This is a genomic window from Congregibacter sp., assembly GCF_965660375.1.
In the GTDB taxonomy this organism is placed as follows: domain Bacteria; phylum Pseudomonadota; class Gammaproteobacteria; order Pseudomonadales; family Halieaceae; genus Congregibacter.
Genome location: NZ_CBFHZO010000131.1, coordinates 1 through 46133 on the forward strand (window position 1 = coordinate 1; position 46133 = coordinate 46133).

Genomic DNA, 46133 nt, shown 5'->3' on the forward strand with positions numbered 1-46133 from the left:
CAAACCCGCCTCCTTCAACTTCCTGCAGCAGCAGGAGCGATTTGACCGGTTCATCGAGGTTTACAACAACGAGCGGCCTCATCAGGCCCTCGACGGTAAGTACCCCGGCGATCTCTTTACACCCTCAGTGCGCGCCTACCAAACGCCACAGCCTCCTGAGTACCCCTACCATGACCGCACGATTAACGTGACGCGGTGCGGCCGTATCTGCATCGGAAGACGCAAAATCAACCTCAGCACGGTATTTGCCGGGCAATCAGTGGGTATACGGGAAGTCGCCGACAATATTTGGCTTGTCAGCTTTATGGATTATGATCTGGGATTCTTTGACGAGGATGTCGGCCGGGTAGAACCCGCACCGAATCCTTTTAAACCGGAACTGTAAACTATGTGTCCGGTATAAAGTGTAAAGGATGTCTCCGGTACGGACCCTTTGTAGAATGGTCGGTGTGAGAGGATTCGAACCTCCGACCCCTTCCTCCCGAAGGAAGTGCGCTACCAGGCTGCGCCACACACCGACAGTGCTCTTACGAGCGGCAAAATCATAGCAAACTCGTCTTTTTAGTACACACCGGTCAGCACACGCTGATCAGTACACGCCGGCCTGATGCGCCAGCCATTGACTGAAAAGACTCAGGCCGCCAACGACCACGATAAGCATTACCAACAAATACAGAGGCTTGAAGGGTTTTCGCTCGACGGAGTTAACACCGCGTTTCAGGAACGCGTCGACCTTGGCCTGATCTTCTGGATACAGCTGGCGTTCGGGTTCCTCGGCAGGGCCTGCCGCCGGGGACTCCTGCTTGTCTTGGTCTTGAGACATTTAACGTCTCCTGGAAACGAAAGCGGGCGCGAATTATCGCGCCCGCCGTTGGATATTGCACCCCCGGATCGCCTGCAAAAGCGATGGGGGAGCTTTCAAGATGATCAGAATGCGAACATTGCTTCCGGCATAGCCATAAGGTTGTCGGCACCGGACAGCAATGACTGCTTATGTGACAAGGTTCGCGGCAGGATGCGCTCGAAGTAAAAGCGCGCTGTCATCAGCTTGGCTTCGTAGAACGCGGTATCGCCCTCACCTGCGGCAATTTTCTTTTGCGCGACAATAGCCATCTGCGCCCAGAAATACGCCAACACGACATAACCAGAGTACATGAGATAGTCCACGGAGGCGGCACCCGCCTCATCAGGGTTTTCCATGGCCTTGCCACCAACTTCAAGGGACATGGTCAGCCACTCGTCCTTATAGGTCGCCAGGGGACCGGTGAATTCAGCGTAAGCCTCATCACTGTTGGCATCGACGAACTCGCCCATCATCTCGGTAAAGCCCATGAGTAGCTTACCGCCGGAGCCAAGCACTTTGCGGCCGATCAGATCCAAAGCCTGAATACCGGTTGTACCCTCATATAGGGTAGCAATGCGCGCGTCCCGGGCAATCTGCTCCATGCCCCACTCGCGGATAAAGCCATGGCCACCGTAGATCTGAATGCCGTGATTGGCCGCTTCAAGGCCCGCCTCCGTCACAAAAGCTTTGGCGATGGGCGTAAGCACTGCCATCAGGTCATCGGCTTTCTTGGCGCTCTCTTCGTCACCGCGTTCAACAATGTCACCGAGCTGCGCTAGGTAATACAACATAGCGCGACTGCCTTCGGCGATAGATTTCTGAGTTAGCAACATACGACGGACGTCGGGATGCACAATGATGGGATCCGCAGGACCATCGGGGTTCTTGGGACCGGTGAGGCTGCGCATGGCCAGACGCTCGCGGGCGTATTCGAGGGAGCCCTGATAGGAGAGCTCGGCGTGGGCCAGACCCTGGATCGCGGTACCGATACGCGCCGTGTTCATAAAGGTAAACATCATGTTCAAGCCACGATTGGGCTCGCCGATGAGGTAGCCCTTGGCACCGTCGAAGTTCATCACGCAGGTCGCCGACGCTTTGATGCCCATCTTCTTTTCAATAGAGGCACAGTGCACACCGTTGCGGTCCCCAAGGCTGCCGTCTTCGTTCACATTGAACTTGGGGACAACGAACAGCGAGATACCTTTGGTGCCTTCGGGCGCATCTGGCATACGGGCGATCACGATGTGCACGATGTTGTCGGACATGTCGTGTTCGCCGGCAGAGATAAAGATCTTGGTGCCGGTAATGGCATAGCTGCCGTCCGCCTGAGGCTCCGCCTTGGTGCGTAGCAGGCCCAGATCCGAGCCGCAATGAGACTCAGTAAGACACATGGTGCCCGTCCAGTTACCTGCGACCAGCTTGGGCAGATACTGCTCTTTCTGTTCCGCAGATCCGTGGGCTTCCAGGGTCTTGATGCAGCCGTGGGACAGACCCGGGTACATAAGCCAGGACCAGTTAGCGGTTCCCGCCAGTTCGTTGATCACAATACCCAGCATATTGGGCATGTCCTGACCGCCAAACTCGGGCTCCGCAGACAGCGACGGCCAGCCATTGTCGACATACTGCTTGTACGCTTCCGCAAAGCCTTCGGGAGTCTTTACGCCCTCTTTGGACCAGACGCAGCCTTCTTCGTCACCACTTTGGTTCAACGGTGAAAGCACGTTCTCGGCAAATTTGGCGCCTTCTTCGATGATGGCGTTCATCAAGTCTGGTGTCGCTTCTTCGTAGCCTTTTAAGCCGGCGTACAGCTTTTCGGTGTCGAGCACCTCGTTGATGACAAACTGGATATCGCGCAGCGGCGCTTTATAGGTTGGCATGACTCTCTCCCCAGAAGGTCGGCGGTGACACTCGTCCGTTGCGAGGCCTTGAGCCGATGTGTTCAGTGTTAACTTCGGGGCCTATTATAGTCAAATTCTCTGACGCTGCATGAATATTTTTGTGATCGTGCCCGCAAGAAGTTGGTCACTTAAGCGCGCAAAAGCTGGGCAACAACCTGCAACGATCGGGAATACCTGATGTAAGTAAATACTCACTCACAACGAGAGCTTTTGTTATTGGGTATTCACGCGGCCAAGTCAGTCTAGGCTTTCATGGCGTTGTAAAACCGGGGATCTGCATTCTCCTCTCCAGACATCTCCCGCTCCTCAGGATTGATACCCAATCGTGCAAACAGTGCGAGATCACTATTGGCGCCGGGATTGGCGGTGGTGAGTAACCTCTCACCATAGAAAATCGAGTTTGCGCCGGCTAAAAATGCCAGCGCCTGGGTCTGCTCATTCATGTCCTCCCGACCCGCGGATAGCCGCACGTGGGATTGGGGCATCAAGAGTCGAGCAACAGCAATGGTCCGGACAAACTCAAAGGGATCCAGATCAGCCTCTTCGGCCAATGGCGTGCCTGGCACACGCACCAGCATATTGATGGGCACGCTGTCCGGATGCTCGGGCAGGTTTGCCAGCTGCTGCAGCAAACCGACGCGATCAGCCTGGTCTTCACCCATGCCCACAATGCCCCCGCTACAGACCTTCATACCCGCATCGCGAACATGCTCCAGCGTCTCCAGGCGATCGGCGTAGGTACGCGTGGTAATGATGTCGCCGTAATACTCCGGCGAGGTATCAAGGTTGTGGTTGTAGTAATCGAGACCCGCCTCGGCCAGGGTTTTGGCCTGCGCATCGCTGAGCATACCCAGGGTCATGCAGGTTTCCAGGCCCAGGTCTTTCACGCCTTTTATCATCGCAGTGAGTGCCGGTAGATCGCGGTCCTTGGGTGATCGCCATGCGGCCCCCATGCAGAATCGCGTCGCGCCGGATCGTCTCGCCGCTCTCGCCTGCTCCAGCACCTGATTAACTTCCATAAGTGCCTCAACCGACAGACCAGTATCGAACCGCGTGCTTTGCGGGCAGTAGGCGCAGTCTTCGGGACAGGCGCCGGTTTTGATCGAAAGCAAAGTGCTCACCTGCACCGCATTCGGGTCAAAATAACAGCGGTGCACAGACTGCGCCCGAAACACCAGTTCACTGAATGGCAACGCGAAGAGCGCCGCTATCTCCGCTCGCCGCCAATCGTGGCGAAGGAGGTGCGAACCAGATTCGCCAGAAGCCGCGACGTCGATGTTCTGGCCCCCATAGCCTCCGCTCTCGGACTCCGGGGTGATATTTGATGGCAGGGGCTGATTCATAGAAGGACTCTCATTAAGGGGTCGCCATGGTAAATCATCAGCTCCATTGGTCAACCAACCTAAATACTAATGGTTAACAGCGTGATAAAAGGCGTGGCGCGCAACCTCCTCGACTACCTTGCACCGCAGCTTTGTATCTACTGCGACCAGCCCAGCCACCGTCTGGAGAGAATCTGCGAAGTTTGTGAGGATGCACTTACCGTAAATGATGCCCCGTGCCCGCGCTGCGCACTGCCGGGCATGGGCGGGCGGCTGTGTCCCCATTGCCTGAAAGAAGATCCTGCTCTGACCAGCGTCACCGCCGCTTTTGTATACGACGCGGCAATCGCCTACCTGATGCATCGCTGGAAATATCTTGGCGAGGCGAATATGTCGCTAACGGCAGCTAAAATAATCAACAATACAGGCATCACCCTCAAAAATTGTGACATCCTGTTTGCCACGCCACTCCATTGGCGTCGACGCCTACGCCGCGGGTTTAACCAAAGCGAGGACTTGCTTGAGGCGCTCTGGGCGCTGCAGCATTCGCCAGGGCGCGCGCGCCCATCGGGTGTAGCGCTTAAACGCCAGAAGATCACCAAAGCCCAGGCCCATGCTTCACGACGGGAGCGGCTGGGCAATCTCCAAGGGGCTTTCGCCGTAGAAGGCAACGTGAGCGGATGCTCCGTGGGCATTGTTGACGATGTGTGCACCACCGGCGCGACGGGTAACGCCATGGCAACGGCCCTTTTGCAGGCAGGCGCATCCGAAGTGCATCTCTTTTGTCTTGCCCGAACGCCATCGCGTTGACCTACAATGCAGCGATGTATCTCACCCTCTTCGCCACCGGATTTTTGCGCCTCTTCTACGCCTGTTACGCCAGGAATTTTCGTCAGCCGCGAAGCTATCAATACTCATGCCTATCGCTACTGCTCATCGCCCTGGTATTACTGAGTCCGAACAAAAGCTTTGGTGATGACAGCCGCTCTGATGACAAGCTCTCGCTAAGGGTGGCGGTTGCGGCCAACTTTCGGGCGGCCGCCGAGCAAATAGCTGAGAAGTACTCCGCGGCCAGCGGGGTGCCAGTGCAGATCAGCAGTGCATCAACCGGTGTGCTTGCCGCCCAAATGCGCCGCGGCGCCCCCTTCGATGTGCTCCTGGCTGCAGATCGCGCGCGACCTCAGGCATTGGTGAAAGACGGAACAAGCCCGGGCCCAGCGGAGTGCTATGCCGTAGGCTCGCTAGTGCTTCTGGGCGCAGACGACCTGCAATCCGCCCTTGCAGATCGGAGCAAGAGCATCGCCATTGCCAACCCTCGTTCGGCGCCTTACGGCATTGCCGCCGAAGCAGTTCTGGGGCGGGATGGTTTTGCGAACGCTGCACAGCGGCGGGTTGTACGGGGGAGTAACGTGCAGCAGGCAATGCAGTTTTTTGCCAGCGGTGGCGCGGACCTAGCGCTGGTTGCCCGCTCCTTGAGCCCTATCGACGGCATCGCTGTTCCCAAGACCTGGTACCCACCCATCAAACAATATGCGGTGTTGAATGCCCGCTCAGAAAATCTGGCGACCGCGGGTGCTTTTCTTGAGTATCTTCTGGGTCCGAAGAGCGAACCGGTGCTTGCCAGTTTTGGATACCAGCAATGCTCCTGAGCGAACTTGAGTGGCAGGCTATAAGCTTAACGCTACGATTGGCGACGGTGAGCACGGTGATCTTGATTCTTTTGGGCACCCCCCTTGCCTATTGGCTATCGCGCCAGCGGGGATCCTTCGCCGCGTTCATCGAAGCCCTTGTTGCCCTGCCATTGGTGCTACCGCCCACGGTGCTCGGTTTTTATCTATTGCTGGTGCTTGCACCCGATGCCCTCCCCGGCAAGCTCTGGCAGTCAGTCACCGGCACCCAACTGGCCTTTAGCTTCTCGGCCTTGGTCGTGGGTTCGGTGATTTATTCGCTGCCCTTTGTTGTGCAGCCGCTGCAGCAGGCCTTTGCCCGGGTTCCCGACAAGCTTCTCAGCGCTGCAGCGACCCTGGGCGCAACACCCCTCGAGCAATTCAGAGCCATCACTTTGCCGTTGTGTAAGCGGAGCTTTGTGATCGCCGGCGCGCTGGGTTTTGCTCACACTGTGGGGGAGTTCGGTGTCGTTCTCATGATCGGAGGGAACATTCCCGGCGAGACGCAGGTCCTGTCTATCGCCCTATATGATCACGTGGAGGCCATGGACTACGGCAGTGCACATCAGATCGCAATCGGCCTGGTCGCGTTTTCTTTGCTGCTGTTGTTTTGGCTGTACCGTGATCGCGGCTGGCGGATCGGTCGATGACCAGGCTGTCACTCCACATAGAGCACCGGGATTCGGAGGGCTTTCAGCTCAGTGTCCGCACGGATTTGACGCTTACCGGCGTGACTGCGCTTTTCGGACCCAGCGGGAGTGGCAAGACCACAATCCTCGATTCCATCGCAGGCCTGCGGGCTGATATCGACGATGCCATCATCTCCTTTGACAAGGAGCATTGGCAAACGGTTACTCAACACACACCGCCCTGGAAACGATCCATAGGCTATGTGTTTCAGGATGCGCGACTATTCCCTCATATGACCGTCGCACAGAACCTGACCTTTGCCGCGAAGCATGCGAGCGCGCCGCCTGACGCGCAGCAGATCGCAAAGGCGATGGACATCGCAACGTTGATGGACCGACTCCCCCATACCCTTTCAGCGGGACAGCAAGCCCGCGTTGCTATTGCCCGCGCGCTCATGCGTGACCCAAAGCTTCTGCTCCTGGATGAGCCTCTCGCGAACCTGGATAAGGCCGCCGCTGCAAAGTGCCTGGCCTGCCTCATGCGTATTCATCGAGAACGTGATGTACCCATCATCTACGTGAGTCACCAGATTGAAGAGCTCAGCGCCATCGCCGATGAAATCCTGTTCATCGAGAATGGCAGAATCACCGAGCAAGGTTCGCTGCTGGAGCTGGCGAGTCGCTTGGATACACAGCTTGCCGACGATGAATCAGCCGCAAGTTTGCTTGCAGTAGAAGTGCATGGCCAGGATCCGGATTTTGGGCTCACGGAACTCCGCGTAGACGGGCTTTCGCTCTGGGTGGCAGGGCAGGAGCATCGCGGCGATACCCGCCGCCTGCGCGTACCCGCGCGCGATGTGAGTGTCTGTCGCGAGCAGCCGTCAAACACCAGTATTCAGAATATTCTGCCGGTCACGCTGTTGGAGGTCCGGCAGCTCTCGAACGCCCACTGCCTTCTGCGCCTGCAGTTGTCACAGCAATGTCTGCTGGCGCGTATTACGCGACGCTCGCAGGAAGACCTCAACCTACAAGCCGGTGATCATTTGTTTGCACAGATAAAAAGTACAGCGCTGTTGGGCGACGCGGGATGAGCAAGCATCCCTTTGATGTGCTGACCCCCGACGCGATTATCGATGCCGTGGAAGCTGCCGGCTTTGTGAGCGACGCACGACTGCTCGCCCTTAACAGCTATGAGAACCGCGTGTATCAGGTGGGTATCGAAGACGACACACCGGTGATTGTGAAGTTTTATCGCCCCGGCCGCTGGACCGAAGAGCAGCTTCGCGAAGAACACAGCTTCAGTGAGGAGCTCGTCGAGGCAGAAATACCGGTGGTTGCGCCCCTTAAATCAGGCAGCGGAGAAACCGTTCATCGGTGGGAAGGTTTACTCTATACCTTATTTCCCCGTCGCGGCGGTCATGCACCGGAGTTCGATAATCTCGACAACCTACTGGTGCTTGGCAGGACCCTGGCACGCATCCATGCCATCGGCGCGACTAAGCCATTCAGTTATCGACCTAAGCTCGAGGGCCAGCACATTATCGATGAGAGCCGCAGTCTATTGCCGGATAACTTCATACCGACTGAATTGAAGACTGCCTACCTGACGCTTCTCGATGATCTGGAGCGTGAACTCGCGCCCAAGATTGAACAAATGGAGACAGCCGGTGGCATTCGCATCCATGGCGATTGCCATGGGGGAAACATTCTCTGGCGGGATGACACCGCAAACTTTGTGGACCTGGACGACTGTATGACCGCACCGGCGATTCAGGATCTGTGGATGTTTTTATCCGGCGAACCCCACGAGCAGGAGATTCAATTGGGCGAGGTCGTCGCAGGCTATGAAGAATTTTTTGAGTTTGATCCGCGGGAATTACATTGGATAGAAACACTGCGGACGCTTCGCATTATCCGCTATGCCGCCTGGCTCGCACGCCGCTGGGATGATCCCGCGTTTCCTAAAGCCTTTCCGTGGTTTAACTCCGAGCGCTATTGGTCAGATCATATTCTGGAGCTGCGGGAACAGTTCTCGCGATTGCAGGAGCCTGTGTTGAGACTGCTATGACTGCCGCAGTGCTCACGGTTGCCGCGACGCCGGAAACACAACTGTCCACAACCATCGCCAAAAACTATTCTTGCCCAATACCATACGATCCACTTCATCAAAGAATCGCAGCTGTCCTTCGGGGTCTGCGAAGTAATCAAGACGGGTAACCATCTCCCGCTCAGGATCGAGCTCTCTGACAACCTTCGCGGGGTTGCCCGCAACAATGACATTCGCAGGGATGTCTTTCGTCACCACCGTCCGCGCCGCGACAACGCTGTTCTCGCCAATAGTGACCCCCTTGAGCACCGTTACGTGATCCCCCAACCAAACATTGTCGCCAATATGCACCGGGGTGACCTGCTCACTGCGCTGGGTACGATCGTAAACCGTGTGCCAGTCGGAGTCGGTGATATAGGTGCCGTTGGCCATCATTACGCCATCGCCAATGGTGACCTCATCGGAGGCACTGATGCGCGAGCCCGGGCTCATGAGCACGCCGCGACCGATGCGAATCGTGCCCGCCCCCGCCTCGCGACCCCATACCCCAATCTCGACACGGTGCATGGGTTCTGCCACCGCGGTAAAACACTCGCCGATGTGAATGTTCGGGCCCGAGATAATCACGAAGCGCGGTTTCATAAAGGTTGAGTAGTCGCCAAGGCTGGCGCACTCCGGGCGCAAAAAATAATCCACATACCAACGGCGATAACGAAGGTAGGCTTTTTTTACCCAGTAGGGTCTCAGGTCATCACGCATCAGGAAACGGTAAGTTTGCGACTATCGAAGAACTAACCGTATCATTCCCAACCCGCCGCCAACCAATCAGATTTACCTAATGCAGTCATCGTCCAGGCAGGTACAGAGCAGTCAGCGCGGCGTTCACCCGGGACTGCCGGCGCTTGTGCGACGACATCAGCAGCACGCATGGCAGAAACCGACACAACAGGTTGATGTGCCTGCATTGCGGGCTGTGGATACGGCACTGACAGCGCACGAGGGACCGGTTGTGCTGGATTCCTATTGCGGCACCGGCCAGAGCACCGCACGGCTCTGCAAGCGTTACCCCGATGCCCTGGTCATCGGTGTCGACAAGTCCTCTCACCGGCTGGATCGTCATCCAGCACTCCCAAAGAATGGCCTGCTCCTGCAAGCCCACTGTGAAGCGGTGTGGCGACACCTGGTAGAGCGGCAGACAAGGCTATTGGCCCACAAGATTCTGTACCCCAATCCCTGGCCAAAACCCGGTCACCTCAGTCGCCGTGTACATGGTCATCCCGCATTCCCGCTGCTTTTGGCCCTGGGTGGTGATCTGGAGCTACGGAGCAACTGGCAACTGTATGTCGAAGAGTTCGGCGTCGCGCTCAGTCTGCTTGGACATCCGTCCCGGGTCGCGATAGTTCCCTCTGATGACGAAGCGCTGACGCTGTTTGAAGAGAAATACCGGAATAGTGGGCACGAACTCTGGTCACTTTCAGCGCCTATGGTGAGCTCCAGGCAGGGAATTGCCGTATAGATCCAGACATGAAGACGACACGGCAATCCGCTACCCTTAGCCCCACGAAAATAGCGCCGTGACTACAGCGCCGTAAAAAGAGGAGCAGACTTATGATGCCCGGAATCGACGATCCCATCTGGCAACGAATACTGGAAGAGACGCGCCACCACTCCCAGGACGAGCCGATGCTTGCAAGTTACTTGCACGCCACCATCCTCAATCACAAGAAGATTGAGCGATCCCTGAGTTTTCTGCTGGCGAACCAACTGGACAGCCCGGCCGCCTCATCATTGCTCTTACGTGAGGTGATGCTGGAAGCTTTTGAGGCCGACCCCACCATTCTGGATGCGGTCCGGGAGGATCTACTGGCGGTTCTGGACCGGGATTCGGCGACCCATGAGTTGTACATACCCTTTCTTTATTACAAGGGCTTTCATGCGCTGCAGGCGCACCGTGTTTCTCACTGGCTATGGACCGAAGGCCGACAGTCTCTGGCGATGTTCTTTCAGAACCGCGTAAGCACCAAATTTGCCGTCGACATTCACCCCGCCGCGCGCATTGGCCGGGGCATCATGCTCGATCACGCGACGGGCCTGGTCATCGGCGAAACCGCTCGCGTGGGCAATAACGTATCGATACTCCAGTCCGTAACCCTGGGCGGTACGGGCAAAGAACACGGCAACCGTCATCCGAAAATCTGCGATGGCGTGCTCATCAGTGCCGGCGCGAAAATTCTCGGCAACATATGCGTGGGAGAAGGCGCAAAGGTCGGAGCAGGCAGCGTCGTCCTGGAACCCGTGCCACCACACACGACCGTAGCCGGTGTGCCTGCCAAAGTCGTCGGCAAACCCAAATCAGATCAACCCGCTCTCGATATGGACCACAGCTGGCCCTGCTGCGACGACTGAGTAGCTGAATCCGAATACTAGAGACGCTTTGCTTACTCGGTAGCGATTACGCGGACCGCCAAAAAGCGTCATCCATGACAGGCTCGGCGAGCGCCATCCATGGCGATCGACGTCCGCTCCATTCGCTACCAAGCAAGCAGTGCTCGCTCACGCAACGGTTAAGCAATACTGCGACGGGGAGACTGGCTAGTCGCGATGATATTGGGGTGACAACTCAACCACTGCATCGACAAATGCGGTCACGTGATCGGGATTAACGCCGGGCGTGATGCCATGACCGAGGTTGAAGATGTGCCCACTGCCGTGTCCGAAGCCGGCAAGAATGCTCGCCACTTCTTCTCGGATACGATCGGGGGAGGCGAACAGCATCATGGGGTCCATGTTGCCCTGGATCGCCACACGATCACCGACCAGTTGCTTGGCAGTGGCAATATCGGTGGTCCAGTCAATGCCTACGGCCTGAGCACCGCATCCAGCGATGGTCGGGAGCCACTGTCCGCCACCCTTGGTGAAGACAATAACCGGTACCGGACGGCCGTCGGCCTCACGAGGTAGACGCGAGACGATGCGCTGCATGTACTTGAGAGAGAATTCTTTATAGGCACCGGCACTCAGACTGCCACCCCAGGTATCAAAAATCTGCACCACCTGCGCTCCAGCCTCGACCTGTGCCGTTAGATAGTCGGCAACGGCATCCGCCAGCAACGTGAGCAGCTCGTGCATGAGTTCTGGTTGGTCGTAAGCCATGGTTTTAACGCGGGAGAAGTCCTTGGATGAACCACCCTCCACCATGTAGGTCGCCAGGGTCCATGGTGAGCCCGAAAAACCGATGAGCGGTACGGAGCCATTGAGTTCCTTACGAATGGCCGTGACAGCATCCATCACGTAGCCCAAATCATCACTCGCCTTGAAAGAGTTCAGTCCCGCGAGATCTTCGGCGCTGCGCACGGTTTTTCTAAACCGCGGCCCTTCACCGGTCTCAAAGTACAGTCCCAGACCCAGGGCATCAGGAATCGTAAGAATGTCTGAAAACAGAATCGCCGCATCCATGGCGTAACGACGCAGGGGTTGCATGGTGACTTCGCAAGCAAGCTCGGTGTTTTTACACAGGTCCAAAAACGATCCTGCCTGCTCTCGCGTGGCGCGATACTCGGGAAGATAGCGACCGGCCTGGCGCATCATCCACAAGGGCGTGCGATCTACAGGCTCGCGCATCAGGGCTCGCAGGAAACGGTCGTTTTTCAGTTCACTCATCGTTATTTTTTCCTCAACCGGCCGTGACCGACCGGTGACTCATTAAATCATTAGTTTATTTTTTACTGGGAGCTGCGATCTCAGACCTCGAGGTAATCGAGAATCCCTTCGGCAGCCTGGCGCCCTTCCCAGATCGCAGTTACCACCAAATCGGAACCGCGTACCATGTCGCCACCGGCAAAGACCTTGGGATTGCTGGTCTGGAAGCCGAACTTTTGATGCTCTGCGGCAACCACTCCACCCCAGTCATTCACGTCAACGCCCACGTCTTCAAACCAGGGCGCGGGGCTGGGCTGAAAGCCAAAGGCCATGATGATCGTGTCGGCCTCCAGTACTTCCTCGCTACCGGCAATGGGCTCGGGGCGACGGCGGCCATCGGGGCCGGGAGGACCCAAACGGGTTTCGATGGTTTTTACGCCGCAGGCATCGCCAAAATACTCCACCACCTCTACGGGCTGGCGATTAAACAAGAACTCCACGCCCTCTTCCCGGGCGTTGGCGACTTCCTTGCGGGAGCCCGGCATATTTTCTTCATCGCGACGATAGGCGCAAATCACATGCTCCGCCTGCTGCCGAACCGCCGTACGTACGCAGTCCATGGCGGTATCACCACCACCAAGGACAACAACCCGCTTACCCTTAAGATTGATATAGGCATCAGGATGTTGCTCAAAGCCGAGGTTGTTATTGACGTTGCCAATAAGAAAATCGAGCGCCTTGTGCACACCGGGGAGGTTCTCGCCAGGGAAGTTACCCTTCATGGGCGTGTAGGTGCCCATGCCCATAAATACGGCGTCATATTCCTCCATCAGCGTATCCATGCTGATGTCGCGACCGATTTCGGTGTTCAAACGGAATTCCATACCCATCTCGGTGAAAATCTCGCGGCGGCGCATCATCACCTGCTTTTCGAGCTTGAATTCCGGAATACCAAAGGTCAGCAGGCCTCCTATCTCGGGGTAGCGATCAAAAATCACCGGCTTGACGCCCGCCCGCACCAGAATATCCGCACAGCCAAGACCCGCAGGGCCCGCGCCGATGATGGCAACGCGCTTGTCCGTAGGCACCACGTCAGACAGATCCGGCCGCCAACCCATGGCCAGGGCGGTGTCGGTAATGTATTTCTCGGCAGAGCCGATGGTGACGGCACCAAAGCCGTCGTTGAGGGTGCAGGCCCCCTCGCACAGTCGATCCTGGGGGCACACGCGACCACAGACTTCGGGGAGCGTGTTGGTCTGATGGCTCAGCTCCGCGGCCTCAAAGAGATTGCCATCGGTCACCAGCTTCAGCCAGTTGGGAATGAAGTTGTGTACCGGGCACTTCCACTCACAATAGGGATTGCCGCACTCGAGGCAGCGATCGCTCTGGTCCTCCACCTGTGCCTTGGTGAAGGGATCATAGATCTCGACGTACTCGGTCTTGCGAGAAGGTAGATTCTTCTTATCGGGGTCGGCGCGGCCGACATCAATAAACTGAAAATTGTTACTTACGCGTCCGCTCATAGAGGTCGCTCCGACGTGTTACCTAGTCTGTTTCGCGCAGGCGGCTCAGCAATTGCTGAAGATCGGCGGCCTTGGGTTTCACCAGCCAGAACTTACCTACATAGTCTTCAAAATTATCCTGGATCTTCAGCCCCCAGGCAGAGCCCGTCTCGGCTACATGCTGCCTGAGAATATCCAAAAGATGGGTCCGGTAGGCCTCCATGTACTCCGAGCTTACCCGGTGAATTTCCACCAGCTCGCTGTTGTAGCGATCAATAAACTGTCGCTGCTGATCAAGCACGTAGGCAAAGCCACCGGTCATCCCCGCTCCAAAGTTCACCCCGGTGTCACCCAGTACCGTAACGCAACCACCGGTCATGTATTCACAGCAATGATCGCCAGCGCCTTCCACCACGGCATGGGCGCCGGAGTTGCGCACTGCAAAACGCTCGCCGGCAATGCCCGCCGCGTAGAGCGCGCCACCGGTGGCACCATAGAGGCAGGTGTTACCGATGATGGTTGTTTCCTGGGACGCGTACTTGCTGTTGGCGGGCGGGTAAACAACCAGCTTGCCGCCGGCCATGCCTTTACCCACGTAATCGTTGCTGTCGCCCTCGAGATACATGTGCAGGCCACCGGCGTTCCAGACACCGAAGCTTTGTCCAGCCGTCCCCGTAAGCCTGAGGGTGAGCGGCGCGCTTTCCATGCCCATGTTGCCATGACGGCGGGCGATTTCGCCGGACAGCCGCGCCCCGATGGAGCGATCGCAGTTGGTAACAGAAAAAGCGTACTCGCCACCGCTACCGGCCTCGATAGCGGGCAAAGTTTCTTTGAGCATCGCCTCGGCCTTCTCACCGCGATCAAAGGGATCGTTGGAGGCGACCATGCAAAATTCCGGCTGCCCTTCGGCGTCCTCGGACTTGTGGAGAATCGGCGCAAGATCCAGGGACCGCTGCCGGGCGGTATCGCCGGGGAGTCGGTGTAAAAGATCTGTGCGGCCGATCAGCTCTTCCAGGGATCGCATGCCCAGACTCGCCAGCCATTCGCGGGTCTCCTGGGCAACAAAGGTGAAGAAGTGCACCACCATCTCCACCGTGCCATTGAAATGATCGTCCCGGAGATATTCGTTCTGTGTGGCAACACCCGTGGCGCAGTTATTCAGATGACAGATGCGCAGGTACTTACAACCCAGCGCCACCATGGGCGCGGTACCGAAACCAAAGCTCTCGGCACCCAGGATTGCGGCCTTCACCACATCCAGACCCGTCTTCATGCCGCCATCGGCCTGAAGACGCACATTACCGCGAAGACCATTGCCCCGGAGGGTCTGCTGCACCTCCGCAAGACCCAGCTCCCAGGGTGACCCCGCATGCCTGATTGACGTGAGAGGGCTCGCCGCCGTACCACCGTCATAACCGCTGATGGTGATCAGATCCGCATAAGCCTTGGCAACACCCGCCGCAATGGTGCCCACACCAGGCTCAGATACCAGTTTTACCGATACCAGAGCTGAAGGATTCACCTGCTTAAGGTCAAAGATCAGCTGGGCAAGATCTTCAATGGAATAGATATCGTGGTGCGGCGGCGGGGAAATCAAGGTCACGCCCGGCACGGAGTAGCGCAAACGGGCTATCAGCTCGTTGACTTTACCGCCGGGGAGCTGGCCGCCTTCGCCAGGCTTTGCACCCTGAGCCACCTTGATCTGCAATACTTCGGCGTTCACCAGGTAGTGGGGTGTGACACCAAAACGGCCCGACGCAATCTGTTTGATCTTGGATACGCGATCGGTACCAAAGCGGGCCGGGTCCTCCCCGCCCTCCCCGGAATTGGAGCGCGCGCCCACACGATTCATCGCCGCCGCGAGGGCCTCGTGCGCCTCGGGACTCAGCGCCCCCAGAGACATACCCGCAGAGTCAAAGCGCCGCATGATGGCTTCCACCGGCTCCACTTCATCGATGGGAATAGGCCCTGTGCTGGCGACCGGCGTAAACAAATCCCGAAGCGTGGCTACCGGACGCTCATTTACGAGCTTGGCGTAGCTTTGATAGTGCGTGTAGCTACCCGACGACACCGCCTGCTGCAGTGTCATCACCACATCAGGGTTGAAGGCGTGGTACTCCTGGCCGTGCACGTACTTTAAAAGGCCGCCCTGACTGATACCCTTGCGCTGGCTGCAGGCCAATCGGGCCAGGGCCTCCGAGTCTTCCTGCAGATCGACAAAGCGCGCGCCTTCAATGCGACTGGCCACGCCGCAGAAGGCAGTCTCGATGACCTCCTGGGACAGACCTACCGCCTCGAAGAGCTGCGCCCCGCGATAGGAGCTCACTGCGGAGATTCCCATCTTGGACATAATTTTTAGTAGGCCTTTATTGAGGCCGCGACGATAGTTCTTGTAGCAGGCACCGGGCTCACCCAGCAGCTCACCGCTGCGCAGGAGCTCCTCCAAAACCGAATAGGCGAGATAGGGGTACACCGCCGTGGCGCCAAAACCGAGGAGGCAGGCAACCTGATGAGAGTCCCGGGCGCTGGCGGTTTCGACCACCAGGTTGGCATTACAGCGCAAACCGACCTGTATCAGGTGGTGATGCACCGCACCGGTGGCGAGCAAACTGTGCACGGGCAATCGGCCGTCATCAATGCGGCGGTCCGACAGCAGTACTATCGTGTTGCCATCGCGAACAGCCGCTTCGGCTTCCTGTTTCAGCGCCTCGACGGCACTGCGCAAATCGGTTTCCCTGGGATCAAAGCTGCAGTCGATATCCGCAACCTGAAAACCCGGCCGATCCAGATTCATGAGCGTATTAAATTTGCCCTGGGACAGCACTGGCGAGGTGAGGATCACCCGATCCGCATGCTCCGGCCCCAGGTGAAACAGATTCCGCTCCACACCGATGGCCGTCTCCAAGGACATAACAATGGCTTCGCGCAGGGGATCGATGGGCGGATTGGTAACCTGGGCAAACTTCTGGCGGAAATAGTCATAGAGAGAGCGCTGCTTCAGGGACAGCACCGCCATGGGGGTGTCGTCACCCATGGATCCCACGGCCTCGTTGCCAGACTCTGCCAGGGGACGCAGCACCTGCTCCCGTTCTTCAAAGCTGACCTGGAACATCTTCATGTAGGCCTGAAGATCGTCAGGGTCAATACCCTGGGTACCCTCACCGTGAAAACTTCCCACGATGCGTTGGGAGCTCTCCTTAAGCCAGCGCTTGTAGGGATGGGCTGACTTCAGACGATTATCGATTTCGTCGGTCTGCAAAAACTCGCCGGTGTGGGTATCGATCACCAGCAGCTGTCCGGGTCCTACACGGCCCTTGGCAACCACGTCTTCATTCTTGTAGCCATGGGTACCCACTTCCGAGGCGACGGTGATAAAACCATCGGTGGTACGCACCCATCGTGCCGGGCGGAGGCCGTTTCGATCCAGCACGCAAACCGCGTAGCGACCATCGGTGAGCACTATGCCCGCCGGTCCGTCCCAGGGCTCCATGTGCATGGAGTGGTACTCGTAAAAAGCCTTGAGATCCGGGTCGATGGACTCAATATTCTGCCAGGCCGGCGGAATCAGCATACGCAGCGCCCGGGGCATATCGACGCCACCGGTAAGCAGCACATCCAGCATGTTGTCCAGGCTGGAGGAATCGGAACCACTGCGATTCACCAAAGGGGCGATGTCGGCAATGTCCGGCAGACGGTCGTTTTCAAACATCGCGGTACGGGCCGTGGCCCAGTTACGGTTGCCCTCAATGGTGTTGATCTCACCGTTGTGAGCAAGAAGCCTGAAAGGCTGTGCCAGAGGCCAGCGGGGCATGGTGTTGGTGGAGAAGCGCTGGTGAAAAACACAGATGGCTGTGCACAGGCGTTCATCTGAAAGATCGTGGTAGAAGCGCGGCAGGTCCACGGGCATGACCAGGCCCTTGTAGGCAATCACCCGGGACGACAGGCTGCAGATATAGAACTCCCGGTCGCCTTCCGTGGCAATTTCAGTTTTGCGGCGTACAACAAACAGCGCGGTGGAAAGCTGGTCCTGGGTCAAATCGCCCGCATCAATAAAAACCTGCTCGATGCGTGGCAGCCCCGCAAGGGCGATCTCACCGCAGACACTGGTATCAACCGGCACCTCGCGCCACCCCAATACCGCAAGTCCCCGGTCACGGAGCGCTGCCTCCAGCGCGTCGCGTCCTGCCTGTGCCTGGATCTCGTCCTGGTTGAGGAATATCTGCCCCACCGCAAGACGCCCAATGGAGTCGGCATTAAAATGCTCTTTGGCCAGAGCACGCATGAATGCTTCGGGCATTTGCATGAGCAAGCCGCAGCCGTCGCCGGTGCGTCCGTCCGATGCAATACCGCCCCGGTGCGTCATGCAGGTCAGAGACTCGATGGCCACCTGCAGCAGGCGGTGACTCGCGTCGCCCGACATGTGCGCGATAAGACCAAATCCGCAGTTGTCGCGGACTTCCTCAGGACTGTACAGGCCTGCGCTCATACCTTGATAGTATTCCTTTAAAAACAATTACTTGTGGCCACCCTCATCTGTCAACCATTGCGGTGGTCGAAATGAGAGTCGGCCGGTACCTGCTGCTGCGTGGTTTTTATTGCAGGCGGGGGGGAGCAAGTTTACACAGTTGCGAAAACGGGAACAAACCCGTTTATTCGGGGCAGAAGGTCCGGAGAAACTCCTCCAGTTCGGCCCTGGGGATATCGTCAACAACAGCGGCCTTGCCAAGCTGATCAAGCAGTACCAGGCGTAATCTGCCATCAACAACCTTTTTATCCCGCAGCATGTGCTGGGTCCAGATAGCAACGGACATATCCTGCGGTGGCGCAGTGGGCAGCGCCATGGCCTCAAGCCACTGCACGAGTTCAGCGACCTCGCTGTCGCTAATACAGCCCCGCCGCGCCGAAAGCCGGGCGGCAAGGACCATTCCGGCGGCAACCGCCTCACCGTGGAGCCAGTTGCCATACCCCTGCGCCGCTTCGATAGCGTGCCCAAAGGTGTGTCCAAGGTTGAGGATTGCCCGTATACCGCTCTCTCGCTCGTCTTCCGCGACAACCCGTGCCTTGGCCGCGCAGCTGCGCTCAATAGCCTCCTCAAGCACGGCCTTGTTGCGCGAAACAAGGTCATCGCGATGCTGATGGAGCCACTGGTAAAACGCGGGATCACAGATCAAGCCGTATTTAATGATCTCGGCGAGACCTGCGGCGTACTCCCGTGCCGGAAGACTATCCAGGACGTCGGGGTCGATAAACACAGCCTGGGGCTGGTAAAAAGCGCCAATCATGTTTTTACCCAGGGGATGATTAACGCCGGTTTTCCCGCCGACGCTGGAATCAACCTGTGCGAGCAGGGTGGTGGGTATCTGAATAAAGTTAACGCCGCGCTGATAGCTGGCTGCGGCAAAGCCGGCCATGTCGCCCACCACCCCCCCACCCAGAGCGATAAAGCTGGTGCTGCGGTTATGGTTGTCCCGAAGGGCGGTATCAAAGACCTGCTCCAGGGTTGCCAGCGTCTTGTACTCTTCTCCGTCCGGGAGCAACACCTGAGAAACTTTGAGAGAGTCATCCAGGTGCCCGAGAAGACGCTCCATGTATAAGGAAGCGACGGTAGTGTTGCTGACAACCACTACCTGCTTGCCCTTGATGTGCCGGTTCAGGCGCTCAGGATCGTCCAGCAAGCCACTCTCTATGTAGATAGGGTAGCTACGCTCATCAAGCTGTACGTTGAGTGTACTCATAGGGACAAAACCGCACTGCGACAGGGCGGCTTAAGGTAACTGTGCAAGGAGTCTCTGTGCAATCACCTTGGGACTACTGCTGTCGGTATCGATGATGTGATCCGCGACCTCCCGATAGAGGGGGTCCCTGAGTGCAAACAGCTCCCGAAGGGTAGCTTCCGGATCCTTACCATTGAGCAGGGGTCGGCTGCGGTCCCCTCGGGTTCTCCGAATCTGCTCATCAAGGGTTGCATGAAGATAGATGACAAAGCCTCTTGAGGCGAGGACCCGCCGATTGGCATCGCGCACCACCACGCCACCGCCGGTCGCCAGCACCGTATGGTCCAGAAGCGTCATTTCGTCAATGACCGACTCTTCCCGGTTCCGAAAGCCCTCCTCACCCTCGACATCAAAAATCCACGCAATGTCAGCGCCGGTGCGGGATTCAATCTCGGAATCACTGTCCGCAAAGCCCAATTTGAGACCCCGGGCCAGCAACTTGCCAATCGTCGTTTTCCCGGCGCCCATGGGGCCCACGAGAAACACACGGTTGTAGTTAGTCACTGAGGATTGCTCACAGGAGGGTGCTCAGGCATTGCCGCTCACAGACCCGGTGCCGTCACGTCACACTCTGCCAGCACCGGGTTTGCATTAATCGAGCAGCGTGTCAGCAAGGATCCTTGGCGTGATAAAGATCAGAGTTTCGGTCTTGGTCCGCTGGTTCGATTCATTTCTGAACAGCGCGCCCACATAGGGCAGGTCACCAAAGAAAGGCACCTTGCGGGTGGTTTCCAGGTTCTCCGTGCGGAATACGCCACCCAAAACTACGGTCTCGCCGTTACCTACCAATACCTGGGTAGTCAGCTGGGTAGTATCGATAGCGGGGATCAGACCACCCTGACCGGACGGCACAAGGTCACCTACGGAGTCCTGATTGATGATCAGGTCCAGGAGAATACGATCATCGGGAGTGATGTTGGGTGTGACATCCAGCTTCAGCACCGCTTCCTTAAACTGCACCGCGGTCGCGCCGCTCGCAGCTGCCTGCTGGAAAGGAATCTCGGTACCGGACTTGATCGTCGCCGGCTGCTTATCGCCGGTAATCACCTTCGGCTGGGATACCACTTCGCTTTTGCCCGCTGCTTCCAATGCGGACAGCTCAGCGGTGAGATACAGACTGCTGGAGGTGAAGCCCACAGCAAATCCGCTGGTGGACGAGCCGGAGCCCAAATCAACAAGGAGGGCGCCGGGGTAGGAGAGATCCGGCTGTGTACCATTGATAACCGAATTGTTCAGGTTAACGGCATTCGTAGCATCACCGGTAACCGACAAGATATCCCCGTTGGCGTCGGGCTCCAGATAACCGCCGCCCCACTGGATTCCCAGCTCTTTTTCAAGATCAGACTGGGCAATAACAATACGCGACTCGATCATGACCTGGCGGATGGGGATGTCAACGCGATCAATTAACTCCCGGATCTCTGCCAGCTTTGCAGAGGTCTCGGTGACGATCAGGGAGTTGGTGCGCGCCTCGACAATCACGGAGCCGCGGGACGAAATGAGGCTCCCGCCGTCTTCAGACCCCGCCTGGAACAGACCCACAATGTCCGCCGCGTTGGCATAACGAATGCGGATAAACTCACTGGAGAGCGGTGCCAGCTCTGCAATCTGCTTGTTGGCCTCAATCTCCTGACGCTCCCGCTCGGCAATCTCTGCCGCCGGTGCCACCATTAACACGTTGCCAATCTGACGCTTGTCCAAACCCTTGGTTTTGAGCACCAGCTCCAGAGCCTGATCCCAGGGCACGTTCTTCAAGCGCAGGGTAATGCGACCGGAGACCGTGTCACTCGCCACCAGGTTCAGCTCGGTGAAATCGGCAATCAACTGGAGTACCGCGCGGACTTCAATGTCCTGGAAGTTCAGGGAGATACGGTCACCCACGTAGGCAAACTCATTGCGCCGCTCTTCAGCCTCTTTTTTACTCAGAGGCTTGATGCTGACGACGTATTCGTTATCTGTCTGATAAGCGAGGTAATCAAAGGGCCCGTTCGTTTTGAGGGTCAGGGCCGTGCCGCGCTCGGAGGTGTTCACATCAACGCTGTTCACCGGCGTGGCAAAATCGGTGACGTCGTAGCGGCGCAGCAGTCGTTCAGGAATATCGGTATCGAGAAACTCGACCTTGATATCGCCGCTCTCGCTGAACACGTTTACGTCCACCGAGGGATCAGTAAGCTGCAGAATCAGTCGTCCCTCGCCTTGAGGCGAGCGCTGGAACTGCAAATCGGAAATGCTGGATCGCACGTCAGCAACGGACTCGATCTTGGTTTTTACAGCGTTGGCATCGCTTTCCTGCTTGAAGTACTCCGCATCCGCATCCTGCCCTACCGTGAGGAACAGGCTGTTGCCCTCGACACGGGTGTCGTAGGGAACCAGCTTCACCAGATTGAGCACGAGACGCGTACGGTCACCGGATTCAAGTACCAGCACGCCGGTGGCATTACCGTAGGGCAGGCTGTAGCGACGACGCTCAAGCTGGGATGTGGTGTTGGGAAAATCAATGGAAATGCGGGCGGGCTTTTCGATGGTATAGGACTGCAGCTCCGAGGGCGGCACCTCATCAAAATCCAGGCGCACTTCAAACTTGCTGCCGGGGCGCGAGCTGAACTCAATATCCGTAACTGCCGTGGCAAAGGCCTGCGTGCAGCCTAAAAGCGCCAACATTGCAGCCACGATGCGCAGGGCAGATCGGCTCAGGGCGGCGCGCCAGGCCATTCCGCCAGCGTTCCCGCGCTGAGCGTTCACGGCCATTTCAGCCCTCGCAGTTTGGTTTCCATTCATGGTCTTCACCCAGGGCGACCTACAAGCCGCTCAATTCTATGGTGCGCGGTCGCTCTACCCAACCGTCGCTTGTGCCGTCCGTAACAATTTCCACCACGGCCAAATAGGTATCTGTCATCTCAACAATCTTGCCGTGATTGCGGCCCAGGTAGTTACCCACCCTCACTCGATGGATCCCGCCTTCGGGATCTCTCACCAGGCTCCAATTGTTGGCTCCTCTCTCCAGAGACCCCACCATTGCCAGGGAGTCAAAAGTATATTGCTCAAGAAATTCCTTGGCGCGATTATCATCGGGCTTGATCGCACTGATGGACTGCAGCTGAGTTATCTCCCGGACCTCGATGGGCCGGTCAAAGGGGCTGCGCAGACGCGTAGCGCTATAGGCAAAGGCCTCATACGCTTTAAAAGTTGGAATCGGTGCAATGATGCCGCCGGGGCGAGCCTGCTTCTCAGCCATAAAACTGTCAAGATCAGAAAAATCCCGCGACGTGCAGCCGGCGACCAGCAGAAAAAGCGGGAAAAGCAGCGCTAATTGGGTCGTCGCTCTCATCATCAGCCCTCCCCTTCCTTATAGCGGTAGGTCTTGGCGGTGATGTTCATACTCAGGGCCGCAGAGTTATCGCCGTTAGCACTGATGGTAAAGTCGTGAAGGGTCACAATACGCGGCAGACCCGCCATGCCGCTCACAAAAGCACCCAGGTCGTGGTAGGACCCGCTCGCCACAATCGCGATGGGCAGCTCCACATAGAATTCGCGGCTGACCTCTGGCTGCAGATCAATGCTGCTGATCGCCAGACCATTCAGCAGACCTTTGTTAGTGATGTCCTCCAGAAGCCCCGGTACTTCGGTATCTGAGGGCAGCTGGCTGATCAGCGCGCCAAAGGACTCTTCCATCTCCGCCATCTGGCGGCGGTAGGCATCCAGGTTTGCCACCTGAAAAGCTTTCTTTTCATAATCCTGCTTTAGGGTGGATTCGCGACTCTGCTCACTGGCCAGCTGCAGCTGCAGGTCCTTGATGTGGTAGTAATAGCCACCTACAAGGACCAATACAAAAAGCAGGATGCACAGAATCGTTTTGACCACCACCGGCAGGGAGCCAATGTTGTCGAGATTGATGTCGTTGACATCAAACTCCCGGAGGGAACGCAGCGTGTCATCTAACGCCATCGATCAATCCCCCGACTCATTGTCTTTGGCGGGCAAGTCCACTTTTACGCTGAGATCAAAAGTGTTGGCCTGTTCGCCATAGACCGGTGCGGCGCGGACGGCATCAAGGTTGGGATCCTTGAGCCAGTCCGATGCGTCCAGACGACGCATCAGGCTCGACACCCGGTTGTTGGACTCCGCGACGCCCTTGACGCTGAGATCAATGCCTCGCGCACTCACGTTGGTGTAAAAAACGCCATCGGGCACGGTTCGCACAAGCTGATCCAGTACGCGCACAATAATGGGACGGTTGCCCTGCAATTCCTGAATAACCCGCATACGCTCGATCAACTGGTTACGCTTGCGTTGCAGGTCCTTAATCTCTTCGACCTGTTTATCCAGCTCGCTGATATTGGAGGCAATATAGTCGTTGCGGTCCTTTTGACTGTCGATCTGCGCGTTCACAAAGCGGTCGCCCAGCATCACCAGAGCGACTCCGGCGGCAGCCACCAGGCCCAGGATACTCAAAAAGGCTCGTTTCAGCTCCTCGCGCCGGGCCTCTCTCCAGGGGAGTAAGTTAATGCGCGCCATTAATCGAAGCTCCGCAGGGCCAGACCGCACGCGATCATCATGGCAGGGGCGTCACTGCCCAGAGCCACGGCGTTGACGCGAGGAGAGATCGTCATTTCGGCGAAGGGATTGGCAACCACGGTGGGGGTTCCCAGTTGCTCCTGCACCAGATCCGACAGGCCGTCCATAAAGGACACACCACCGGCCATAATAATGTAGTCCACGTCGTTGTACTGACTCGAGGAGAAGAACAGCTGCAGCGACCGGGTCACCTGCTGCACCACCGCATCCCTGAACGGGTTCAGCAGCTCGGGTTCGTAGTCATCGGGAAGACCACCCTGCTTCTTGGCAAGACCGGCCTCCTCCAGAGGAAGCCCGTAGCGGCGCATGATCTCGTCCGTCAGCTGCTTGCCTCCGAACAGCTGCTCCCGGGTATAGATCGTATTGCCATCTTTAAGGACGCTGAGCGTTGTCATGGTGGCACCGATATCGACGACGGCCACAACGCTGTCTTCTTTCAATTCGAGATGCTCACGAATGAGCGAATAGGACCGCTCCATCGCGTAGGCTTCCACATCAATGACCTTGGCTTCGAGATCCGCCCCTTCGATGGCCTCAACGCGAAGATCAATGGTCTCCCGCCGGCAGGCGGCGAGAAGCACTTCGACCATATTCTCGCGCTCCACCGAAGGATTCTGCACTTCAAAATCCAGTGCGACCTCTTCGAGAGGATAGGGAATATACTGATCGGCTTCGAGGGTGAGCTGCGTCTCCATCTCATCGTCGGAGAGGCCCGAAGGCATGTCGATGAGCTTGGTGATGACCGAGGAGCCGGCCACAGCGGCCGAAACCTGCTTTACTTTGGACCGGGACTGGGCCACCACGCTGCGCACAGCGTTCGCCACGCCATCCACGTCATTGATGGCCTTCTCAACTACCGCATCCTGGGGAAGCGAACACACCGCGTAACTTTCCACACGGTACTTGTCCCCAGTACGACTGAGCTCCAACAGCTTGACCGTCGTGGAGCTGATATCGATCCCCAACAACGGCGTCTGCTTACGTTTTCCTAGCAACCCAAGCAAGTCGTTTTCCTATAAGTTTCACGGACTTAGCTTCACTTTGTATTCTTGTACTTGAATATTAAGCGATAAGATAGCCTACAATGCAATCAAAACACAAAAAAAGCATATAATTACCATCAACAAACATCCACAGTCTCGCGCGAATTACGCTGAATTCACCGCCAATGACGGCGCTGCGCAGCGAACCCGAGCGAGCCTTTTAACCCCGGAGACGCTGTGAAATTGCTGCGCTGGCCCCTGCGCCTTACGGTGTTGGGCTTTTTGGGTGGTTGCTGGCTATTTTCCGGCATCTACCTCTATCTCAGTCCCAATCTTCCGAATGTCGAAACCCTCCGCGACGTTCGCCTGCAAACCCCCATGCGCGTGTACACGCGCGACGGCGACCTCATCGGACAGTTTGGTGAGCAGAAGCGTAACCCCCTGACCTACGATCAGATTCCCCAGCAGTTTGTGCTGGCTTTGCTGGCCGCTGAAGATGATGGCTTCTTCTCCCATGGCGGCATTGATTTCGGTGGGCTGCTGCGTGCCGTATCAGAGCTGGTGCTCACCGGAGAAAAAGGCTCCGGGGGCAGTACGCTCACCATGCAGGTTGCGCGCAACTATTTTCTGACCCTCGATCGCACCTTTATGCGCAAGTTCAACGAGATCCTCCTCGCCATCGAAATCGAGCGGCGCCTTTCAAAGGAAGAAATCTTTGAGCTCTATGTGAACCGCGTATTCCTCGGCCACCGCTCCTATGGTTTCGAAGCCGCCTCCCAGGTTTACTATGGCAAGGGCATGGGCGAGCTGAGTCTTGCGCAGCACGCCATGCTGGCGGGCATTCCCAAATCTCCGTCACGGAACAATCCTCTCAGTGGACCCGAGGCCGGCAAGGACCGGCGCAACTGGATTCTCGGGAGAATGCTGACGCTGGATTACATCGATCAGTCCACCTATGACACGGCAATCGACCTGCCAGTCACCGCCACCCAGCACGGCGCCCGTATTTCTCTGGAAGCCCAATATGCTGCCGAGATGGCCCGGCGCCAGATGGTGGAGCGCTATGGTATGTCGGCCTATAACGAGGGTTATAGCGTCTACACCACCCTGGACAGCGAGCTCCAGGAAGTGGCCAGTGCCGCCGTAGTGGATGGCCTTATGACCTATGACTCCCGCCACGGTTATCGCGGTCCCGAACAGCAGCTTCTTGAGGAAGAACTTGCTCCCGACGCACCCCTGCCTCTGAAAGAATGGCTTGCGACTCTTGAGCGCACAGCGGTAATCGCCGGTCTGGAGCCGGCGGTGGTCATCGCCATTGATGACGCGGGCATCAGCGTGCTGCTCCGCGACAACCGCCAGGTGCGTGTGGAATGGGAAGACGGGCTCCGGCAGGCACGGCCATATATCAGCGAGAATCGTATGGGTTCGTCCCCCGCCACACCTGCAGACGTTGTGAGTCTGGGTGATCTCGTGCGGGTGAAATTCAGCGACAAACAGCGCTGGCGCTTTGCCCAGGTGCCCGACGCCCAGGCCGCTCTGGTATCCCTCAACCCGAATAACGGCGCCATTGTGAGCCTCGTCGGCGGCATCGGTTTTGAGAAGAGCAAGTTCAACCGTGCCACTCAGGCGCAGCGACAGCCCGGCTCCAATCTCAAACCGTTTTTGTACAGCGCCGCGCTGGATGCGGGCTTTACCGCGGCCAGCATCATTAATGACGCCCCCATTGTGATGGAGGACCGCTCTCTGGAGGGCGTGTGGCGCCCCGAAAACGACAGCGGCAAATTCTTTGGCCCCACGCGATTGCGCTGGGCCCTGACCAAATCCCGTAACCTGGTATCCATACGTTTACTGCAGCAACTGGGTGTGCGGCGTTTTATCAACTACGCCGACCAGCTAGGCTTTGATACCGGGGACTTTGCACCGGACCTGTCCCTCGCCTTGGGTACCCATGCCATGAACCCCCTGGAGATCGCCAGCGCGTATGCGATTCTCGCCAACGGTGGCTACAGGGTTGAGCCCTTCCTGATTCAGCGCATCGATGACCTGGCGGGCGAAACTGTCTTTGAGGCACGCCCCGCCACCGTATGCAGCGATTGTGAACAGGGCGACCGTGCGCCTGGGACGGAAGAGCTTTCCATGGAAGAAATACTCGCCGCACAAGAAGCCGATGCCCCGCCCGCCCCAAAGCGGGTGATGGATGAGCGCGTCAACTTCATTATTAACAGTATCCTCCAGGACGTCATTAAAAAAGGCACCGGCCGGCGGGCACTGGTGCTAAAGCGTGATGACATTTCCGGAAAAACCGGCACCACCAACGGTCCCATGGATGCGTGGTTCTCCGGCTACAATCCGGATGTGGTAACCACGACCTGGGTGGGTTTTGACAATTACACTCCCCTGGGTCGTCGGGAATTCGGTGGCACCGCAGCCCTGCCCATCTGGATCAATTACATGCGTGAGGCACTGGCGGGGCTCCCGGAGAAACCCCGGGGCCTGCCGCCGGGCGTTATCCACGTGCGCATCGACCCTGCCACCGGGCTCCTGGCGCCCTCGGATCAGCGGGATGCGATCTTTGAGTACTTCCGCGCCGAGAATCTCCCTGAGCCGGGAGAAGGAGAAGGCACCGGCCCTACCGGCACCGACGACCTCATTCAGGAAATTTTCTGAGCCTCCGCAGGGGGCGGTGCCCTGCGCCCCGCCTCCAGTTCGCGCATTTCCCGCGCAATGGATTCCGGTGACCCGGTGCCCCGGGCAACTATGCTGTAAATTGCGGGCACCAAATACAGGGTAAAGAGCGTCGCGACGCTTACGCCAAAAAGCACCACGATACCCAACACGTTGCGACTGGTAGATCCCGGGCCCTCCATAAGCACCAGCGGCAGTGTGCCCACAATCGTGGACACCGCGGTCATGAGCACCGGCCTGAGACGCAGCACCGAGGCCTTGACGATAGCCTCGCCAAAAGCCCAGCCCTCATCCCGGACCTGGTTGATGAACTCCACCAGAAGAATGCCGTTTTTGGTGGCGATGCCGATCAACATGAGCAGCCCGATCTGACTGAACAGGTTGAAACTCTGCCCGGTGACAAACAACCCCAGCAGACCACCGCCCAGGGCCAAAGGCACCGTGACCATAATCACCGCCGGGTGGATAAAGCTTTCAAACTGCGCAGCCATCACCAAAAACAGCACCAGCAGCGCCAGACCGAAGGCAAAGTAAATATCACCGGAGGACTCTTTGTAGTCGAGGGATTGTCCCTTGTAGTCGACTTTGGCATTGGCGGGAAGATTGTCATCCACGGTCCGCTCCAGAAACGCCAGAGCATCGCCCAGACTCACATCCGCAGTCAGCGTCGCGTTGATCGTTACCGCTCGCAGCCGGTTGTAGCGCTGAAGCTCGGCAATACCCGCCACGTTATCGGCCTCTAGGAGATTCGACAGGGGAATGAGTTCACCGCTGGCACTGCGTACCCGGACGTTGCCGATGTCGCTGGGCGTGGCGCGCTGGTTATCCTGGAGCTGGACGATGACCGGATACTCTTCCTGATCCACGGAATAGGTGGTGACCTCCTGCTCCGTCATTAATGCCTGAAGAGTCTCCGCCACATCCCGGGCGCTGACGCCCAGAGAGGCGGCGCGGGCTGTGTCGATGCGCAAATGTACTTGCTGCTGGGTCTCCTTGAGATCCGAGTTGAGCATGCCGAATAAACCGCTCTGTCGCGCCTCATCCATCACGATGTCCCGCCACTCGGCGAGGGTCTGGTAATCCGGGCCCTGGAGCACAAACTGCACCGGTGTATTGGGTCCCCGCTGACCGAGGCCCGCGGGCACAAAGGTCATTACCCGAATTCCCGGCACATCCCGCCAGGTTGCGGCCATCTGATCCCGAAGCTCAAAGGCGCTGTAATCCCGCTCATCCCAGGGCACCATAGAAATCCGGGAGAACGCCGTGGAGGTCGATGTAGAGTTTCTAAACGGTGCGACAAACAACACGCGGGTGAGAGACCCGGCTTTCTCCAACTCCAATAGCGGCGGCTGCAATTGTTCGATGACAGCGCGCATGGAATCAATATTCGTGCCTTCCTGGGTGTTGATGATCGCCATGACCGAATCCTGATCCTCAACGGGCACATACTCCTGCTTCAATTGCTGAAAAAGCAAAGGCAACATGACAAAGGCCAGCACTGCGATCACCAGGGCCATCCAGGCATGCCCCAGAAGATAACGCAGGCTTGTTTCGTAGGACGATCGTAACTTGCTCATGACCGCCTCAACGGCTTTGTCCAACACGCTGTGAGACTCCTTGCGGCGCAGCACCTGGCTGCACAGCATGGGCACCAGAGACAGGGCGAGCACCGAGGAGATACACACGGCGACCGAGATGGTCACCGCCAACTCCACGAACAGCCGGGACGACGCGTCCTGCAGAAATATCACGGGACTGAACACCGCCAGAAGCACCGCGGTAGTGGCGATCACCGCAAAACCCACCTGCTTTGCACCGCCTGCTGCTGCCAGCAAAGGAGGCTCACCATCCTCTACGCGGCGGTAGATGTTCTCCAGCACCACGATGGCATCGTCCACCACCAGGCCCACGGCGAGGACCATGGCCAACAGGGTGATGAGGTTCAGGGAGTAATCCATAGCCTGCAAGGCGATAACCGCACCCAGAAGAGAGACGGGAATGCACACAACAGGAATCAGCGTGGCCCGGATAGTCCCTAAAAACAGGAGTATGACGATGGAGACAAGAACAATGGTCAAGGCAATGGTGGTGTAAACACCGTTAATAGCAGCGCGGATAAAAGCCGACGCATCGCCGGAGGAAGCGATGCCCATACCGTCCGGGAGGTCCCGCTCCACGGCAAGCATTTCCTTGTGCACCGCGTCGAGCACCTCCACCGTGTTGGCATCGGACTGTTTTACCACTCCCACGGAAACGCTGTTTTCGCCATTGGAAAAGAACAGGCGCCGACGGGTGGAGGGGCCCTCTTCCACCCGCGCCACCTCTGCCAGGCGCACCAGGTGGCCGTCATCACCGCGGCGCACCACCAGACGGCGAAAGTCTGTGGCACTGCGGTAGCTGCGCTCTACGCGCACGGGCAGCTCCATGTACTGGGAATCCAGCCGTCCTGCGGGCAGCTCAACGTTCTCTTGCCGCAGAGCGGCCAGCACATCACTCACCGCGAGCTCCCGGGCGCTGAGCTTTTGCCGATCCAGCCAGATGCGCATGGAGCGCGGTGCTCCGCCGAACACGCGTACGGAGGCCACGCCCGGGAGCACAGCAAAACGATCAACGATATAGCGCTCGGCGTAGTCGGTGATATCCATGGGTGACATGCCCTCACCGCCCACGCTCATGTACACGAGAGGCGTGGTTTCGCTGTCTGCCTTGGTGACCTGGGGTCGCTCTGCCTCCTCGGGCAAACGACGACTGGCACGGGATACCCGATCGCGGACGTCGTTGGCCGCGGAATCAATGTCACGGCCCAACTCAAACTCTACGGTGATCGTAGAACGCCCGTCGGCACTGCTGCTGCGGATAGTGCGGATACCCTCAATACCGCCGATTTCATCTTCGATAGGCTGAGTAATCCGGGTCTCCACCACATCTGAGGCGGCACCTTCGTAGTTCGTCACGATGGAGACCTGCGCGGGAGACATGTCCGGATACTCACGGGTCGAGAGCTGCAGAAAAGCCATCACGCCAAAGGACACCAGAAGCAAGGCGATAACCGTGGCAAACACCGGCCGCTGAACGGAAATTTCAGGTAGGCGCATGGTTATGCTCCATTGCCTGCAAGGGGATCGTCTACCGGCTCGGCGGCCTCACGCACCTTCACCCCGGGCCTGAGAGTCATCTGTCCATTTCGGACCACCCGGTCTCCGGGAGACAGCCCTGAGCGAATTTCTATGAGCCCCGGCATGCGTCGCCCGATTTCCACGGTCACCCGCCGCGCAATGGACTCTCCGTCAACCACAAACACCGAGCTTTGGGCGCCGCTTTGCACCAGTGCGGTTTCGGATACAACAATACCCGGCGTCTCACCCAGGGACACGTTCACCGCCATCAACATACCGGGACGCAGCCGCGCCTCGCCGTTATCAATGAGTGCCCGCACGGAAAATGCCCGGGTAGCGGGATCCACACGGCTGCCAATCTGCGTGACCTGGCCGGTAAACACTTCGCCATCCCAGGCGGTACTTATGGCGTTCACCATGTCTCCAATTTCAATCTGCGACAGGTAATGCTCGGGCAGGGTGAAATCCAGCTTCATGGGATTGATGTCATCCAGCTCGGCGATGACCGTGCCCGGGGTCAGCAGTGCACCCACGCTAATACGGCGTAAACCAATGACGCCGTCAAAGGGAGCGCGAATGGTGCGATCGTCGATGCGGGAACGCAGCGCTTCGAGCAGGGCCGCGTTGGCATCGACGCGGGCTCTGGCCACATCGATTTCTGCAGCGGTGGCGATGTCCTTGCCCAGGGTCAGGTAACGGTCGAGCTGCAGCTGGGTTTCTCGCAATTTGGCTTCTGCCTCGCGCAGCAGTGCCAGTTGCTCAACGTCGATAAGCTCCACAAGCACCGCGCCGGCCTTGACCAACTCGCCGCCCTCAAAATGCACCGCACTCACCTGCTCCGTGAGCTTTGCGGTAATCGCAACCGACTCATTGCCCACCAGCGTGCCCACGGACTCCGCGTCGCGAACAATGGGGGCAAGCTCGGCGATTTCTGTCTCCACCAGCACGGCAGACGCAGCGCCGGAGCGCTCCTTGGCGGGGAGTTCCACGTCCTCACAGGCGCTGAGAGCCAATACAGACAAGACACCGAGCAGCCATGGCATGCTTCGCATTCTGTTCTCCTAAATGGGACTGTTTGCTACTGAACCAGGTGAATAGCGCGGCGTATTATAGGCTGTATCATACGTTCGCCGACGGAATTTCCGTCGCTCCCTTTAACTGACAGCGATTCGATTATGTTTTCTACCTCCAAAGCCCTGCGCTCTCTGGTCTTCGCACCCCTGGTTTTCCTGCCGCTCTCACTGGTACTGAACGGCTGTGCGCCTCCTGCCCCTCCAGAAAACGACAGTGCCGGCGAAAGTGCAGGCAAGAGCACAGGCGCGGCGATGGTGGTCACCGCCAACCCTGTGGCCACGCGCGTCGGCGAGGAAATACTCCGCGCCGGCGGTAATGCCGTGGACGCGGCCATCGCTATCGAATCCGTTCTCAGTCTGGTGGAGCCCCAAAGCTCCGGCCTCGGAGGCGGCGGCTTTATGGTCTATTACCATGCTGCCGATAAGCGCGTCGAAGTCTACGACGGACGGGAGAAGGCGCCGGCGGGGGCCCACAGCGATATGTTTCTGAAGGAGGATGGCCAACGCTACGGTTATCTGGAGGCCAAAAACAGCGGTCTGTCCATTGGCGTCCCGGGCATGGTCTCCCTCCTTTCCCTGGCCCATGACGAGCGGGGGCAGTTGCCCTGGGAGGCACTCTTCGAACCGGCCAGAAAGCTGGCGCGGGAGGGGTTTACCGTCTCACCGCGACTGGCGTCCTTCTTTGAAAAGTACGGCATGCGCCTGATTCCCAGCAGCGAGGACCAGGGGCCGCTGGATGCCTACCACTACTTCTTTGACGAGAGTGGCACGCTCCGGGATCGCATTAAAAATCCCCAATACGCCAACACTCTGGAATTGATCGCAGCGAACCCTGCAGATTTTTACCGCGGTCCTCTCGCCGAAGAGATGGTGGCCGCAGCCCATCACGCACCCCGCGCAGGTACGCTGAGCCTGGGCGACCTCGCGGACTATACCGCTCGCAAAGTCGAACCCCTGTGTATGGATTATCGCGGACGCACGCTCTGCGGTCCTCCCCCGCCGTCCTCCTGGGTCGCGGTCGCCATGACCCTGGGCATGCTGGAAGCGACGTCCTTCCCCACCGGCGACGAAATGACCGACTGGGCGATGTTTACCGAGGCCCAGCGCCTGGCCTACGCCGACCGGGATTTTTATGTCGCCGATAATGATTTTGTACCCGTGCCCCTGAGCGGCATGCTCAACCGCGACTACCTGGCCGAGCGCGCTAACCTCATAAACCCTGACGGTGCCGAAGAAACAGTAGCAAACGGTGACCCCTGGGCCTTCCAGCCAGAGCGCACCGCCTCACTGCCGGGCAAGGACACCACCATCGACTACGCGGGTACCACCCATTTCGTCGTTGTAGACCGCTGGGGTAACGCGGTGTCCATGACCGCCACGGTGGAGAGTATTTTTGGGTCCACGCGCATGGCCGGCGGCATGTTCCTCAACAACCAGCTTACAGATTTTGCCAAGCAGCCCAGGGATGACGAGGGAGTGCTGGTGGCCAACCATCCCGCGCCCGGTAAACGTCCCCGCTCATCCATGTCCCCTACCATCGTGCTCAATGGCAACGGTGAATTTGAGATGGCCACCGGCTCCCCCGGCGGCAATTCCATCATCGCCTACACTCTCAAAACCCTCGTGGGAGTTATCGACTGGGGGCTGACACCCCAGGAAGCCGTAAACCTGCCCAACGTGGTTGCCCGCGGCGACACCGTTCGAGTGGAAAGCGCCCGCGCGTCTCAGGAGATGCTCGCGGCCATGCGAGCCTTTGGATTTCAGATCAAGGAATCGGCGGGGGAGAACTCGGGCCTCAGCGTTATCTTGCGCCACAGTGACGGCGAGTTAGAGGGGGGCGTTGACCCCCGGCGGGAGGGGACGATCTCCTCCATCATTGCCATGCCCTGAGGGGCGCTCTCCTTAAGGACTTTTCCTTGAGGGACAGATTAAAGGCACACAAAACACCACAGATTGACGGCAAAGCGGCCGCTAAGAACACTTACTGTCGCCGCAACTCAAACACGTGGCGCAGCCACCGTCGATGATCACGGCTTTTACAGAACATGCCTTGCACAGAGTAGCGCTTTTTGGGTAGCCGGACTCTTCTGGATCAGCATCCATTACTTGGGCTTTCTTTTCTTCCAGATAGGCCAGCTGCGCTTCATCCATGACCTCTTCAGTTATCAGGCCGATAGACCGCATATGACGCTTGATAATGATGCCGATTTCGGCGACGAGAGAAGGGACGAAACGCCCACCCGTGAAGTAGCCACCCTTCGGATCAAACACCTGCTCCAATTCGTCGATGATAAATGTGACGTCACCGCCTTTACGAAAAATGGCACTCAGGACCAGCGTGAGGGCCGTCACCCACTGATAGTTATCCATATCGCGGCAGTTGATGAAGATCTCAAAGGGCGCCCGTTTTTCATGCTCGGTGCCCTCATTGAGCACAATGTCATTAATGGACACGTACAGGGCGTGCTTTATATTTGGAGCCTTGAGCTTGTACGTTGATCCATGGAGATGCTCGGGACGCTTGATCTTCTCGTGCATCTGAATAACTTGCGCTTCCTCTTTTGGCGCATCAGTCTCGCCGGGCTTCACGACGCTCCAGCCAGTAATCTTCTTGTCGATTTTTACAGTCATGGCTTTTGGCCTCTGATCAATGCGGGCCCGCGGCCCGCGTAGTAAACAATGGGCGAGGGGATCGCTCTAGAACCGCGAGTACATACCTTCTTTTAATGCATCAAAGAGGTTGGAGGCGGAGTGCGTATCGCCGTCGTACTCCACCTGGTCGGTGCCGGCCACTTGAATAGTGGATCCGTCCTCGAGGGTGAACTCGTACTTTGTGTTTTCCAGGTCGTCCTTTTTCACCAGGACGCCACTGAATGCCTCCGGGTTATACCGGAACGTGGTGCAGCCCTTAAGTCCACGCTCATAGGCGTACATGTAAACGTCCTTGAAGGCGTCATAGGGAATTTCCGTGGGAACATTAACCGTCTTGGAGATGCTGGAGTCGATCCACTTTTGAGATGCCGCCTGCATATCCACATGCTCTTTTGGCGAAATATCATTGGTGGTAATGAAATAGTCGGGCAGCTTGTTAGGGCCCTCCGTCGCATAGGGATCCGCTTCCGGGTTAACCAGATGGCGGTAAGCCAGTAACTCGAAGGACTGAACCTCCGTCTGCTGCTTGGTCTTTTTGCCCGCCTTGATGATGTTACGCATGTACGAATGGGCGAAACTGGGCTCTATACCGTTGCTACTGTTATTGGCAAAAGAAAACGCAATGGTCCCTGTGGGAGCGATGGAGCTGTGGTGCGTGAACCGTGCGCCATGCTGCTCTATGTCAGCCACAAGCTGCGGCTCTACTTCGGCGATAGTTTGCATGTAGCGGCTATAGCGAGCCATCAATACTCGCCCGGGCACCTTGTCGCCCAGCTTAAACCCGTCGGCCATCATTTCTGGCCGCGCGTGCAGCATCTCTCCGGTGACATCATGATTCTTGTCCAGGATGGGGGCCGCACCCTTCTCCTTCGCCAGCTCGAGGCCAACCTTCCAACCTACTACGGCAAGCTCACGACTAACGCGATCAGTAAACGCTACAGCCTCTTCAGATCCATAACGCATACCCATCAGCGTCACCGCTGACCCCAAGCCGAGGTAGCCAATGCCGTGGCGACGCTTCGTAGTGATCTCTTCAACCTGCTCCGGAAGAGGTAGTCCATTGATCTCCACCACGTTGTCCATCATGCGGGTGAAAATCGCTGTTACCTCTCGGAATTTATCCCAGTCAAAGGCCGCTACATCTGTAAAAGGTGACGTAATGAAGCGCGTCAGATTGACACTGCCCAACAGGCACGATCCGTAATAAGGCAACCCCTGTTCCCCACAGGGGTTTGTGCTGCGGATGTTTTCGCAGAACCAGTTGTTGTTCATTACATTGTATTTATCGATGAGAATGAAACCGGGCTCAGCGTAATCGTAGGTAAGCGACATGACCTCGTCCCAAAGCTCTCGCGCCTTGACGACGTTATAAATCTTGCAGGCAACCTCCCCCACCTCATTGCAAAGATAGTCATCGGTGACCGGGAACTGCTTCCACAGGATTCCGCGATCACCCGCTTTTTTCTCGGCATCTTCAAGCGTGTCCGCCTTGATCGGAAACACAAGAGGCCAGTCACCTTCAGCTTTGACGGCCTCCATGAACTCATCGGTGATCAATAGCGAAAGATTGAATTGGCGAAGCATGCCGTCCGTACGCTTGGCCCGAATAAACTCAAATACGTCCGGGTGGGATACATCAAAGGTGCCCATCTGTGCGCCTCGTCGCCCACCCGCGCTGGAAACGGTCTTGCAGGTCGCGTCAAAGATTTCCATGAACGACAGCGGACCACTGGTTTCGGCCCCGGCTCCCGCCACGTTGGCGCCGCTGGGCCGCAGGGTAGAAAACTCGTATCCAATCCCGCAGCCGGCCTTCAGCGTCAAACCGGCCTCAAGGTTCGCCTGGAGGATGCCGTCCATGGAATCGCCGATCGGTCCCGACACCGTGCAGTTGATGGTGGACGTACTGGGCTTGTACTTCTCTGCGCCGGCGTTCGACATGATGCGCCCGGCAGGAGTCGCTCCGTTGCGAAGAGCCCACTCAAACTTTTCTTTCCAGCCCTCTTGATCGGAGGTCTCAACCCTGGCCAGGGCTGCGGCAACGCGCTTGAAAGACCCGCTCATATCGCCGTCGATGGAATTTCCTTCATGATCACGGAGCCCATACTTCTCCGCCCAGATCTCGACCGAGGTCTCCTGCATTGGCACATCAACGGCTGCCGGGGCTCCACCAGTAATCAGTTCCATCTTGGTCATACATCAATCCTCTATACCTGTGCTCTGGGAGGGCATATCGCTTAGGCGGACACTGTACCTAATAGCTAATGGTTTTGAGACAGCTATACGCCTGAAAAGGCCAAATATGGCAACTTTTTCATAAAGAACCACAACATTTAGTATGCGGGGAGGCGAGAGCGACAGCTGAGGGACCCTGTGGACGGGCACAAAAAAAACCCGCAGACAGTGAGCCGGCGGGTTTTTCGTCTCTGCTACGGCCGAAACGCCGCGGCAGGGCTCCTGTTATCGAGCGGAGCCACGAGCGCCAAAGCGCTTCTTGAATCGATCTACACGACCGCCACTGTCTACGATCTTCTGCTTACCGGTAAAGAACGGGTGGCAGTTAGAGCAAACGTCGATGTTGAAGTCCTGGCCCAGCGTAGAGCGGGTCAGGATCTTGTTGCCACAGCTACAGGTCGCGGTCACGTCCTCGTAGCGGGGATGAATTTCAGCTTTCATGGTGTATCTCCAGTATGTTGATGCCGCCACCCGAACCCACGCAGGCTGCTTGATTAAAGCAGTTCGCGCTATGCCAGGCACCGCATCCGGGAGTCACCTGCTGCTGGGCGTTAGGCACCAGGGGCAGGCAAACGGGGCGCGGAGTTTAGCAGAATCAGCGCTGCGTGCAATACGGCATTTAGGGCGATGAAAAGCGGCGCAGATTCCGCCGTGGAGCGCTCGGTGCTTTGCTATGCTCTCGCCCCATCGTGACCCAAAGCAAACAACCTGCGGTGCTTCGCGTAGCGGCCCCCGTGCCCCTGCGAAGACCCTTCGACTATCTCGCGCCCGAGGGCCAGAACCCGGACTCCCTGAGTCCGGGGGTGCGCCTGCGCGTACCCTTTGGCAAGCGGGAGATCACGGCAATCCTGCTGGAGGTGGCCCTGGAGGCCAGTGTCGATGTGAAGCAGCTCCGCCCGGCACTGACAGTGCTGGACGATGAGCCGGTGCTCAGCCCCAGCATCATCGCCCTGTGCAAATGGTCCTCGGAGTATTACCAACACCCCCTGGGGGAAGTCTTCAGTGCGGCGATTCCCAAGGCGCTGCGCGAGGGGCGCGGCCTGTCCGAGACGCACTGGCGCCTCACCACCCGGGGTAAGGGATTGCCCGACGGCGCACTAAGCCGCGCCAAATCCCAGGCCAAAGCGCTAACTCTGCTGCAAACCGGCGAACAGTTGCCCGTCACACTCAAAGCAGCGGGCGTCTCCAGCGCGGTGCTTCGAGAGCTAGCTTCCAAAGATCTCATCGAGCGCTGTCGGGTCTCCACGGGCCTGCCCAGCGCAGCGCTGAAAGAAGAAGGCCCTCCCCTTGGCGAGGAACAGGCGACGGCAGTCGCAGCGGTAAAGTGGGATAGCTTTAGCTGCCATCTGCTGCAGGGGGTAACCGGCAGCGGTAAGACCGAGGTTTACCTGCGGCTCATTGCCAACTGCCTGGCCCGCGGCGAGCAGGCTCTGGTGCTCATCCCGGAAATCGGGCTCACGCCCCAGACCGTTGAACGCTTCGAAGCGCGGTTCCAAGCCCCCGTGGCAGTGCTCCACTCCGGTTTGTCCGACAGACAACGCTTTGCTGCCTGGCAGGCTGCGCAGTCCGGAACCGCGGGCATTGTCCTGGGTACGCGCTCGGCAATATTCACGCCCCTCGCCCGCCCGGGTCTCATCATCGTCGATGAGGAGCATGACGGCTCCTACAAGCAGCAGGATGGCTTTCGCTATGCCGCGCGGGACGTGGCGGTCAAACGTGCACAGCTTGAAGGCTGCCCGGTGATGCTTGGCAGTGCCACGCCCTCGCTGGAGTCTCTGGAAAATGCCCGCAGGGAACGCTACCAGCACCATTTTCTGCGGGGTCGCCAGGGAGGCGGCGAGCTGCCCATGCTCCAGACCGTGGACCTGCGGGGCCTACAGCTCAACGCCGGCATCAGTGATTACCTCATGGCAGCTATTCGCGAGACCGTTGAGGTACACAAACGTCAGGCACTGCTCTTTCTCAACCGCCGGGGGTTTGCCCCCACGCTCCAGTGCCACAGCTGTGGCTGGGTTGCCGGCTGTGATCATTGCGACGCGCGACTCACGGTGCATCTGCGCAAGCGTTGTCTTCGCTGCCATCACTGCGCCGCGCAGCGTGCCTTGCCACCGCAGTGTCCGGACTGCGGTGGCACCTCCCTCCTGACCCACGGCCTGGGGACTGAACAGACCGAGGATTTTTTGCGCAAGGTACTCCACTGCCCTGTCCATCGGGTAGACAGCGACGCCATGCGCGGCGTGGACGCCATGCAGTCGCTCCTTGAGGTAGCGCAAAGCGAAGAGCCCTGTGTGATCCTGGGAACGCAGATGCTGACCAAAGGGCACCACTTTCCCGCGGTCCAGCTCGTAGGTGTTATTGATGCGGATGCCCTTCTCTACAGTGCCGATTTTCGCGGTGAGGAGCGCATGGCCCAGTTAGTGGTGCAGGTGGCGGGTCGCGCGGGAAGGGAATCCGCCGGTGGCAGGGTTTTGATACAGACCCACTATCCCGATGATCCCTTGTTCGGTGCATTGCGGGACGGTCATTTCGAGGCCATTACCAGCTCACTGCTGCAAAAGCGTCAAAGCGCCCGACTCCCGCCCTATGGCCAACTCATGCTTCTGCGCAGTGACTCCCGAAACGAGGGTGATGGCGAAGCGTTTCTGCGCACCGTATATAGAGAAGCAAGGCAGCACCTACCGAACGATTGCCAGTTGATTGGCCCCCTACCCTCGGCAATGCCCCGGCGGGCAGGGCGTTTTCGCTGGCAGCTCTGGTGTTTAGCTGCCTCGCGCAGAAGTGCTATGGCGGCTGCCCGACTGCTGGTTGAGCGTGCCGAAAAGCTGAAGAAGCCCCGGGAGCTCAGCTGGTTTATTGACGTCGATCCCAGCGACGTTTTGTAAACGCGGCGGCAAATCTGGCAAAGGCGGGAACGAAGCGGGATAATGAGATAGCGCGCCAATCACGGCGCATCATTTACGGAACCACATCATGAAAGACACCGTTGCCGCGCTGCTCAGTGAGGCACTGCAAAGTATTATCTCCGCTCGCCAGGCCGACATCACGGCACCCGAGATTCAGGTGGAACGGACCCGCGATGCCGCCCACGGCGACCTGGCCAGTAATATTGCGCTGGCGACGGCCAAGCTTCTGAAGATGCCACCCCGGGAGCTGGCGCAGGCTATTTGCGATGCCCTCCCCGACAACTCTGTTATCGATCGTACGGACATCGCCGGCCCCGGTTTCATTAACTTTTTTCTCTCCAAAGACAGTCAGGCCGCGGCACTGTTGGAGGTACTCAGCAAGGGCTCTCGCTATGGACACAATGACTCCGGTGCGGGTCGCAAAGTACAGGTGGAGTTTGTTTCCGCCAATCCCACCGGGCCTTTACACGTGGGCCATGGCCGAGGCGCCGCGGTTGGCGACAGCCTCGCCAGAATTCTCGATGCCTGCGGCTGGGAAGTGGTGCGGGAGTTCTACTACAACGATGCCGGCGCGCAGATTAATAACCTCGCCCTGTCTGTGCAGGCGCGCTGCAAGGGACTGACCCCGGACGATGACGGCTGGCCCGACGACGGCTATCGCGGCGACTATATTGCGGAGCTTGCGAAGGCCTATCTCGCGGGAGAGAGCGTAGAGGCCAGCGATAAATCTGTCACCGCGACTGGCGATGGTGAAAACCTCGACGCTATTCGGGAATTTGCCGTGGCCTGGCTTCGCAGGGAGCAGGATCTCGACCTGCAAAGTTTCGGCGTAGCTTTCGACATATTCTTTCTTGAATCATCGCTCTATGAGTCCGGGGAGGTCACCACCACCGTCGATCGACTGGTGGAGAGCGGCAACACCTACAGCAGTGACGACGCCCTTTGGCTGCGCACCACGGACTTCGGGGACGACAAAGATCGTGTCATGCGTAAAAAGGATGGTGGCTATACCTACTTCCTGCCGGACGTGGCCTATCACCTGAATAAATGGCGCCGGGGCTTTGAGCGCGTGATCAACGAACAGGGCGCGGATCATCACAGTACCGTCACCCGGGTTCGTGCGGGCCTGCAGGCTCTGGACGAGGGTATTCCCGAGGGCTGGCCGGAGTACGTGCTCCATCAGATGGTCACCGTCATGCGCGACGGCCAGGAGGTCAAGCTCTCCAAGCGCGCCGGCAGCTACCTCACCCTTCGCGATCTCATCAATGAAGTGGGCCGCGATGCCACGCGTTACTTCCTGGTGGCGCGCTCGCCCAACTCCCAGCTGACCTTCGATATTGACCTGGCATTGTCGCAATCCAACGACAACCCTGTGTTTTATATCCAGTACGCCCATGCAAGGGTGTGCAGCGTTCGTCGCAAGTTCCTGGAAGCCGGCCTGTCCGTAGAGTTGGACCCCGAAACCCTGGCTCTGGAGCGCCTGGTGGAACCCCAGGAAGTGGAGGTACTCAAGCAGCTGGCGCGTTTTCCCGAGATTGTGACCCGGGCCGGCACCAGTGCCGAGCCCCAACAGATCGCCAATTACCTTCGCGACCTGGCTGGAGAGTTCCACGCTTACTACAATGCCCACAAGGTGCTCATTGATGACGGGGAACTGCGCAGCGCTCGTCTTGCTCTGACCACTGCTGTGGGACAGGTGATCGCCAATGGTCTGGACCTGCTCGGCGTCTCGGCTCCGGAGAGCATGTAAGTCCCCATGGCAAAGGCCCCAAAACGGAGAAGCAGTCGCGGCGCAAGTCGCCACAATACGGCCACCGAAAGCCACGGCGGCTTGCGCTGGTATGGGGCCGGCGTTGCCACCGGTTTGTTTCTCGCCTTTTTGCTCTACCTCGTCTCCCTGCCACCGGAGAACGGAGCCGAACCGCAGCTTGCGAACCGTCCCAAGGCCAGTAATCCAGAGCCGGAGTACGAATTTTTCGAGGTGCTCCCCAACCAGGAAATCACCGTCGATGTGGACCCGGCGGATCTTCCCAAGCCACGAAGTGCCGGCACCGGTAAACAGTTTTTACTCCAGGCAGGCTCCTTCCGTCAGGCCGCAGATGCCGATCGCCGGCGCGGCGAACTTTTGCTCCTGGGACTCAATCCCAGTGTGGAAGACACCCAGGGTGACACCGGGCGCTGGTTTCGCGTGGTTCTGGGGCCCTTCGAAAGCCGCTCTGCCATGGCAAAAGCCCGAAGTCTCACCGCCCAGCAGGATATCGACACCCTGCTTATCCAGCGCAATCGCGGGTAAGGCTGGAACCAGCTCCGGCAGGGCGCTTGAACTTCCCTCCCGCGCCCCCATAACGGTAGTTCAAGAGCGAAGGAATTTACCGTGGAACAATTCAGAGGCACCACCATCCTGTGTGTGCGCCGGGGCAACAGCGTTGTCGTCGGCGGAGACGGCCAGGTCTCCATGGGCAACACCATCATGAAGGGCAACGCACGGAAGGTGCGCCGTTTGTATAAAGATCAGGTAATCGCGGGTTTTGCGGGAGGCACTGCCGATGCCTTTACCCTCTTTGAGCTTTTCGAGGCGCAGCTTGAGAAACACAGCGGCCAGCTGGTCCGCGCGGCGGTAGAGCTTGCAAAAGCCTGGCGCACGGAACGCTCGCTGAGGCAGCTCGAAGCCCTGCTCGCCGTGGCCGACAAGGAAACCTCCCTCGTCATCTCCGGAAACGGCGATGTTATAGAGCCAGAAAACAATCTCATTGCCATCGGATCCGGCGGCTCCTTTGCCCAGGCCGCGGCCATGGCATTGCTGGATAACACCGAACTCAGCGCCCGCGAAGTCGTGGAGAAAGGCCTCGGCATCGCCGCGGACATCTGCATTTATACCAACGAGCAGCGCACCATCGAACAGCTCGACTTTTGATCCCAGCCAAATCCGGACCCAAAACATGTCAAATATGACTCCCCGAGAGATTGTCCACGAGCTGGACAAGCACATCATTGGCCAGCAGGACGCCAAGCGCGCCGTGGCCAATGCCCTGCGCAGCCGCTGGCGTCGCATGCAGGTGGAAGAAATCCTGCGCGCGGAAATTACGCCCAAGAACATACTGATGATCGGCCCTACTGGCGTCGGCAAAACGGAAATCGCCCGGCGCCTGGCCAAGCTGGCCAACGCGCCCTTTGTAAAAGTGGAGGCCACCAAGTTCACCGAAGTAGGCTATGTTGGTCGCGACGTGGAATCGATCATCCGCGATCTGGTAGAAATGGCGGTGAAAATGCTCCGCGAACAGGCCATGGACAAGATGCGCTTTCGGGCTGAAGAAGCTGCCGAAGAACGCGTTCTGGATATTCTCCTCCCAGGCGCCCGCGACGGGAAGGGCGAAACCGCAAGCCAGGGTGACAGCACCCGCCAGCTGCTGCGTAAAAAGCTCCGTGAGGGCGAGCTCGACGAAAAAGAAATCGATCTGGAAATCAACACTCCCAGCAGCGTTGAGATCAGCGCGCCGCCGGGTATGGAAGAAATGACCAACCAGCTCCAGAGCATGTTTTCGAACATGGCCCGCTCCCAACCCAAAAGCCGCCGCATGCCCATCAAAGCAGCTTTTGCCGCGCTGTGCGATGAAGAAGCCGCCAAGCTCGTCAATGAAGATGAAATCAAACAGCAGGCGGTGCAGGCGGCGGAGCAAAACGGCATCGTCTTTATTGACGAACTGGACAAGGTCGCCAAGCGGGGCGAGACCGCCGGCGCCGATGTGTCCCGGGAAGGAGTCCAGCGGGATCTGCTGCCGCTCATCGAGGGCTGCACCGTGAGCACCAAATACGGCATGCTCAAAACCGACCACATTCTGTTTATCGCTTCCGGCGCCTTCCACCTGTCCAAACCCTCGGATTTGATTCCCGAGCTTCAGGGTCGCCTGCCTATCCGCGTGGAGCTTGCGGCGCTGTCGCCCGAGGACTTCAGACGTATACTCGTAGAACCCGATGCAGCGCTCACACGGCAGTACAGTGCGCTGCTGGGCACCGAGGGCATGTCTCTGGAGTTTACCGAAGACGGTATTGCACGCATCGCCGAGCTTGCCTGGCAGCTCAACGAGAGCGCGGAGAATATCGGCGCCCGACGACTGCACACCGTCATGGAACGCTTATTGGAAGACGCCTCATTCAAGGCCGCCGATGATGGCCTCAGTGGCAGCGTGCTGGCCGTCGATGCCGCCTATGTAGATTCACAGCTGTCAGATCTGGCGATGGACGAAGATCTGTCAAAGTTCATTCTGTAATCGAGGACCTATGAGCGACGCCCCCCGTCCCATCCACCTACGCCTGCGCAAAAAATCGCGGGTTTTGGAACTTGAGTACGCCGACGAGCGCTACAGCCTGAGTTGGGAATATCTGCGGGTCTATTCCCCTTCGGCAGAGGTGCGGGGACATCATCCATCTCAGGCTGTTCTGCAAACAGGCAAGCGTGACGTCGCGATCAATAACCTTAAGCCTGTGGGGCATTACGCCCTGCAGCTGCTCTTTGACGATGGCCACGACAGCGGCCTGTATACCTGGGACTATCTCTATCGCCTGTGCACCCAGGAGTCAGCACTGTGGCAGGCCTATCTTGATGATCTTGCCGAGGCAGGCGCGTCTCGGGATCCGGATACGCAGGTCCTGCATTTTGAGCCCTGAGCTACCTCAGAGCACAGTAAACGCTCCTCGGGAATCAACGCTTTCACTGCAGCCACATGCTCATGATAGCGACACACGAGATGCTCCCGATCATGCATTCGCCCGTCAAAGTAATCATTGATGGTCGCCTTCATGTAGGCGCCGGCATCGGAGCTTGGCAACCAATCTATCCAGGGTTTGGAAAAAACCGTCTCCTGGGTGGAATCGAACCAGCGATCCGGGTCGCACATGTTCAAAACAACTTTAGCGTCGGGGACATGCCCGGCAATCACGGCGAACTGCGTACAGGCAGGAAAATCCACCGTCGCCCTAAAGCCGCCTTTGTGGGCATAGTGCCCGTGCGGCCAAAACCAGCGCCTATTACCTGTAGTGACATCTCTGGACCTCTCCCTGAATCAGGAGAATTATTGCCGGGGGAGCACCCTGGGGATTCTGCCGACGACCAATGAACAAGCACTGCTTATCAGCAGACTACAAGCTACAATGCGCCCTCGCAATTGGGATGTAGAGCATGAGCGACGAAGACACAACACACTTTGGTTACCGGGACGTCAAGACTGAAGAGAAAGCGGGTATGGTCCGCGGCGTCTTTGATTCCGTGGCCAGCCGCTACGACGTGATGAACGACCTTATGTCCGCCGGCGTTCACCGAATCTGGAAGCGCTTCACCATCGAACTCTCCGGCGTTCGTCGGGGTAATCGCGTGCTGGACATCGCGGGGGGCACGGGAGACCTTGCCGCCAAATTTGCACCCATGGTCGGCGACGAGGGCGAGGTGGTGCTCGCGGACATCAACGCGAGTATGTTGCGGGTAGGCCGCGACCGGCTGATTGATAATGGCGTCCGCGGCAACCTTCATTATGTCCAGGCGGACGCCCAGTATCTGCCCTTTCCCGATGATCACTTTGACTGCATCACCATCGCTTTTGGTCTGCGTAACGTCACCGACAAAGACAGAGCCCTGCGCTCCATGCTGCGAATTCTCAAGCCCGGTGGTCGCCTGCTGGTGCTCGAGTTCTCCAAGCCCCGCAACCCCCTGCTGAGCCGCGCCTACGATGCCTACTCTTTTAGTGTCCTGCCCTTTATGGGCAAGCTGGTGGCCGGGGATTCCGAGAGCTATCAATACCTCGCCGAATCCATCCGCATGCACCCGGACCAGGAAACGCTCCGCCAAATGATGGAAGACGCAGGCTTTGCCCGCTGTGATTACCACGACATGACCGGTGGTGTGGTGGCCGTACACCGCGGCGTCAAAGACTGACCATGAACGACATTCGTATGCCCACGATCCACACCGCGGGACTGGCCGCTGCCGAAGCGGCTGCCAATGCGGCACTGCGTTTGTCGCCCCACAGCATCGAGGCGCTCAAACCCATTGCCGGTCGCGTGCTGGCTCTTGAATGCACCAAACCCGCCATCACGCTTTATCTGCACAGCGAAGCCAGCGGTGAACTGCGCTTTCAGGGTGTGCACGATGGCCCCGTGACCACCCGCGTCACAGGGACGGCCCAGGATTTTGCCGCCCTGGCCCAGGCAGAAGATCCCGCTGCCGCACTGATCAATGGCGGCATCCAGCTGGAAGGCAACAGCAGCACGCTCATCGATATGCAGCGCGTGTTTAATGATCTGGACATCGACTGGGAGGCTCCTTTGGTCTCGGGCCTTGGCGACGTTGCCGGCCACCAACTGGCGGGCATGCTCAGCGCGGCGTTCCACTGGTCCCGGCAGTCCGGCGAGAACCTTCGGCGCCAGCTGGAAGAGTTTGCCCTGGAAGAAGCACGTATTGCACCGCCCAAGCTGGCCCTGGAGCATTTTTACGAGGATGTTCAGCAGCTCAGTGAGCGCAGCGAGCGCCTGGAACAGCGGGTGCAGCGTCTGAGGCTGCGCCTGGAAAGGCTTCGTACCGCCTAATGTCCAGTCTCCTGCG

At 58.3% G+C, this 46133-nt stretch carries 37 protein-coding genes, 1 tRNA gene and 1 pseudogene; 18 read left to right on the forward strand and 21 right to left on the reverse strand.

The features are described from left to right. Positions 1-385, forward strand: a pseudogene (locus ACTG3T_RS13860) (IS481 family transposase); the annotation flags it as partial. A 56-nt stretch (positions 386-441) separates the two neighbouring features. Here the strand turns inward: ACTG3T_RS13860 and ACTG3T_RS13865 are convergent. From ACTG3T_RS13865 to bioB, 4 genes are all read right to left on the reverse strand, one after another. Continuing rightward, positions 442-518 (reverse strand) — tRNA-Pro (locus ACTG3T_RS13865). Positions 519-589: 71 nt separating this feature from the next. After that, on the reverse strand, positions 590-823 hold the full coding sequence (locus ACTG3T_RS13870) for a DUF3094 family protein (RefSeq protein ID WP_439102878.1): 234 nt from the start codon (positions 821-823) through the stop codon (positions 590-592). Between the two features lie 104 nt (positions 824-927). Next, positions 928-2721, reverse strand: coding sequence for an acyl-CoA dehydrogenase C-terminal domain-containing protein (locus tag ACTG3T_RS13875; RefSeq protein WP_439102879.1), 1794 nt, complete (start codon positions 2719-2721; stop codon positions 928-930). A gap of 263 nt (positions 2722-2984) precedes the next feature. Continuing rightward, the gene (bioB, locus tag ACTG3T_RS13880; RefSeq protein WP_439102880.1) at positions 2985-4085 is read right to left on the reverse strand and encodes a biotin synthase BioB; all 1101 of its coding nucleotides are present in this window, start codon (positions 4083-4085) and stop codon (positions 2985-2987) included. Positions 4086-4166: 81 nt separating this feature from the next. Between bioB and ACTG3T_RS13885 the strand changes: the two genes are divergently transcribed. From ACTG3T_RS13885 to ACTG3T_RS13905, 5 genes are read left to right on the forward strand one after another with little or no spacing between them, the layout of a single operon-like run. Further along, entirely contained in the window at positions 4167-4874 is a 708-nt protein-coding gene (locus ACTG3T_RS13885) for a ComF family protein (RefSeq protein ID WP_439102881.1), read from the forward strand. Then, on the forward strand, positions 4871-5713 hold the full coding sequence (gene modA / locus ACTG3T_RS13890) for a molybdate ABC transporter substrate-binding protein (protein WP_439102882.1): 843 nt from the start codon (positions 4871-4873) through the stop codon (positions 5711-5713). The genes ACTG3T_RS13885 and modA overlap by 4 nt, the downstream gene beginning before the upstream one ends. Then, complete coding sequence (modB, locus tag ACTG3T_RS13895; protein WP_439102883.1) at positions 5704-6381, forward strand: molybdate ABC transporter permease subunit; 678 nt, start codon at positions 5704-5706, stop codon at positions 6379-6381. Before modA ends, modB begins: the two co-directional genes overlap by 10 nt. Beyond that, entirely contained in the window at positions 6378-7451 is a 1074-nt protein-coding gene (gene modC, locus ACTG3T_RS13900) for a molybdenum ABC transporter ATP-binding protein (protein WP_439102884.1), read from the forward strand. The genes modB and modC overlap by 4 nt, the downstream gene beginning before the upstream one ends. Further along, complete coding sequence (locus ACTG3T_RS13905; RefSeq protein ID WP_439102885.1) at positions 7448-8428, forward strand: serine/threonine protein kinase; 981 nt, start codon at positions 7448-7450, stop codon at positions 8426-8428. The genes modC and ACTG3T_RS13905 overlap by 4 nt, the downstream gene beginning before the upstream one ends. Positions 8429-8440: 12 nt before the next feature. Here the strand turns inward: ACTG3T_RS13905 and ACTG3T_RS13910 are convergent, their stop codons facing one another. Continuing rightward, the gene (locus ACTG3T_RS13910; protein ID WP_439102886.1) at positions 8441-9166 is read right to left on the reverse strand and encodes an acyltransferase; all 726 of its coding nucleotides are present in this window, start codon (positions 9164-9166) and stop codon (positions 8441-8443) included. A 79-nt stretch (positions 9167-9245) separates the two neighbouring features. Here ACTG3T_RS13910 and trmB point away from each other — a divergent pair, with 79 nt between their 5' ends. Together trmB and cysE are read left to right on the forward strand one after the other, a co-directional pair. Next, complete coding sequence (gene trmB / locus ACTG3T_RS13915; RefSeq protein ID WP_439102887.1) at positions 9246-9923, forward strand: tRNA (guanine(46)-N(7))-methyltransferase TrmB; 678 nt, start codon at positions 9246-9248, stop codon at positions 9921-9923. 95 nt (positions 9924-10018) lie between these two features. After that, positions 10019-10813 carry a serine O-acetyltransferase gene (cysE, locus tag ACTG3T_RS13920; protein WP_439102915.1) on the forward strand — a complete coding sequence of 265 codons (795 nt, stop codon included), beginning with the start codon at positions 10019-10021 and terminating at the stop codon, positions 10811-10813. A gap of 186 nt (positions 10814-10999) precedes the next feature. On the opposite strand, the gene hemE is transcribed toward cysE, so the two are convergent. The 10 genes from hemE to ACTG3T_RS13970 form a co-directional block, all read right to left on the reverse strand. Further along, complete coding sequence (hemE, locus tag ACTG3T_RS13925; protein WP_439102888.1) at positions 11000-12067, reverse strand: uroporphyrinogen decarboxylase; 1068 nt, start codon at positions 12065-12067, stop codon at positions 11000-11002. 80 nt (positions 12068-12147) lie between these two features. Beyond that, entirely contained in the window at positions 12148-13569 is a 1422-nt protein-coding gene (locus ACTG3T_RS13930; protein WP_439102889.1) for an FAD-dependent oxidoreductase, read from the reverse strand. Between the two features lie 22 nt (positions 13570-13591). After that, the gene (gene gltB / locus ACTG3T_RS13935; protein WP_439102890.1) at positions 13592-18034 is read right to left on the reverse strand and encodes a glutamate synthase large subunit; all 4443 of its coding nucleotides are present in this window, start codon (positions 18032-18034) and stop codon (positions 13592-13594) included. Positions 18035-18197: 163 nt separating this feature from the next. Beyond that, the gene (gene aroB / locus ACTG3T_RS13940) at positions 18198-19283 is read right to left on the reverse strand and encodes a 3-dehydroquinate synthase (protein WP_439102891.1); all 1086 of its coding nucleotides are present in this window, start codon (positions 19281-19283) and stop codon (positions 18198-18200) included. Between the two features lie 30 nt (positions 19284-19313). Continuing rightward, complete coding sequence (aroK, locus tag ACTG3T_RS13945) at positions 19314-19826, reverse strand: shikimate kinase AroK (protein ID WP_439102892.1); 513 nt, start codon at positions 19824-19826, stop codon at positions 19314-19316. Positions 19827-19913: 87 nt separating this feature from the next. Then, entirely contained in the window at positions 19914-22100 is a 2187-nt protein-coding gene (pilQ, locus tag ACTG3T_RS13950) for a type IV pilus secretin PilQ (RefSeq protein ID WP_439102893.1), read from the reverse strand. A 19-nt stretch (positions 22101-22119) separates the two neighbouring features. Next, the gene (locus tag ACTG3T_RS13955; RefSeq protein ID WP_439102894.1) at positions 22120-22653 is read right to left on the reverse strand and encodes a pilus assembly protein PilP; all 534 of its coding nucleotides are present in this window, start codon (positions 22651-22653) and stop codon (positions 22120-22122) included. Beyond that, positions 22653-23267 (reverse strand): type 4a pilus biogenesis protein PilO, encoded by a 615-nt coding sequence (locus ACTG3T_RS13960; RefSeq protein ID WP_439102895.1) that lies wholly within the window; start codon positions 23265-23267, stop codon positions 22653-22655. The genes ACTG3T_RS13955 and ACTG3T_RS13960 overlap by 1 nt, the downstream gene beginning before the upstream one ends. A gap of 3 nt (positions 23268-23270) precedes the next feature. After that, positions 23271-23837, reverse strand: a complete 567-nt coding sequence (locus ACTG3T_RS13965; protein ID WP_439102896.1) for a PilN domain-containing protein — start codon at positions 23835-23837, stop codon at positions 23271-23273. After that, positions 23837-24901, reverse strand: coding sequence for a pilus assembly protein PilM (locus tag ACTG3T_RS13970; RefSeq protein ID WP_439102898.1), 1065 nt, complete (start codon positions 24899-24901; stop codon positions 23837-23839). The genes ACTG3T_RS13965 and ACTG3T_RS13970 overlap by 1 nt, the downstream gene beginning before the upstream one ends. Positions 24902-25117: 216 nt before the next feature. Between ACTG3T_RS13970 and ACTG3T_RS13975 the strand changes: the two genes are divergently transcribed. Further along, entirely contained in the window at positions 25118-27547 is a 2430-nt protein-coding gene (locus ACTG3T_RS13975) for a penicillin-binding protein 1A (RefSeq protein ID WP_439102899.1), read from the forward strand. On the opposite strand, the gene ACTG3T_RS13980 is transcribed toward ACTG3T_RS13975, so the two are convergent. Both ACTG3T_RS13980 and ACTG3T_RS13985 read right to left on the reverse strand, forming a co-directional pair. Continuing rightward, complete coding sequence (locus ACTG3T_RS13980; RefSeq protein WP_439102900.1) at positions 27532-30660, reverse strand: efflux RND transporter permease subunit; 3129 nt, start codon at positions 30658-30660, stop codon at positions 27532-27534. The two genes, ACTG3T_RS13975 and ACTG3T_RS13980, sit on opposite strands and share 16 nt — an antisense overlap. 2 nt (positions 30661-30662) lie before the next feature. Next, positions 30663-31733 (reverse strand): efflux RND transporter periplasmic adaptor subunit, encoded by a 1071-nt coding sequence (locus ACTG3T_RS13985; protein ID WP_439102901.1) that lies wholly within the window; start codon positions 31731-31733, stop codon positions 30663-30665. 123 nt (positions 31734-31856) lie between these two features. On the opposite strand from ACTG3T_RS13985, the gene ggt reads away from it, so the two are divergent. Then, positions 31857-33644 (forward strand): gamma-glutamyltransferase, encoded by a 1788-nt coding sequence (gene ggt, locus ACTG3T_RS13990; protein ID WP_439102902.1) that lies wholly within the window; start codon positions 31857-31859, stop codon positions 33642-33644. 81 nt (positions 33645-33725) lie between these two features. On the opposite strand, the gene ACTG3T_RS13995 is transcribed toward ggt, so the two are convergent. The 3 genes from ACTG3T_RS13995 to rpmE all read right to left on the reverse strand — a co-directional run bounded on the left by ACTG3T_RS13995 (position 33726) and on the right by rpmE (position 37079). Beyond that, positions 33726-34385, reverse strand: a complete 660-nt coding sequence (locus ACTG3T_RS13995) for a TSCPD domain-containing protein (RefSeq protein WP_439102903.1) — start codon at positions 34383-34385, stop codon at positions 33726-33728. A 66-nt stretch (positions 34386-34451) separates the two neighbouring features. Next, positions 34452-36599, reverse strand: coding sequence for an adenosylcobalamin-dependent ribonucleoside-diphosphate reductase (locus tag ACTG3T_RS14000; protein ID WP_439102904.1), 2148 nt, complete (start codon positions 36597-36599; stop codon positions 34452-34454). 264 nt (positions 36600-36863) lie between these two features. Further along, positions 36864-37079 carry a 50S ribosomal protein L31 gene (gene rpmE / locus ACTG3T_RS14005; protein WP_439102905.1) on the reverse strand — a complete coding sequence of 72 codons (216 nt, stop codon included), beginning with the start codon at positions 37077-37079 and terminating at the stop codon, positions 36864-36866. Positions 37080-37327: 248 nt separating this feature from the next. On the opposite strand from rpmE, the gene ACTG3T_RS14010 reads away from it, so the two are divergent. The 6 genes from ACTG3T_RS14010 to ACTG3T_RS14035 all read left to right on the forward strand — a co-directional run bounded on the left by ACTG3T_RS14010 (position 37328) and on the right by ACTG3T_RS14035 (position 44206). Then, on the forward strand, positions 37328-39520 hold the full coding sequence (locus tag ACTG3T_RS14010) for a primosomal protein N' (protein WP_439102906.1): 2193 nt from the start codon (positions 37328-37330) through the stop codon (positions 39518-39520). An 88-nt stretch (positions 39521-39608) separates the two neighbouring features. Beyond that, positions 39609-41291, forward strand: a complete 1683-nt coding sequence (gene argS, locus ACTG3T_RS14015; RefSeq protein ID WP_439102907.1) for an arginine--tRNA ligase — start codon at positions 39609-39611, stop codon at positions 41289-41291. Positions 41292-41297: 6 nt separating this feature from the next. Further along, entirely contained in the window at positions 41298-41834 is a 537-nt protein-coding gene (locus tag ACTG3T_RS14020; RefSeq protein ID WP_439102908.1) for an SPOR domain-containing protein, read from the forward strand. A gap of 81 nt (positions 41835-41915) precedes the next feature. After that, the gene (hslV, locus tag ACTG3T_RS14025; protein ID WP_439102909.1) at positions 41916-42455 is read left to right on the forward strand and encodes an ATP-dependent protease subunit HslV; all 540 of its coding nucleotides are present in this window, start codon (positions 41916-41918) and stop codon (positions 42453-42455) included. A gap of 25 nt (positions 42456-42480) precedes the next feature. Continuing rightward, positions 42481-43809 carry an ATP-dependent protease ATPase subunit HslU gene (gene hslU, locus ACTG3T_RS14030; RefSeq protein WP_439102910.1) on the forward strand — a complete coding sequence of 443 codons (1329 nt, stop codon included), beginning with the start codon at positions 42481-42483 and terminating at the stop codon, positions 43807-43809. A gap of 10 nt (positions 43810-43819) precedes the next feature. Next, on the forward strand, positions 43820-44206 hold the full coding sequence (locus ACTG3T_RS14035) for a gamma-butyrobetaine hydroxylase-like domain-containing protein (protein ID WP_439102911.1): 387 nt from the start codon (positions 43820-43822) through the stop codon (positions 44204-44206). Here the strand turns inward: ACTG3T_RS14035 and ACTG3T_RS14040 are convergent. After that, the gene (locus tag ACTG3T_RS14040; protein WP_439102912.1) at positions 44134-44508 is read right to left on the reverse strand and encodes a sulfotransferase; all 375 of its coding nucleotides are present in this window, start codon (positions 44506-44508) and stop codon (positions 44134-44136) included. The genes ACTG3T_RS14035 and ACTG3T_RS14040 overlap by 73 nt on opposite strands. A gap of 209 nt (positions 44509-44717) precedes the next feature. Here ACTG3T_RS14040 and ubiE point away from each other — a divergent pair, with 209 nt between their 5' ends. Continuing rightward, positions 44718-45467, forward strand: coding sequence for a bifunctional demethylmenaquinone methyltransferase/2-methoxy-6-polyprenyl-1,4-benzoquinol methylase UbiE (ubiE, locus tag ACTG3T_RS14045; RefSeq protein WP_439102913.1), 750 nt, complete (start codon positions 44718-44720; stop codon positions 45465-45467). A 2-nt stretch (positions 45468-45469) separates the two neighbouring features. Next, positions 45470-46117 carry a ubiquinone biosynthesis accessory factor UbiJ gene (locus ACTG3T_RS14050; protein WP_439102914.1) on the forward strand — a complete coding sequence of 216 codons (648 nt, stop codon included), beginning with the start codon at positions 45470-45472 and terminating at the stop codon, positions 46115-46117. The last annotated feature ends 16 nt before the right edge of the window (positions 46118-46133 follow it).

Bases quoted from the DNA above. Each gene is read 5' to 3' on its own strand.
- ACTG3T_RS13870 (WP_439102878.1), bottom strand. From the start codon at position 823: ATGTCTCAAGACCAAGACAAGCAGGAGTCCCCGGCGGCAGGCCCTGCC.
- ACTG3T_RS13930 (WP_439102889.1), bottom strand. From the start codon at position 13,569: ATGAGCGGACGCGTAAGTAACAATTTTCAGTTTATTGATGTCGGCCGC.
- argS (WP_439102907.1), top strand. From the start codon at position 39,609: ATGAAAGACACCGTTGCCGCGCTGCTCAGTGAGGCACTGCAAAGTATT.
- ACTG3T_RS13965 (WP_439102896.1), bottom strand. From the start codon at position 23,837: ATGGCGCGCATTAACTTACTCCCCTGGAGAGAGGCCCGGCGCGAGGAG.
- modC (WP_439102884.1), top strand. From the start codon at position 6,378: ATGACCAGGCTGTCACTCCACATAGAGCACCGGGATTCGGAGGGCTTT.
- hslU (WP_439102910.1), top strand. From the start codon at position 42,481: ATGTCAAATATGACTCCCCGAGAGATTGTCCACGAGCTGGACAAGCAC.
- ACTG3T_RS13910 (WP_439102886.1), bottom strand. From the start codon at position 9,166: ATGCGTGATGACCTGAGACCCTACTGGGTAAAAAAAGCCTACCTTCGT.
- ACTG3T_RS13875 (WP_439102879.1), bottom strand. From the start codon at position 2,721: ATGCCAACCTATAAAGCGCCGCTGCGCGATATCCAGTTTGTCATCAAC.
- ACTG3T_RS14020 (WP_439102908.1), top strand. From the start codon at position 41,298: ATGGCAAAGGCCCCAAAACGGAGAAGCAGTCGCGGCGCAAGTCGCCAC.
- ACTG3T_RS14050 (WP_439102914.1), top strand. From the start codon at position 45,470: ATGAACGACATTCGTATGCCCACGATCCACACCGCGGGACTGGCCGCT.
- hemE (WP_439102888.1), bottom strand. From the start codon at position 12,067: ATGAGTGAACTGAAAAACGACCGTTTCCTGCGAGCCCTGATGCGCGAG.
- pilQ (WP_439102893.1), bottom strand. From the start codon at position 22,100: ATGAATGGAAACCAAACTGCGAGGGCTGAAATGGCCGTGAACGCTCAG.
- modB (WP_439102883.1), top strand. From the start codon at position 5,704: ATGCTCCTGAGCGAACTTGAGTGGCAGGCTATAAGCTTAACGCTACGA.
- ACTG3T_RS13905 (WP_439102885.1), top strand. From the start codon at position 7,448: ATGAGCAAGCATCCCTTTGATGTGCTGACCCCCGACGCGATTATCGAT.
- ggt (WP_439102902.1), top strand. From the start codon at position 31,857: ATGTTTTCTACCTCCAAAGCCCTGCGCTCTCTGGTCTTCGCACCCCTG.
- rpmE (WP_439102905.1), bottom strand. From the start codon at position 37,079: ATGAAAGCTGAAATTCATCCCCGCTACGAGGACGTGACCGCGACCTGT.
- ACTG3T_RS14035 (WP_439102911.1), top strand. From the start codon at position 43,820: ATGAGCGACGCCCCCCGTCCCATCCACCTACGCCTGCGCAAAAAATCG.
- trmB (WP_439102887.1), top strand. From the start codon at position 9,246: ATGCAGTCATCGTCCAGGCAGGTACAGAGCAGTCAGCGCGGCGTTCAC.
- gltB (WP_439102890.1), bottom strand. From the start codon at position 18,034: ATGAGCGCAGGCCTGTACAGTCCTGAGGAAGTCCGCGACAACTGCGGA.
- ubiE (WP_439102913.1), top strand. From the start codon at position 44,718: ATGAGCGACGAAGACACAACACACTTTGGTTACCGGGACGTCAAGACT.
- cysE (WP_439102915.1), top strand. From the start codon at position 10,019: ATGCCCGGAATCGACGATCCCATCTGGCAACGAATACTGGAAGAGACG.
- ACTG3T_RS13960 (WP_439102895.1), bottom strand. From the start codon at position 23,267: ATGGCGTTAGATGACACGCTGCGTTCCCTCCGGGAGTTTGATGTCAAC.
- ACTG3T_RS13995 (WP_439102903.1), bottom strand. From the start codon at position 34,385: ATGACTGTAAAAATCGACAAGAAGATTACTGGCTGGAGCGTCGTGAAG.
- aroB (WP_439102891.1), bottom strand. From the start codon at position 19,283: ATGAGTACACTCAACGTACAGCTTGATGAGCGTAGCTACCCTATCTAC.
- ACTG3T_RS13955 (WP_439102894.1), bottom strand. From the start codon at position 22,653: ATGATGAGAGCGACGACCCAATTAGCGCTGCTTTTCCCGCTTTTTCTG.
- ACTG3T_RS13980 (WP_439102900.1), bottom strand. From the start codon at position 30,660: ATGCGCCTACCTGAAATTTCCGTTCAGCGGCCGGTGTTTGCCACGGTT.
- bioB (WP_439102880.1), bottom strand. From the start codon at position 4,085: ATGAATCAGCCCCTGCCATCAAATATCACCCCGGAGTCCGAGAGCGGA.
- ACTG3T_RS13985 (WP_439102901.1), bottom strand. From the start codon at position 31,733: ATGCGAAGCATGCCATGGCTGCTCGGTGTCTTGTCTGTATTGGCTCTC.
- ACTG3T_RS14000 (WP_439102904.1), bottom strand. From the start codon at position 36,599: ATGACCAAGATGGAACTGATTACTGGTGGAGCCCCGGCAGCCGTTGAT.